Below are 56083 nucleotides of genomic sequence, written 5' to 3'. Positions count from 1 at the left end.
TCAGCAGCAGGTTGATCACCAGCACGCCGGCGAAGCCCATCGTGCCGATGATGACCATCTTGGTGAACCGCGGCGTCACCTTGATCGCGAAGTACTTGTACGTCGCCAGTGTCAGGCCGGCCGTCACCAGCGTGGCCAGGATGGCCTGCACGATGATGCCGGGGTCACCGACCCAGTTGGCGATGAACTTGCTGCCGATCCCGAGGAACACGCCCTCGGCCACGGCGTACGCCATCAGCAGGGCCGGGTTCACCTTGCGGGAGAACGACAGCACCATGGCGAGCGCGAACCCGACCAGCGCACCGGCCAGGAAGACCGGGGTCACCACCGTGTCCGGCACCGTGTACCAGGCGACCGCGGCAGCTGCCACGACCACACCCAGGGTGATCGCGGTCTTCACGATCACGTCGTCCAGCGTCATGGGGCGGCTCGCGGCCGGAGCCCCCTGGTACTGCTGCGGCGGCATACCCGATCCGCCGTAACCGTAGGGGCCCGGCTGACCGTACGGAGCGGCCCCCGGATAGGCCTGGCCCTGGCCAGGCGCAAACGCACTCGACCGGTTCAGCACCGGGTTACTGCTCTGCATCTCTTCCTCCTGATGACCCACATCCGGGGCCGTATCGAGATACTACGGTCCCACCCTTAACAACATCTGAGAATCCCCCTGCTGTTCCCCCACCAAAAACCGCGGAAAGTAGTTGGGCAAATCAATCGGCCACGGATGAATTTCCGGCAACCGACCCCCGTAGCCACTTGATCCGTTCGGCCGCAAGCACCCCGGCACCGCCCCACAACCAGCCGAGGAAGCTCGCGGGCGTGAGTGCGCAGCGCTGCTGCTCGAGCGCCTCCAGCACGACGGCCGGCCCGAAGATCCCGATCAGCTCGGGGTCGACCTTCCGGAACAGCCGCCGGGCATAGATCGCCGACGCCGCCGTCAACAACGCCCAGGCAACCAACGGCCAGACATACGCCCACGAACCGAACCGGAACCCCAGCACCAGTGCGACCGCGGCGGTCAACCCGAAACCCCAGATCTTCAGCTGCCGGTGATGGCGGTACATCCCGAAGCGGGCGCACAGCATCGTCTGGGCGATCATCACGTCCCGCAGGCTCGAGCACCATTGAGCCACCTCCGGCCGCATCAGCAGCACCGGCGCTGAGACTCGGCGTTCGTCGATCGTCACGTACCGCCCGCGGCGATCCGCCCACTCGACGGACGGCATCGGGTACCCGATTCTGGTTGCCAGCTCACCGGCACGGCGGGCGAATTCCTGCTCGTTCACATGCGACTCATCGCCGCACGGCCGCCGGCGTTACACGAAGATCCGGTCGTGCGGCGTCGTACCTGTGCGGGCAGGTACGACGCCGGACCGGCGGCCACCCAGGACGTGATGGTCCCGCAGGGCGGTCAGAGGTGGGGACGGGTTGGTTCCTGGGTGGCGAGGGCGGCGCCTACCTGGTCGGCGAGGGCTATGGCTACCAGGCGTTGTTCGAGGTCGGGGCGGGTGACGCGGGTGGCGGCGGTGAGGAGGAAACGGCCGCGGGTCTCGCCGGCGTGCTGGACCGTGAGTTCGATCTCGGCGTTCGTCGGCAGGCCGTCGCGTTCGACCTTGAGGACGTGGGTCCCGCGCGTCACGGAGCCGTCCGGGTTCAGCCGCGGGGCCTGAGTCTGCTTGTCCCCGGCAACGAACTTCGCGCCGTCGATCCCGAGTACGGCGGTCAGCTCGGCGCGTACCTGCTCGATCAGGTCGTCGGTGGACCCGCCGGCCGCCACCGCCTGCGAGACCGTGATCACCCCGTCCAGGTAGCCGCGATGCCGGGACGCCTTGGCCTGTTGTCTGCGGCCCCAGATCGCCAGCTCGGTGACCACTCCACCGATGACCAGCAGCAGAATGGTCTGCTCGACGTCATCTCGGCTGTTGATGGTGAAGGTGTTGTACGGCGTGGTCAGGAAGAAGTCGAACCACACCGCGCTCGACACGGCCGCGAGCACGCCGGGAAGCCGGAACCCGAAGGAGGCGACCGCCACGAGCACGACCACCAGCAGCAAGGCCGCGTTCGCGTTGTCGAATCCGTCCCGGAACGGCGCCAGCAGAGCGCAGACAGCCGGTGGAACCAGCAGCGAACCAGCCAGTACCCAGTTGCGGTATCTCTCCACGTCACCATTGATGCTCACCGCGGGCACGGGATCAACAGTTCTCACAAAGGTCTGACACCGAAAACCCGATGCCTTGTCACCGACAGTGCGCCTAGGTTGAGGTGCATGTACCGGATCCGGCCGGCAACAGCTGAGGACGCCACGCTGCCGGCGGGCCGGTACGCCGATCATCGCCGCGCTCCAGTCGGAGGCCGCGCGTCGCGCCGTACCGCTGCGGCTGGACGTCGAGCGCGACAACCCCGACGACCGGTTCGGCTTCGTCAGGATCGGCGGGGACGACAAGGAGGACGTCATGAACGCTTCGGAGCAGAACCGGCTGTGGAACGCGGACGTGGCCGAGCGGTACGACACGCCGGGCACCGGGATGTTCGCGGCCGACGTCCTCGGCCCGACCGTGGAGCGGCTGGCCGGACTTGCCGCTGGTGGGCGTGCACTCGAATTCGCGATCGGCACCGGGCGGGTCGCCGTACCGCTGTCGGAGTACGGCGTGCCGGTCAGCGGAATCGAGATGTCGGACGCGATGCTCGGCCGGCTGCGGACGAAGGCGGACGCGGACACGATTCCGGTGGTGGCCGGCGACATGGCCACGGCTCGCGTACCGGGCGAGTTCTCGCTCGTCTATCTGGTGTACAACACGATCTCGAACCTGCTCACCCAGGACGAGCAGGTCGAGTGCTTCCGGAACGCCGCCCGCCACCTGTCCCCCGGCGGCCGGTTCGTGATCGAGCTCTGGGTCCCCGAGCTGCGCCGCCTCCCGCCCGGCACCCCCGCGACCGTCGGCGTCGCCGATCCCGGCTACATCCTGCTGGACACGTACGACGTACTGAAGCAGCACGTCGTCTCGCACCACTTCCACTTCGGCGAGGGCACCGATGCCCAGCTCTTCCGCTCCCCGCACCGCTACATCTGGCCCGCCGAACTCGACCTGATGGCCCAGCTCGCCGGCTTCACCCTCGAATCCCGCCACGCCGACTGGACCGGCACGCCGTTCACCGCCGACTCCCCCTCCCACGTCTCCATCTACCGCCTGCGCCTCGAAGAGCGCAGGGTGGTGCCGTGACCACCGATCCGTTGTTCACCCGCCTCGCCCCGGTCCTCAACGTCCAACGCCTGTCCAGTTTGAGGGACCTGAGACCGGATCCGGTGACTGGAGACCTGGAATATCAGGTCTCCAGATGCTGGTTCCGGTCTCAGCCCGCGCGGCTGCCGGGTTCCAGCGCTGGTGGCACCGGTACGCCGTTCACCGCCGACTCCCCCGCCTCCGTCCGCCGCCTGCCCGACGCGTAGTCCGCGGTCCTTGTGGGCACCCGCTCCGGAACCCACCATGAGGAGATGAGAAGTCCCTCGGGTGGGGGATGTTCGGTGGGTGAGATCACCCGCGAGAGGGTTTGTGAAATCTTTCACGAGCGTTTAGCGTTGAAGTGAACATGAAGTCGGAGAACCACTCAGGGAGAGTGAACCGCATGACAGCCCAGGTGCCGCACATCCTCGTCGTCGGAGGCGGCTACGTCGGGATGTACACCGCGTACGGTCTGCGCCGCGCCGCTCGCAAGGGCCGGATCCGGGTGACCGTCGTCGACCCGCGCTCGGTCATGACGTACCAGCCGTTCCTGCCGGAGGCCGCGGCCGGCTCGGTGGAGCCGCGGCACGTCGTGGTGCCGCTGCGCAAGACCCTCAAGGGCTGCCGGGTCGTGACCGGCCGCGTCACCGGGATCGACCACGCCCACAAGGTCGCCAAGGTGATGCCCGAGGAGGGCCCGGAGTACGAGCTCGCCTACGACCAGATCGTGGTCGCGCTCGGCTCGATCGCCCGGACGCTGCCGATCCCGGGCCTGGCCGAGGAGGCCACCGGGTTCAAGAACGTCGAAGAGGCCATCGCGCTGCGCAACAAGGTCCTGGACCGGCTCGACGTCGCCTCGTCGCAGCCCGACCCGGCGCTGCGCAAGTCCGCGCTCACCTTCGTCTTCATCGGCGGCGGGTACGCCGGTGTGGAGGCGTTCGCCGAGCTCGAGGACATGGCCCGCTACGCCACCCGCTACTACGACAACATCAAGCCCGAGGACATGCGCTGGGTGCTCGTCGAGGCGACCAACCGGATCCTGCCCGAGGTCGGCCCGGACCTCGGCAAGTACACCGTGGACCAGCTGCGCAAGCGGAACATGGACATCCGGCTGGAGACCCGGCTGGAGTCCTGCGAGAAGGGCCACGTGATCCTCAGCGACGGCGAGGAGTTCGACGCCGACACGATCGTCTGGACCGCCGGCGTGAAGGCGAACCCGGCGCTCGCCAACACGGACTTCCCGCTGGACGAGAAGGGCCGGATCAAGACCCTGGCGAACCTGCGGATCGAGGGCGTCGACGACGCCTGGACCGCCGGCGACAATGCCGCCGTGCCGGACCTCACGAGTGAGACCGGTGCGTACTGCGCCCCGAACGCGCAGCACGCCGTACGGCAGGCCGACCGGCTCGCCGCGAACATCCTCCGGGTCGTCGACGGGCAGCCGCCGGTGGACTACAAGCACAAGTACGTCGGCTCGGTCGCGAGTCTCGGCCTGCACAAGGGCGTCGCGCAGCTGTACGGCGTGAAGGTCAAGGGCTGGCTGGCGTGGTTCCTGCACCGGACGTATCACGTGTCCCGCGTGCCTACCCTGAACCGGAAGGCCCGCGTCATCCTCGACTGGACCCTGGCGCTGTTCTTCCGCCGCGAGGTCACCAGCCTCGGCAGCCTGCAGACCCCGAACGAGGAGTTCCGCCGCGCGACCCAGTCGTAACACCACCTGATCGGCCGGGGCCTCCAACTCGCCGGAGGCCCCGGCCTTCTGTCACCCTGGACGCTACGAGTGTCTGGAGGGGGACATGAGTACTTCGGAGCCGACGGCGTGGGTGCCACCGCACTGGGTGAAGTGGCTGGCCTGGAAGATCCATCGCGGGATCTACAACGCCAGCGGCGGCCGGCTCGGCCTGTCGCTGCCGAAGGACCGCGAGCACTACGGCACCCTGCGGCTCACCGTGCCCGGCCGGCGCACCGGTCAGCCGCGCAGCGTGATCCTCGGGTACTTCGAGGACGGGCCGAACCTGGTCACGATGGCGATGAACGGCTGGGAAGAACCGGAGCCCGCCTGGTGGCTCAACCTTCAGGCGCACCCGGACGCCGAGGTTGTAGTCGCTGACGGGACGCGGTCGGTGCGCGGCCGCGCCGCGCAGGGCGACGAGCGGGACCGGTTGTGGGCACGCTGGCAGGAGATCGACAAGAAGCTGGACGCCTGGGCCGCGCGGCGCTCCAAACCGACCCAGGTGGTGGTGCTCGAACCGCGCTAGTCGTGCAGCAGGCCGGCGTCGTGGACCAGGAGGGCGATCTGGACGCGGTTGTTCAGGTCGAGTTTGGTGAGGATGCGGGAGACGTGCGTCTTCACGGTGGGCACGCTCAGGTAGAGCGTCGCGCTGATCTCGGCATTCGACTTGCCCTCGCCGACGGCGACGGCGATCTCGCGTTCGCGGTCGTTCAGGTCCGCGAGCCGGGCGGCGGCCCTGGCCTTGCGGTCGTCCTGGCCGGCGTCGGCGACGCGGGTGATCAGGCGTTTCGTGACCGCCGGTGAGAGAACGGGCTGGCCGGCCGCGATCCGGCGTACCGACTCGACGATCTCCGCGGGCGGGGTGTCCTTCAGGATGAACCCGGCGGCGCCGGCCCGGAGGGCCCGCAGTACGTGCTCGTCGGCGTCGAAGGTGGTGAGGATGACGACCTCGGGCGCGCCCGGGCGCCGCCGTACCGTCTCGGTCGCGGTCAGGCCGTCGGTGCCGGGCATCCGGATGTCCATCAGGACCACGTCCGGCGCGAGCCGGTCGATCAGCCCCTGCACGCCGGACCCGTCACCGGCCTCACCGACCACCCGGAGGTCCTCGGCGCCGCCCAGCATCAACTTCAGCCCGGCCCGCAACAACGGATCGTCGTCGACGATCAGCACCCGAATACTCATCCACGTCCTCGCTTCGCTGCGGGCGCGGATGAGGCACAAGATGGGCTGTGCTTGATGGTGACCTCGCTTCGCTCGCTCACGGGGGCCACGGTAGCCAGGCGAGGAGGCGGAAGTCGCCTTCGGGGGTGCGGCCGTGTTCGACGCGGCCCTCGACCAGGGCGGCGCGTTCGCTCAATCCCTTCAGTCCCTGGCCGTCGCCGCGCCGGCGGTTCGGCGCCGGGTTGCGCAGCTCGACGGACAATCCGTTGCCCGGGGCACCGGTCACGCTGATCGTCACGGGTTCGCCCGGCGCGTGCTTGACCGCGTTGGTGAGACCTTCCTGCACGATCCGGTACGCCGTACGCCCGACATGTTCCGGAAGCGCACCGGGCGCATCGAGCGTCAACTCGACCGGAATGCCAGCCGCCCGGGAGCCCTCCACCAGCGCGGGCAGATCGGCGAACGCAGGCTGCGGCAGCTCGCCGACAGGGGCCCGCAGTACGCCGATCACCTCCCGGAGATCCTGCAGCGCCTGGTGTGCGCTCGCCCGGATGATCTCGGCCGCGCCGGCGACCTCCTCGGTCGAGGCGTCCGGACGGTACGCCAGTGCGCCGGCGTGGACACTCAGCAATGACAGCCGATGCCCGAGTACGTCGTGCATCTCGCGCGCGATCTCCTCGCGGGCCCTGAGCTGGGCCTGCTCGGCCTGCAGCGTCGCCACGGTCTCCGCCCGATCGGCGCGGTCGCGCAGCGTCTGCAGGAGCTGTCGCCGCGACCGGATGTAGAAGCCCCAGCCGGCCATGGCGGCGTACAAGGTGATGCCGATGATGAGCTGCGTCTTCCAGTCATCCTTGTGCCGCACCTGGAGGTAGCTGAGCGTGGCCATGCAGTTCACCGCGAAGACCCAGATCGAGGTCTGCCACGGCTTGTGGACGGCGACCGTCATGGTCAGCACCAGCACCGGCCCGGCCGCGGCGTCGGAGTACACCGAGACCGCAGCCGCGAGAAGCGCCAGCGGGACGGTCCAACGGCGCCGGAACCACAGGGCGAGGCACAGCACCATCCCCGACCAGAAGTCGACCGCGAGCAGCGTCCGCGACACCGGGTCGGACTCACCCTCGCTGTAGGCGAGCAGCCCGATCAGGACCGCCAGGACGAACGACACGCTGTCCACAACCCAGTTGCGGGCGGTACGACGCGGCTCGCTCATGGCATGAATGTAGCGGTGGGTAAGCGATCTCCGGGGCGTTTGCGGGTGTCCGGATACCGAAGTCGGTGCGGTTCGGTACTTAGGTCGACGGTAGGTTGCCGGGCATGAGTCAGCTCGCAGTCACCGTCATCGGCCCGGACCGCCCGGGAATCATCGCCGACGTCACCGAGGCCCTCGCCGGTACCGGCGTCAACCTCGAGGACTCCACGATGACGCTGCTGCGCGGGCACTTCGCGATGATGATCGTCTGCGCCGGCCCGTACGACGAGGTGGAGGCGGCGCTCGAGCCGCTGCGCGGCGAGCTGGTCATCACGGTCCGCGCGATGGGCCCCGAGCACGAACACGCGCCGATCGGCGCGCCGTACATGCTGAGCGTGCACGGCGCCGACCGGCCCGGGATCGTCGCGGCCGTGACCCGGATGATCGCGTCCGCCGGCGGCACGATCACCGACCTGACGACCCGGCTGAGCGGTGGCCTGTACGTGCTCACCGCCGAGGTCGAGCTGCCGCCGACCGCCGAACTGCAGACGCTGAACCGGGCGCTCGAGATCACCGCCGAGGAGCTCGGGGTGGGCGTCACGCTGCGCCCGGCCGAGAGCGACGAACTGTGATCACTGACTGGTCACCTGCCCGGCTGGACGTGGCGGGCAACATTCTGGAGGTCGTCCGGGCCCCGCACCCGGTGCTGGCGACGGAAGGCGCTCTCGTCGACCCGCTCGATCCGGAGATGATCCAGCTCGCCGCGGACCTCGTCGCGACCATGCGGGTCTCCCCCGGCTGCGTCGGCCTGGCCGCGCCGCAGGTCGGCGTCGCGGCGCAGATGTTCTCGCTCGACGTCACCGATCACCCGAAGACCCGCACCTGCCACGGCGTCTTCGTCCTGTGCAACGCCGTCGTCGTCGAAGCCTCCCGCAACGAGAAGGCCCGCGAAGGCTGCATGTCCGTCCCCGACTTCACCGGCGACGTCAAACGCGCCACCCGGCTCACCGTCACCGGAGTCCTCCCCGGTACGACGGAACAGCTCACCATCACCACCGACGCGTTCGAGGCCCGCGCCCTCCAGCACGAGATCGACCACTGCAACGGCAAACTCTTCCTCGACCGGGTAGCCGGAGCCCACGCCGTGTACCCCCGAAAGGTCTACCAGTAACGAGTACTCTCATCCCGAGCCTCCAGCCCGGGTGGCGGAACGGCAGACGCAGCGAGCTTAAACCTCGCGGCCCTAACAGGCATACGGGTTCGAATCCCGTCCCGGGCACCTTGATCTGACCTGCGTAGATAGGCGATCAGTAATATAAGCCAGAGCTTCGTGAGCCTCGTGATGGTTGCACCAGCGGTTGCAATTGCCCTCTGGATCACGCCCACAGAGCCTTTCCGATCTTGGCCGCCGCGTCTTCAGCGAGCTTGCTCGTCACGTGCGTGTAGCGCTTGGTGACAGCCAGGGTCGAGTGCCCGAGGATCTCCTGCACGACGCGGATGTCTACGCCCTGCTCCAACAGCAGCGTTGCCGCCGTGTGGCGTGCGTCATGAGGACGAGCGTCCCGAAGGCCGGCCGCCTGAAGCATGCTCTTGAACTCGGCCCAGTCGCGCCGCGGATTGATCGGTCGCCCGGTCGGTCCGGCAAAGACCAAGTCCCAGTCTTCCCACAGCTCCCCCGCCGCGAGTCGTTCCGCCGACTGTGCGGCCTTCTGAGCGCGCAGTTGGGGAATCAACTCCTCCGGCAATGCGCTCCATCTGGTCTTCCCACCCTTCGGCGGCCGGAACTCCCATTCGCCGCCCTGTCTTTCTGGGCAGTACCGAGCATGCTTTGCGCATCCGGCGTTGCAGTTCTTGGTGTGCCGACTCTCTGCGCACTCTCGTGGATCGGCGCAGCCGTGCGAGAACCGCTTCCTTTTCAGCTGCCAGACCTGAATGCGCCGCTTCTCCAGGTCGACGTACTTCCAGCGCATACCGAGCGCCTCAGACTGCCGATGCCCGAGTGCGAACGCCACTGACCACCGCGCGCCGTTCCGCATTCCGGCAGACTGATGAAGGATCGCCCTCGCCTCTTCCTGCGCGAACGCTTCGATCTCGGCGTCACGGTGCTTCGGCGCATCAATCAGCGTGGCGACGTTCACGCCGATGATCTTCCGGCGTACCGCCATTTTGAGGCATCGGCTGATCTGCTGATGAACCATGAGAACGGACTTGCTCGCCAGCCCGGCGTCAGCGAGCTCGATGTAGAGAGCGTCCAGGTGTTCGGGCTTCAGTCGGTCGAGGCGATGCCGGCCAATTCGTGGAATCACCCAGTTCTCGAGCCGAGGACGGTAGACGGACTCGATCGTGGATTCGCTCGCGGTTCGGGGAGCGATGTCCGACAGCCAGGTTCGGATCCATTCAGCGACGGTGGGAGCCTTCCCGGCGACGGCAACAACGCCTTCAGCACGCTGCCGTTCCAGCTCCTTGACCTTGTTGGTGACCTCCGTCCTTGTCTTACCGCGCCGGTGCCGTCGGTCCGGATCGCCGTTTGCCTTCATGCCGACTGTCACCCAGCCGTGCCAGACGCCCTCTGCGTCTTCGTAGATCGATGACCTACCGTTCGCGTTACGCGCCACTTGGGTTTCCTCCCCTCTAAGCCGCGGTTGATTCAAGCTTCTTTGCGTACTCGCGCAGCGCATCCACCGACACGCGACGCGAACGTCCGATCAGCACCGAGCTGACCTCGCCCTTGGCGATCAGATCGAACATCCTGGTGGGCGTGGCAGCCCAATCCGCTAGGGGATCTGATTGGTATCTATGCACTAGTGCTAAGGCTGAATCCTTCGGTACTGCCGGACTGGCAATACGCAGCTATGCTCGGCGCGGGCAGGGCGTATGTCGAGAAGCGGATCGGGGCGGCAACGATCGCCGCAATCGCACTTCTCGGCTATACCGAGGCTCCCGAACCTGGAGTTGTCTTGGAAGGGTGTCGTCGTGCACGCGTGGTTGCGGAGCAACTTGGGCTGCCAGATCCCGTCATGCTGGTGCCGACCGCGGCTAGAGCTCTGCGCAAGGCTGGCCGTGAAATAGACGTAGAGCGGATCACGCAACTAGTTCTGGATGCATTTCCACCGCCTGACAGTTCCGACAACACGGCAGCTGAGGATGAGCCGACCGGCGCGGGCGCCTGACAAGTTTCTCTACGTCTTCAAGACGGGCCCCTTCAGGGCCCGAAAGCGCGCCGCCACCACAGGGCGGGCCGCCTGCCCGCCGCTCCGCTTCGCTGCGCTCTGGGCGCGTCCCTTGGCTTGGCGCGCACGTGCCAACAGGGTGCCGGGACGAGGACAGCAGAACTCGCCATCAACGCTCGACACCCTGTCGCCTTTGTTGCCGGCCGAACCGGCCGGCTACCCGCCGCGCCCCGGCTGATCCATGCACCCGTCTGCCGGTGGTTCCCGCATCGCCCCGCTAGCAATCATGGAAGGGACGGTCCGGCACAGCACGCGTCAAGGGCGCCTACGGCGTCCCTCCGGGATCTCCGACCCTTGACCCGCACCGCACCGCACCTAAGGTCGGCAGCTATCGGGGCGATGCGGAGGACTGCCCGCGCCTTTGACACGTAACCGTCAAGCTGCCTCAGGCAAGTCCCGAGAATCAGCACCAGTACCAGTCGTCGGTCAGGTGCAGACACTGATCGAGTCCGAACGTCTCGTCCGCCACGATGAAAGTCTCCGCCGGAGAGACGCTGTGCACGTAACCGATGGATCCACCAAGGACGCTCTGGTTCTGTTCGAGGTAGACACTCCCAGCCGACGTCCCGGCTGCTCTCCCGGTGATCGACAGGTCGTGGGCCCACCACGGCAGGTTCTTACCGGAGTCGAACAGGTCGTCAGTCGCCAGCGGAGGCGGGTGCGCGGCGACGTAGTCGAACTGCACCCGATGCAGGCGCAGGTAACTCGACGGATCGAGCAGCGACCAGTTCGTGAACCACACCGCGACCAGGGCAAGAACCATGCCGACCACGATCTTCGTGGCCCGCGCTCGGACGATGTGCACAGTCATCACCACCGCAACCAGCCAGCAGGCGAGTTGACCTGCCTGGAACACGAGGGTGAACCCCCCGAACGGCGGCACCGGAACCACCTCACACAACACCACCAGCCCCCATGGCGGCACAACCGCCCACACTGACAGCCGACGTCTCCCGGCACTTGGCGCGGGGATGGGCATCGTCGTCATGCCGGGGAGATTACCGCGAGCAGGGTTTGGTTCGTTTCCGGGAAATAGCCGGAACCTGCAGCGGGAGACGACGCCAGTTGGCCGGCCTTGTGGATCAGGCCTACGGCCGTGGGAGGATTTTGGGAGCGAACCACCAGTAACAACGGTCTTGAAGCGGGTCCAACTCGCAACAACCAGGAAGGCGAGAACGCCTTGTAGGTAAGGGAATGAGCGTTGTTCCGCGTAGGCCATCAATGCGACCCCCGCCCATGGCATGGGTGAGGTCCACGACTCGGATCTGCTCAGGAAGCCCACAACAGGAGCGAGACTCCGATGGCCACGAGGTAGAGGGGCTTGGCCATGTCGAATGCACCTGGCGGAAGATCCTTCTTGGGTCCATCGAACATGACCTGCACGGAGCGCCACGCGCCGCGGAGGTTCCATCCTGAAGCCCAGAGCCCAAGCAGTATCCACACGGTGGCCACAGCGAGGCATGCGAGACCGGGTATGCGCAGAGCTGTCTTCACGATCGGACAGTAACGGACCGTCCGAGACGTGAACAGCGGACTGCCGGCAGCAAGCATGCCAGTGTGGTTGCACCAGCGGTTGCAGTTCGCCGGAGTTCACGGGGAATCGCGATAGGCCGTCCGGTCGCGGACGTGGCTCCGGCGAACTGCAACGGACGTCGCAGCACTGGCCAAGGTCGAACTTAAACCTCGCGGCCCTAACAGGCATACGGGTTCGAATCCCGTCCCGGGCACCTTGATCTGACCCACGCGTCCTCCGCGGGCGCCTACTTCGTCGCTCCGCTCCTCACCGCCCCCACTCCGGCCGCTCCCACCCCGGGCTCAGCGCCGTACTTCCCGCTGCTTGAGACGTAACTGTCCAGCTGGGCCCTCCGCCAACTCCTCGCCCTTGTGGTACGGGACTTCCGCCCTGACAGCAGTGCACGTAGCCTCGAAAGATGGGGAGGGCCGGGGGCGGACGAGAAGGCCGTGGCTGAACTCGCGCAGGTCTTCAGTTTCGACACGAAGAAGGTGCACCCGTGGAGGGGCGTCGCTGTCGTGCCGCTGATTCTGCTCGCGGCGATTCCCCCTGATCAGTACTGGATCAGCTTCACCTTCAGCGCCTTGTTCGCGTGGTTGAGCGACCCGGGCGGACCGTACCTCCACCGACTACGGCACCTGGCCGTCTTCGCCGCTATCGGTGCGGTGCTCACCGTGCTCGCGTTCGCTGTCGCCGACGGCGGCTGGGGATGGGTCGTCCTGGCCACGTTGGTCGTCACGCTGGCCGGTGGGCTCGGGGTCAAGTTCGGCGCGCACGGCTTCACCAACGGGGTGTTGCTCAACGTATGGTTCCTGATCGCGCTTTCCGTGCAGGATGCCTTCCGGGCCGAGCAGGTCCACACCAGCACCGGCGGGCAGACGGTGGCCTGGCTCGCGGGATCGGCAGTCACGATCGCCTACACGTTCGTCGTCTGGCTGGTGCGCGGCCGGGGCTCGAGCAAGCAACTGTTCGCCGACGTCATTCCCGGCGACACCAAGCCGATCCCGCTGACCACGCCGGTGATCATGTTCGCCGTCATCCGGGCCGTAGCGGTCGCGATAGCCGTCGCGATCGCGTTCGGTCTCGACGTACCGAACGCGGACTGGATGCCGGTCGCGGCGCTCGTCGCAATGAGATCGAGTCTGGAACAGTCACGAATGGTCGCTCGGCAGCGCCTGTTCGGCACGATCATCGGCGCGCTCGTCGCCGCGCTCCTGCTGGTCGCGGTGGACAACAAGACCGCCGTCGAGGTGGTCGTCGTCCTCTTGGGTGCGTTCGCGGCGATGATCCGCGCTTCCAGCTACACCTGGTACTGCGCGACAGTGGCCGCGCTCGTCCTGATCGCGATGGATCTGCCGAACCCGAGCGACCTGACGGCCGAGGGACGGCGCGTCCTGTTCACCTTTGTCGGGGTCGGCATCGCGGTTGTCGTCATGCTCCTCGCCGGCCTGCTCGCCAAGCGCAACCCCTCTCAGACCAAGACGTAACGCGTCCACGGCCGTAGACCTTGCTGCTGGGACGGCTGCTCGAGCGGATGACACCATCGTTTGTATGTGGCGTACCGGCGATTGGCGCGATAGCCCCTGGTACCTCGTGGTGGGTGGCGTTGCGATCGCGCTTGGCGGTCTTGGCGCAATCGCGGGCGACACCTCTCGGCCAAGCTGGAGTCGCTGGCTCGCGGTGGCCGGCATGGTGGTCGGCGTCGCGGTCCCCGTGTACGTCCTCTGGCGGCGGTTCCTGCGCAGCGGCCGCGGGAGACACGGCAAGCAATGAGCGCTGAGGCCATCTCCTTGGACACGAAACACCAGCAATCGACGGCAACCAGCGGTGACTGCACCGCGTCAGAGTTCCCAGGTCAGACGGCGATATCGGCTATCGACGCGCGTTGACGGAGGGCGTGGATTCCCAATCCGCGGCTTGTGGTTCCAGCCCTACGAGGACTGCCAGCACCTGACCTGCACATTTGGGTGCCTCGGTGCCGCCGACGCCTACGCTCGGCGATCTCCCCGCGACGGCATGGCGTGCCCGCCTCGTTGCCTGGACGGTGCTAATCGATGGTGGGATGCTGGTCGTGTCGTAAGCGGCTGCCTCGCCGCAGGCGGCCGGTTGGTGGGGGGAGGCAAATCATGCGCCTGCGTATTGCTCTAACCGCCGTGCTCGCAGCCCTCGGCTTGATGCTCGGCCCATCTGTCACGGCGTCGGCACAGACGTCGGGACCTGAGACCTTCGAGGGCTTCCTCATCGCCACTGGCGCGTCTGGCGACCGTGTGGTGCTGGCCAGTTCGATCCGCGCGGACGGCGTGTTCAAGGGCGTGGGCCGGATCGTCGAAGTACCCAACCTGCCAACCGATCCCGACAACGTAAGTCGTGACGACCTGGTGTTTGCCGAGGGCGCGCTGCACATCGTCAGCACATCCCTTGACTTCCAGATCAATAGCTTCGATCCGGTTTCGTGCAAGTTGTCGGTGACGATTTCGCAGTCGACGAGGTTTGAGGGCGGCACCGGGCTGTTCGTCAACGCAACGGGCAGCGGACAAGGCCAAGTCGACGCAACCGGGTTCGCGCAACGAGCCGCAGACGGAAGCTGCTCCCTTGACCTTCCACCGCGGCATGAACGGGACGAGGTCTCAGGGGCCGGCACTCTGAGCTTCTGACTGCACCCACCCCAGCTTAGGCGTGTGATCCGCCAATAGATCCGCGACACATGTCTGCCGACTGATGTGCGACATGCGGGCTAGGAATTGAGGTTGCGATCCGCGGTCGCTGGGCGCCGATGCTACGCCGGCGAGGGAGTTGGCGATGGCCTGCGGGTTTGCGTGCCCGGTACCGTTGCCGGGTGTTGTCGGTCGAGGATCGTGTTGCCGCTGCCATGACGTCTCCGTTGGAGAAGATTCTCGTTGCGGGGCAGGCGGTGAGGCCCGCGGAGGGCTTGGTCCGGCAGTGGGACCTCCCCGAAGCCGATCGGCAAGCGTTACTGCGGTGGGGACTGCCAGACGACGCTCTCGCGCGGCCGCGGTATCAGGCAGGGGCCGGTCCGGAGCTGGTGCCCAACCTCGCCGGGGAACGGGAGCGGAAGGAAGCATCGCCCGGGCAGCGGCTCTATACCCTGGTTCACTGGGGCCGGGAAGAATTACAGCTGCGGATCGGCGCTGTGGCCGGGACGGGCCGTGTGCTGAAGATCCAGCCGAAGCCAACCACGGCCGATGACCTTCACCCCGCGCTGCGGGAAGCCCACGCGGGCCTCTACCACCCGTCTGTCGAATTCTTCAGCTCGTCCGTGGCCCAGTTCGTCGAGGCCTCCTGGCGCTGTTCTGTGGCGATGCAGATCGCCGGCGAACTGTGGCAGGAGGAACCCGACAACAACAGGCCCTGGGAAGAGTACGAGGCATGGTTCAGCCGTCTCCACGACTGCGAACGGATCATCTTGGAGCACATCGAGCGGATCGACAGTCATGTCCGTGCTGACGACACCGGCACCCTCTGGGCGACGGTCGTCACCGAGCTCACCCACGCGGGCAACTGAGAACCAGGGCGTTCTGCTCGTCGAAGACCGCTGCAGTCGGCATGCCCGGCAGTCCGCCGGTCCGAGTGGGGGACGGGACCTACGAGTTGAGCGTCGCGGTGCGGGGTCGCTGGCCTCGTCCCGTTGATCAGCGTCTGGCCGGTCAGAGGTGGAGTCGCTCCGCCAGGCCGGCGATGTCGACTGTGACGAGGAGGCGTCGGGTCAGTTCGCGGAATCCTGTGCGTGCGTTGACGGCTCGCATTCCGGTGTTGGCGGCAGCGGTGGTGCTCGACAGGCGACGTACGTTCGGCAGTTCGTCCGCGAGTCGGAGGGCCATGGCGGCCTTTACCCAAGTCGCCAGTCCACGTCGTCGGTGCTCACCCACAACGACCGTGTCCTCCTGGCCCACGTCGACGGTCGAGCGGCCAACCTCCACCGCGGTGAATGCCGCCACCGCGGACGTGCCGGCGCCGACGGCGGCGGTGACCCACAGCTCGACACCGCGGTCGGCCCGTTCGCGCTCACTCCGGCGTACGAGATCGCGGTCCCACGCGACGGTCGCGCCCGGCGGCAGGTGGTTGTTCGGCGCATCGGCGATCGCGCGCTTTGCCACGGCATACGAGTCGACCAGGAGGTCCGGCGCGCGGCCGGCCCAGTGCACCAAGTGGTAACCGTCGTGGTCAGTGGCGACGCTCCGCTCAACGGCAGCGCGGTCGAGGGTCGCGAAATCCAGCACGTTGATGACGAGTTCGTCACCGACCGTGGCGCCGAGCTGGAGGGCATAACTCGCGCCGGGTGTGTCCGCGAGGACCGTAGTGGCGAGAATCTCCATGCCCGCAGCCCGCTGGTCACGGACCACTTCGGTGAGCAGCGCCCGGCCGACGCCGTGGCCGCGCATGGTGGGCAGGACATAGATCCGCGCAAAAGCCGTCTTCGGCTCGCCGGCGGGACGAACCTCCGCGGCACCGATCACAGTCCCTTCGAGATCACCAGCCCACCGAGTAGTCCTCGGGTCGGTGAGCTGCTCGCGGAGACGCTCAGAGGACTGAGGAGGTGCGGGAGCATACTCCCCGCGCTCGATCGCACCCACCGTACGCATCACGTCGCTCCATTCCGCAAGCCGTAACTCATCGACCTCAGGCCGGAGAACGTCAACACCGATACCGGGAATTCGCACGGCCCCCAGGCTAAACGCCCTCCAGACCATGGTCCGAACTACGACATTCAGCGGACTGCGAAAGTGGGTGGGCCACCAGACCGTCTACCGCCGTGCGAGGATTTTGGGAGTGAACCACCCGTAACCCCTTGTAGATAAGGGAACAGGCGTCGTGCCGCCTAGGCGGCAACCCCGAGAGCGCTGACGAGTGGACGTCCCAGCACTGCTGCGCAGGGTCGCCGACACGCTGGACGCCGTGACCACGTGCGGCTTCTCGAACCACCCGGGACCGTCTCGTACACGAGCAGCGTGATCTCATCCGTGCTGGGTGAGGGAACCTGTCGGGTGGCTCGGAACGATGGGGGACGGCGCGCGGCGTGCTCCGGACGTTGGGGTACGCGTGTGGCTTGTCCGTCAGCGGCCGAGTAGAGCGGGGATTCCGATGGTGGAAGACGCCGAAGTCGCGCAGGCCAGCGGCGAATCGCGGTTGCATCCGGAGTACGTCGCAGCGCTGGCCAGGCTGGCGTACGTGTGGGCCTATCCATGGTGAACATGGCCAACCGGCGCGCTCGGCTCGGTGCGGCGCCCGAACCGGGTCGGCTCGGTGGCGTGCTGCCGGCGTCGCCGACGGGGCAGATCGCGATGCTCAACGACTACATCGATCCGGGTCAGACCTTCATCGCCTGCCCCAACCAGGACGTGGTCTACGGGCTGGGGTTCTTCGCTCTCGACGAGCAACCGGTGGTTGTCCAGGTTCCTGACTTCGGCGACCGGTTCTTCGTCTACGCGTTCTATGATGCCCGCACCGATCAGTTCGGGCACGTCGGTTCACCGTACGGCAGCCCTCCCGGGCACTACCTGCTGGTCGGCCCGAGCTGGGACGGCGACGTGCCCGAGGGGATCGTCCAGGTGCATCGCAGCCCGACCACGTTGGCGAACGCGATCCCGCGCGTCTTCATGGACGACACCGACGACGACCGCGCGGCCATCCAGCCGCTGATCAACCAGGTCGTGGTCTACCCGCTGACCCGGTACGGCGGTGAGATGAAGACCAAGAACTGGTCCGACGTCCCCTCCTTCCCGGCCGAGGCCAACAGCAGCGGGGAGGAGACCAAGTGGGTCCAGCCCGAGACGTTCTTCGACCAACTGCCCGACGTACTGGACACCGTCCCACCGCTTCCCGGTGAGGAAACGCTGTACGGACAACTCCGGGCGCTGCTGGAGGCGGGACGGCGGGATCGATCGGTTCGGGTCGCGATGGACGACGCGGTGGCCGAATGCGACCGCGGCCTGGTCAAAGACTTCCTGCGCTGGGAGTACAACGGCAAACCCGCCGGCCGGGGCTGGAACCGCTCACTGCACAACGCCGAGTGGGGACTGGACTACTACAACCGGGCCGGGAGCGCCCGGTCGAACATGTTCGACAACCGGCCGCCCGAGACCCAGTACTACTACACCGACACCGACTCCGAGGGCACTGCACTCGATGGCAGCCGCACGTACCAGATCACCTTTCCTGCCGGTCAATTGCCGCCGGTCGACGGGTTCTGGTCGCTCACGCTGTACAACCAGCAGCACTTCTTCTTCCCCAACCAGCTGCGCCGCTACTCGCTGGGGACCAAGAACACAACGCTGACCTACGGCGAAGACGGATCGCTCACGCTGTACGCCGGAGCGACAAGCCCGGGCACCGACCAGCAAGCCAACTGGCTCCCGGCACCCGCGGCCCCGTTCTCCCTCTACCTGCGCGCCTACGCAGGGCGGCAAGCCGTCAAGGACGGAACCTGGACACCGCCGACAGTGACAATCGCCCAGGAATGAACCAGTCGTCGAAGCCCGCGGGCGCCTGATTGTATGGGAGGGGGTTCGGCGTGACGATGGGGACGGGGCGGCGGGCTCTCCTTGTGGGTGTGAGTTGGGGTGGTTGTCGTGCAGGAACGTCACATCGTGGTGCAGAGGCACATGTCGGCGGCCGCGGGTTCGGTCTGGCCTGTTCTGGCCGACTTTCCGAATCTTGCGCGGCACTGGGACGGGCTTCGGGGGACACAAGCCATTGGTGAGCAGACCAGTGGCGTGGGTGCCCGGCGGCATGTCGACCTGAAGCCGGTGGGCAGCATGGACGAGACCGTGACCGCCTGGGACGAGGGGCGGCGGATCGCTACCCGGAATCGTCCGAGCCGGTCGGTGCCGTTCAAGGCGGCCGAGTCGTCGCTGACGCTCGAGCCGGAGGCCGAAGGGACGCTGGCAACGTTCGACTATCGCTATGTGCCCAGGGGCGGCCCGATCGGGCGGCTCACCGGTCCGTTGATCGACAAGATGCTGACGGCAACCTTCACCGACATGCTGGCCGCGACCGAGACGGCCGCGCGGGCGAGCGGGTGACGGGACCGCGTGCCGTCAGAGCTTGGCGATCACTCCGCCGATGATCACCCAGACGAACAAACCGATGTTGAGGAGGAGGGCAAGCCAGGCCAGGGATTTGCCGCGTTGGCCGGACCATCGGATCTGGCGGAGGGCAGTGACGGACAGGTAGATGGAGACCGGGGAGCAGAACGGGACCGTGAGGAGAGCGGCAACGGCCTGGCGGCTCACGCCTGGGCGTCGGGGCTGGTACGCCGGGGCGGTGAACGGGTCGTTGTACGGCGGGGCCGTGTACGAATCCTGGCGCGGCGGGGCTGTGTACGAGTCCTGGCGCGGTCGTGGCGTGTAGGTGTCCCGGCGCGGTTGGGTGTACGAATCCCGGTAGGTGGTGCCGGCACCGGTGGACCATTCGAAGGGGTCGTCGTCGGGCTCGCGGCGTGGGTCCTGCTTCGGCGCGGTTGGTGGCTTGGGGTTCAGAAGGAGGGCGTAGTCCGCGCGCCGCCCAGGGTCGGAGAGGATCTCGTACGCGCGGTTCAGCTTGACCTGCTGCTCGGGATCGCCGCCTACGTCGGTGTGGTGGCTGCGGGACAGGCGGCGGTAGCTGCGTTTGATCTCCTCGGGGCCGGCGTCGCGGGCTACGCCCAGCAGCTTCCAGGGGTCGGCTCCGTCGAGGTCCCGGAAATCCCGGCGGGAGCTCATCGAGCGACGTCCGCCTGGTAGCAGGTCAGTCGCCAGGACGCTTGCTGCGGGTCGGCGCCGGTGGGCAGGGTGCGGTGGCCGGACGCGAACGTGACGGTCCGGTCGCCCGCGAGGTAGACCCACAGGTCGAGGTCTTCGTCGTTGCCGTAGTAGTAATACCGGTAGTGCTTGATGGCCTGCGACCCGAGGAACGGCGTCTGCAGCCGTTGCTGCGCTTCCAGCGGCAGGTTGCCGAGCGTGCCGCGCATGTCCTGCGTGAGCTCGAGCGCAGGCGGCGAGGGCTCGTCGCGCCCGCGGGACACGAGCGAACGCAGACCGCCGCGCGGCCTCGACGGTTGCTGCTGTACGACGGCGTGCTTGATACTCCCCGGCACGAACGCGTCGATCCGCACGCTCTGCGTCCGCTGTCCCTGGTTGTTGACGCGCGGCGTGGTCACGGCCAGGCCCTGAGGCCCGAACACGACGGCGTACGGCCGGTCGCGTTCACGCTCGTGCAGGTCGGCCCACCACTCGATCGAAGGTCCTACCTTGCGCTCGAGGTACGCCTTGACGTCGTCGTGGATCTCCGCCCACCAGTGGTACCGGTCCGGGCTCGGCACGAACCCGAGCGGTGCGGCCTCGTGCGCGGCAGGCATCCGCGACGCGGCCGCTGCGCGCTCCACGCCGCCACCTGCGGGCCTCTGCTCGGCCGGGCGTCCCCGAGAGTGCTCGGGCAGGTTGTCACGCGTCATGAGGGCAGCGGCGTTGGGCGGCATGCATAGTCGGCAGCTTCCAATACGGCGCGTATCCAGGTCAACTCTTGTCAGCCGAGAGCTGAGAGGGCTTTCGCGCGGAGCAGGACGTTGTCGAGCATCTCTTCGGTGAGCTTGCCGGTGAAGGTGTTCTGCTGGCTGGGGTGGAAGCAACCGAGAACGCTGACTTCGCCTTGTGGGGTTGGGATCCGGTACTCGACCGCGTGGCCGAACTTCGGCCGCGGCCGCGGTACGTCGGCGCCGAGCGCGACCAGTGCGGCGAGCAGGGCGTCGTACGCGAACTTGCCGAGGCAGACGATCGACCTGGTGCCCGGAAGGACCAGCTCGAGCTCGCGCCGGTACCACGGGGCGCAGGTGTCGCGCTCGCCCGGCGTGGGTTTGTTGGCGGGTGGGGCGCAGCGGACCGCGGCGATCATGCGCGTGCCGATGAGGTGCAGCCCGTCGCCTGCGTGTTCGCTCGTGGCCTGATTGGCGAGGCCGACGCGATGCAGGCTGGCGAACAGCCAGTCGCCCGAGCGGTCGCCGGTGAAGACGCGGCCGGTCCGGTTCCCGCCGTTCGCCGCCGGCGCGAGACCGACGATCAGGATCCGCGGCTCGGCGACACCCCAGCCCGCGATCGGCCGCCCCCAGTACGGCTGGTCCGCGAACGACTTCCGCTTGCCGACCGCAACGTCTTCGCGCCACTCGACGAGCCGCGGGCACGCCCGGCACACCGACACCCGCGCCTCGAGCTCCGCCAAATCGTCCGTCGCCGCGAGCCGCACCACCTCCGACGCATCACGCGCCACCGGAGTACGCCGCGCAGCGGGATCCTCCGGCCACCCGCTCCCCGGCGGCACCGGGCTGTCGAACAACTCCCCCGTCAACGGATGCGGAAGCTTCATCCGGACAGCCTAAAGGGCCGGGCCGGGGAGGATTTTCCGCCCGATTCGGCACACGATCCTCCCCGACCCGGATGGTCAGGCGGCCAGCTGCTCGACAGGTTGTGGAGCGGGGGCGGCCGGCGTACGGCGGTGGCTCGGGATGGCCAGGGCGAGTACGACGGCCGCGGCCGCGAAGGCGGACAGGAGGAGGAAGGTGTCGGTGAAGCCGGACTCGGCCGGGAGACCGGACGGCTGGATGTGGCCGGTGATGATGGAGCTGGCCAGCGCCGTGCCGATCGAGCCGCCGATGGTGCGGATGTTGGCATTCATGCCGGTGGCGGCGCCGGTCTGCTCGCGGGGGACGTTCTGCACGATCAGGCTGGTCATCGCCGCGTAGGCGAGCCCGAGCCCGACGCCGAACAGGGCCGTCGAGACCGCCACCTGCCATTGCGCCGCGTGGAACTCGGCGAACATCAGCGCCGCGACCAGGCTCAGCGCCGACCCGGAGACGACCTGCGCCTTGGCGCTGAACCGCGCCGCGAGCGGGCCGCTCATCGACCCGGTGATCGCCATCGTCACCAACATCGGCAGCATCAGCAGGCCGGCCTGCGTCACGCTCGCGCCGAAGCCGAACCCGGCCGCCTTGGGGATCTGCAGGAACTGCGGCACGAACGCGTACACCGCGAACATCGCCGCCCCGAACAGCAGCGCCACGAGATTCGTCGTCCAGACCGCCGGCCGGCGCATCATCCGCATGTCGATCAGCGGGTTCCGCGAGCGCAGCTCGACCATGATCCAGCCGGCGAACAGCACGACGGCCAGCCCGAAGAGCCCCGTCGTACGCAAGGAGCCCCAGCCCCACGACCGGCCGGTGCTCAACGGCAGCAGCAGCGCGATCAGCCAGCCGGACAGGAACGCGGCCGCGAGCCAGTCGATCCGGCCGGGGACGCGGTTCGGGGACTCCGGCACGTACCGCCGGACCAGCACCGTCGAGACCGCGACGACCGCCATCGGGATCCAGAACAGCCAGCGCCAGCCGAGCCACTCCACGATCGGGCCGGCGAGCACGATCCCCAGTCCGCCGCCGGCCGCGATGATCGCGGACACCACGCCGACCACCGACGGCACCCGCTCGGCCGGGAAATCGTCCCGGATGATCCCGAACGACAGCGGGAAGACGGCGCCGCCGACGCCCTGGAAGACCCGGGCGGCGATCAGGACGCCGACGTTCGGCGCGAGCGCGGCGATCAGGCAGCCGACCGCGAGCGCGATCAGTGCGACGAACAACGTGCGCTCCTTGCCGACCATGTCGCCGATCCGGCCGAGCAGCGGCGTGGCGACCGAGACCGAGAGCAGAAGCGCGGTGAAGACCCAGGTGACCGCGCCGGGAGTGGTGTGCAGGTCGTGCTGGATGACGGGCAGCGCCGGACTCACCAGCGACTGCAACATCGAGAACGAGGCGACGACCGTGGCGAGCACCGCCAAGGTCACGCGGGGGTTTCCAGACCTGATGACAGGCATGCAGAAGTCCTTCGAAAGGGGTGTGTGCGCCACACAGAGGGCGCGAGATCTCCCCGGCCTGGTAAAGTCGAGGTATGCCTCCACTATAACGGAGGGTTGCCTCCGCTATCAACTGGCTAAGGTGATCGAATGGAGCAGAGCAGGCCTGTGTTGCAGGTCGACGTACGGCGGCCGCAGCGGGCGGACGCGCGGCGCAACTTCGACGCACTGCTGGCCGCCGCCCGGGACGCGTTCGCGAGCAAGGGCGTCGGCGCGTCGCTCGAGGACATCGCCCGGCAGGCGGGCGTCGGGATCGGCACCCTGTACCGGAACTTCCCGGCCCGTCAGGACCTGCTGAACGCGGTCTACTTCGGCGAGATCGAGGAGCTGTGCCTCGCGGCGGAGCAGGCCGCCGACCTCCCGCCGTGGGAGGCGCTCACCACCTGGTTGCACCGCTTCGTCGGGTACGCCGCGACGAAACGCGCGATCTGGGAGTCGCTGAACCGGGAGGCCGACAGCTTCAAGGCAGCCCGCGAGGCGATGTACGCCGCCGGCGCACCGCTGTTCGAGCGCGCCCAGGAGGCGGGCGAGGCCCGTAAGGACGTGTCGTTCGACGACCTTCTCCGCATGGTCAGCGGATTGACCGCCGCCGGCTTCGTCGACCAGGCACAGCGCGACCGCGTCCTCAGCATCGCCCTCGACGGCGTCCGCGCGCGTTAACCGAGCGACAGCGCCACGCCGTCGAGGATGTCGTGTTCGGAGACGGTGAGGGTGTCGACGGGGAGGCGGTCGACGAGGCGTTGCAGGATGAGGGCGCCGGCGCCGATGACGTCGACCCGGCCGGGGTGGATCGAATGGACGGCTGCCCGGGCCGCTCGGGTCGAGGTGGTCAGCCACGTGGTGGTGTCGCGGAGCTGAGTCGTGCTGAGGCGGGCGTGGTGTACGGCGTCGCGGTCGTACTCCGGGAGGTTCAGGGCGACCGCGGCGACAGTGGTCGCCGTACCTGCGACGGCGATCAGGGCCCGCGCGTCGGCCAACGGGACCTTGGTGCCGGCGAGCAGGGCGTCGATGTCCTGGGTGATCGCGGCCAACTCGGGCTCGGAGGTCGGGTCGGTGGTGACATGGCGTTCCGTGAGGCGGACGGAGCCGATGTCGAGGGACTCGGCGGCGATGACGCCGGTCGCGTCGCCGAGGACGAGCTCTGTGGAGCCGCCGCCGATGTCGGCCACCAGGTACGGCGCGGGCAGGTCCAGGGACGTGGTGGCCCCGCGGAAGCTCAGCTCGGCCTCTTCGGTGCCGGTGATGATCTCCGGTCGTACGCCGAGGCGCTCCTCGATGCCGGCGGCGAACGTGTCCCGGTTGCTGACGTCGCGGGCGGCGGAGGTGGCGACGAAGCGCAGCCTGCTGACGGCCTTGGACTGGATGACAGCTGCGAAGTCTTCGGCGGCCTTGAAGACCCGGGCCAGGGCTTCCGGCGCGAAAGCGCCCGTCGCGTCCACGCCCTGACCGAGCCGGACGATCGTCATCCGACGGTCGACCTCGACCAGTTGACCGTCGACGAGGTCGGCGATCAGCAACCGGATCGAATTGGTCCCGCAGTCCACCGCCGCAACCCGCACACCCGGGTCAGACACAGGGGCCCCGGCGGCCCCAGTCCTCCAGGGCTTCGAGGGCCTCGTCGCCCAGCGGGTTGACGCCCGGGCCCGCCGCCAGGGAGTGGCCTACCAGGACGTGGAGGCACTTGACGCGGTTCGGCATGCCGCCGGCGGTGATCCCGGCGATCTCCTCGACGTGTTCGATCGACTCACGGTGCGCGAGGTACGACTCGTGGGCCGCGCGGTACCGGGCGGCCAGATCCTCGTCGGACTCCAGCCGGTCCGTCATCTCCTTCATCAGACCGGAGGACTCGAGCGTGCCGATCGCGGACGCGAGCCGCGGGCACGTCACGTAGTACGTGGTGGGGAACGGCGTACCGTCCGGGAGCCGCGGCTCGGTCTCGACCACGTCGGGCAGGCCGCAACTGCAGCGATGCGCGATCGACCGGATCCCGCGGGCGGTGCGGCCGAGCTGCTTGCTGACCGCTTCCTCGTCCGACATGCTCACCGGGTCGCCTCGGGGGTCGGTGTGAGGATCGTCGACGGGGTCGGCTTGGCGGGAGCCGGAGTGGCCGGCGCCGGCGGCGTGCCCGCGCCCTCGACGCTCCCCCACAGCTTGGTGTACCAGGTCGGCTTCTGCGCGTCCGTCGTACCGTCCGAGGGCGCGGACGGCTCCGGTGGGGCACCGACCGGCTTACCGTCCGCGCCGATCACGCGGTACCCGACCTCGCCGGGCATAACCCATCCGAGTCGTTGCCGTGCCTGTGCCTTCACGTAGGCGTCGTCGCCCCAGCGGGAGATCTCGTCGTTCAGCTCGGCGACCCGCTTCTCGCGGTCCCGGATCTCCTGCTGCAACGCGCTGACCTGCTGGTGCTGGTCGAACCAGACCCGCAGGCTCTGCGCGTACGACACGATCAACGCGCCCAGTACCAGCAGGACGACGGCCGCGCGCCCGGTCAGGTTGCGCGACCCGCGGGTCCTGGCGGGCTCGGCCGACGTCCCCGCCGTACGGCGTTTGGGCTGGTCGCCCCGCCGGGCCGGTGGGCGCGACTGGGTCCGGCTCGACGGACGCGAGCCGGGTCGTGCACCGGAATCCCGACGGGACGGCATAGCTGAACCTCCCCAAAAATCAGACGCAGTATCAGCCCTGGAAGCGCGGGAAGGCCGAGCGACCGGCGTACGTCGCCGCGTCGTCGAGCTCCTCCTCGATCCGGAGCAGCTGGTTGTACTTGGCGGTGCGGTCGGACCGGGCCGGGGCGCCGGACTTGATCTGGCCGCAGTTCGTCGCGACCGCCAGGTCGGCGATCGTGGTGTCCTCGGTCTCGCCGGAGCGGTGGCTCATCATGCAGGTGAAGCCGTTGCGGTGGGCCAGGTCCACGGCGTCCAGGGTCTCGGTCAGCGAGCCGATCTGGTTCACCTTGACCAGCAGGCTGTTCGCCGACTTCTCGGTGATGCCGCGCTGCAGGCGCTCGACGTTGGTGACGAACAGGTCGTCGCCGACCAGCTGGATCTTGCTGCCGAGCTCACCGGTGATGGCCTTCCAGCCGTCCCAGTCCTCCTCGTTCAGCGGGTCCTCGATCGAGACGATCGGGTACGACGCGACCAGGTCGGCGTAGTAGGCGATCATCTCGTCGGCGGACTTCTTGCCGCCCTCGAACGCGTACACGCCGTCGGTGAAGAACTCGCTCGCGGCCACGTCCATCGCCAGCGCGATGTCCTTGCCGAGCTGCAGGCCGGCCTTCTCGACCGCGACCGCGATCAGGTCCAGGGCGGCCCGGTTGCTGTCCAGGTTCGGCGCGAAGCCGCCCTCGTCGCCGAGGCCGGTGGACAGGCCGCGCTCCTTCAGCACCGCCTTCAGCGCGTGGTACACACCGGCGCCCTGCATCAGCGCCTCGCCGTACGTCGCGGCGCCGATCGGGGCGATCATGAACTCCTGCACGTCGACGTTGCTGTCCGCGTGCGCGCCGCCGTTGAGGATGTTCATCATCGGCACTGGCAGGACGTGCGCGTTCGGGCCGCCGACGTAGCGGAACAGCGGCAGGCCGGAGCTGTCCGCCGCGGCCTTCGCGACCGCCAGGCTGACGCCGAGGATGGCGTTCGCGCCCAGCTTGGCCTTGTTCGGCGTACCGTCCAGGTCGAGGAGCGCGTGGTCGATCAGGCGCTGCTCGTGGACGTCGTACCCGACGATCTCCTTGTCGATGTCCTCGAGGATCGCGGTGACGGCCTTCTGCACGCCCTTGCCGCCGTAGCGGTCCTTGTCGCCGTCGCGCAGCTCGACGGCCTCGAACTGGCCGGTGGACGCGCCCGACGGGACGGCCGCGCGGGCAATGGTGTCGTCGTCGAGCAGAACCTCGACCTCGACAGTGGGGTTGCCGCGCGAGTCGAGGATCTCGCGCGCGCCGACGGCCTCGATGGTGGCCACATTGACTCCCAAGTTCTCGATGACGAATCGCTGCTGAGCCTAGTCCCCAGACCAGCAGGCTCAGTGGACCGCGTCGACCCTAACAATCGCATCCGGAGGTACCTCGCGCGTCAGTAACACTCCGTTGGGGGCCCGATAGACGGCGAGATCGCCGCAATCCACGCCCAGCAAGACTTCTACTCTCGTCCGCCGCCCGACGTGGCTGTCCTTCGAGGGCGCCAGATGGACATGCGTACGCCGTCCCGCACGCAATCCCTCACGCTGGATCGCTGCGACGGCGGCCCGATTCGTGCCGTGCCACAGCAGATCCGCCGGGTAAACCCGTTCCCAACTGTTCTCCAACGCTTCACGTGTCACCGGCATCCCGGCCAGCGAATGCCCCTGGCACGCCCGGATCCGCTCCCCGTCGACCTGCAGCCGCTGCTTGTCGTTCTCCCGCACCGCGACGTCCAGCCGCTCGCGGGTGAGCCCGAGAACCCGCAGTACGTCGGTGATCACGACCCAGCCGTCCGCACTCATCGTGAGGTCGTACTCACCCGCGGTGTGACGGAGCAGACGGGAGATCGCTCTGCTGTCGCGGCTCATGGCAGGAAAGTACTAGTGCCCGAAGGAGCGGCGGGCGTCGACCAGGCCCTTGTGGTTGTCTTCGGGGCCGGAGATGCCGGTCAGGAGGTTGTTGGTGATGCGCCACGCGAAGTAACCGGCCTGGACCGCGTAGCGGACGCGCAGGAAGGTGTTGAGGCCACGCTCGACCTCGTCGGTGAGGTCAGGGCGCCGGCGGAGGTACGCCGGTACGACGGGCTCGTCGTTGTACATCCGGGCCGACGCGACGTCGTACAGAATCGGGCCCCGCATCGCGCTCCCCCAGTCGATCAGCGCGACCTGCCCGTCCGGCTGCCGCACGAACGCCTCGGCCGCCGGGTCGCCGTGCAGCCAGGACCAGGACAGCGGGCCGAGCGCAACAGCGTCGGCAATCGCCCCCTCCACCGCCGGACGGATCCAGGGCTCGAGGTCCAGGCACTCCTCGAACGGCAGCAGGAACCGCAACCAGTCGGCGAGGTCGCCACGCTCGACGGCGGCGGCCGAGTGCACACGCCCGAGCAGGTCCCCGATGGCCGCGTGATCCGCCACGGTCAACGGCACGCCGTCGATGTACTCCAGAACCGCGACCTGCCGCCCGTCGACGCACTCGACGTACCGGCCGTGCTTGCTGGCCCGCGGACGGCCGGTCCGGATCCCGGCATCGTCGAGCCGCGCGGCCAGCTGCAGCCCCGGCTCGAACCCCAAGTCGCCGGCGCCCACGGCCTTCAAAACCACCCGCCACTCGTCCGCGCACGCCAACCAGACAGCCGAATTCATCCCACCCGTCAGCACCTCGACCCGCACCGGCTTCAGGTCCCAGTACTCCCGCAGTACCCCGGCAACATCCACCCGCCCCACCCTGCCAGCCGAGCCCGGCGCCGTACATCCGATTTCCGGAGACGAGGAAGACCGGCGAACGGGCCGCAGCAGGTCAGGAGGACTCGGCGGCGCGGATCTCGGTGGCCAACTGTTGTACGGCGACGCGGAGGGACTGTTCTGCGTCGATGCCGAGCGTGCGGGCCTCGCGGACGACGGCCAGCAGTTGGTGGCCGATGCGGTCGGCGTCCGAGTCGCCGGGAGTGGCGAACTCGGCCGGAAGGACCTTCGCGGCGCGGCCCAGGACCTTGTCGGCGAGGGCGAGGGCGGGGAGGGCGAGCGGGATGCCTTCGAGGACCGAGGAGCGTTGTTTCTCGGCGGCCTTGATGGTTTCCCAGTTCGCCTCGACGGCGGCCGCGTCGGCGGCGTCGACCGAGCCGAAGACGTGCGGGTGGCGGCGGATCAGCTTCTCGACGATGCCGCCGGCCACGTCGTCGACCGTGAAGCCTTCCTCGTCGTCCTCCGCGACCCGGGAGTGGAACACGACCTGGAGCAACAGGTCGCCGAGCTCCTCGCGCAGGTGCTCACGGTCCCCGGTGTCGATCGCCTCGAGCGTCTCGTACGTCTCCTCGAGCAGGTACTTCGCCAGGCTCTCGTGCGTCTGCTCCTGGTCCCACGGGCAGTTGCGCCGCAGCCGGTCCATCACCCGGACCAGGTCGATCAGGCGCGAACCCGGGACGTCGTACGAGCCGTGCAGGATCTCCACCGCGTACGACGGCTCGCGGACGAGCTCGTCGGACACGACGCGGAGCAGGCCGGGCTCGCCGTCGTCACCGGTCAGCCACACGACTTGGCGCCCGGCGGCGGCCGCCGCCGACAGCCACGTCCACGCCGCGGAGACCCCAGCCTCGACCTGGGTGACGACGAGGCCGGAGCCGATCACCGCCTGGACGTCGGGACGGTCGGGCCCGCCCGCCGCGCCGATCTCGTCGGCGGCCTCGAGGGCCTGCCAGGTGGCGCGGGTGAGCAGCCCGGGGGCGACACGAGGGCTCGTGAGGACGACCTTGATCCCGCCGGCGGACTCGTCAGCCATGCGGCGTCGTCAGCCCTGGCCCTGCTGCTGGGCGGACTCGGCGGCCTTGCGCTTCGCGGCGGTCTGGTCGGACTCCTGCGACAGCGACCCGGAGATCGTGGTGTCCAGGCGGCCGTTGGTCCACTGGCCGTAGCGCGGGGACACCGTGACCTTGATGTCCTTCGCCGCCTCCTTGACCGCTGCCGACCCCGCCTGCAGCTGCTGCTGCGCGTCGGCGGTGTCCAGCCGGCCGTTGCCACCGGCGAGCTTCGCCGAGGTGACCGCACCGGCGGCGATCTCCTTCAGGAACGCGCTGCTCAGCGGGTCGGCCTGGAGCTTCTTGGTGACCTGGTCGTTGAACATCAGCGGGATCGCGGCCGCGACCTCGGCGTCGCTGACCGAGATCGACTTCTGCTGCCCGACCTGCACGGTCAGCTCGTCGCTGACCATCTGGTTGACGATCGCCGGAACCGGCACGCTCTCGCCGACCGCCGCCGAGAACGCGCGGGCGGTGTCGTCGACGTGGCTGCTGCTGATCTCCGTCCCGCCGACCACGGCGGCCGCGCCCGGGTGGGTTCCCGCCGCACAACCACCGGTCAGCAGCACCGTCGCCGCCACCACACCGAGAGCCCGAAGCCGTGTGCTCACCGAATCTCCTCGCGTTCCTGTCATCTTCTGCCCCGCCCCACCATCCCGGTCGGGCAGATTCACGCCGGCACCACAATAGGTTCGGCGATCACGTCGTCGATCAACCGGGTGCACCACTGCAGCAGCTCCTGGTCGCGGAGCGGCTGCCCGCCGATCTGCCTGGTCGCAGGTCTCGGCACCAGAATGGTATGCAGTTGCGGCTTCACCAGACTCTTCGGGTACAGCCTGTTCAGCCGCAGCACCTTCGAGTCGGGTAGCTCGACCGGCCCGAACCGGATCATGTTGCCCTGCAGCGTGACGTCGTGCAGCCCCGCCCGGCGGGCGTGGTTGCGGAACTTCGCCACCTCGATCAGGTTCAGCACGGCCTGCGGGATGTCGCCGTACCGGTCGTGCAGCTCCTCGACCAGCTCGGCGATGCTGGTTGATACCTCCCCCGCCCCACCGCCCCGGTCGTCGTCACGGACCGCCGCGAGCCGCTGGTACATCTCCAGCCGCAGCCGCTGCGACGGGATGTAGTCGTGCGGCAGGTGCGCGTCGATCGGCAGCTCGATCTTGACCTCGGGCTCCTCGGCCTGGGTGTCGCCGCGGTACTCCGCGACCGCCTCGCCGACCAGCCGGACGTACAGGTCGAAGCCGACGTCCGCGATGTGCCCGGACTGCTCGCCGCCGAGCAGGTTGCCGGCGCCGCGGATCTCCAGGTCCTTCATCGCGACCGCCATCCCGCCGCCGAGGTCCGCGTGCTGGGCGATCGTCGCCAGCCGGTCGTGCGCGGTCTCGGTGAGCGGCTTCTCCGGCGGGAAGAAGAAGTACGCGTACGCCCGCTCGCGGCCGCGGCCGACCCGGCCGCGGAGCTGGTGCAGCTGGGACAGGCCGAGCAGGTCGGAGCGCTCGACGATCATCGTGTTCGCGTTCGAGATGTCGATCCCGGACTCGACGATCGTCGTACACACGATCACGTCCGAGCGCTTCTCCCAGAAGTCCTGGATGACCTGCTCGAGGGTGTGCTCGTTCATCTGGCCGTGCGCGACGCTGACCCGGGCCTCCGGCACCAGCTGGCGGATCCGGGCGGCGGCCTTCTCGATCGTGTTCACCCGGTTGTGGACGACGAAGACCTGGCCCTCGCGGAGCAGCTCGCGCCGGATCGCGGCGGTCACCTGGTGCTCGTCGTACGCGCCGACGAAGGTCAGCACCGGGTGCCGCTCCTCGGGCGGGGTGGCGATCGTGGACATCTCGCGGATCCCGGTGATCGACATCTCCAGCGTCCGCGGGATCGGCGTCGCGGACATCGTCAGGACGTCGACCGCGGTCCGCAGCCGCTTCAGCTGCTCCTTGTGCTCGACGCCGAACCGCTGCTCCTCGTCGACGATCACAAGGCCGAGGTCCTTGAACGCGACCTCGCCGCTGAACAGCCGGTGGGTTCCGATCACCACGTCGATCGACCCGTCGGCGAGACCGTCGACGGTGGCCTTGGCCTCCTTGTCGGTCTGGAACCGCGACAGCGGCGCCACGTTCACCGGGAACGCGGCGTACCGCTCGGCGAACGTCGCGTAGTGCTGCTGCACGAGCAGCGTCGTCGGTACCAGTACGGCGACCTGCTTGCCGTCCTGCACCGCCTTGAAGGCCGCCCGGACCGCGATCTCGGTCTTGCCGTACCCGACGTCACCGCAGACGATCCGGTCCATCGGCATGACGCGTTCCATGTCGTGCTTCACGTCGTCGATGGTGGACAGCTGGTCGGGCGTCTCCACGAACGGGAACGCGTCCTCGAGCTCGCGCTGCCACGGGGTGTCCTTGGCGAACGCGTGCCCCTTGGTCGCCTGGCGCGCGGCGTACAGCTTGATCAGCTCGCCGGCGATCTGGCGGACCGCCTTGCGGGCGCGGCCCTTGCGCTTGGCCCAGTCGCCGCCGCCCATCTTGTCCAGGCTCGGCTGCTCGCCGCCGACGTACCTGGTGACCTGGTCGAGCTGGTCGGTCGGCACGTACAGCCGGTCGCCGGGCTGGCCGCGCTTGCTCGGCGCGAACTCGATCACGACGTACTCGCGGGTGGCCTTCTGGGACCCGGTGCCGACGGTGCGCTGCATCATCTCGACGTACCGACCGACACCGTGCTGCTCGTGCACGACGTGGTCGCCGGGCTGCAGCTCCAGCGGGTCGATCGTCTTCTTGCGGCGCGACGGCATCCGTTGCTGGGAACGGCGTTCGGCCGCCGAGCGCTGGCCGGACAGGTCGTTCTCGGTGAGCACGGCGAATTTGATGCCGTCAGCAACGAACCCCTGCTCGAGCTGGCCCTGTGAGATGAGCACGACCCCGGGCTCGGGGATCTCCTCGATGCCTTCGACGACGCGAGCCGGCAGCTCGGCCTCGGAGAACACCTCGGCCAGGCGCTGCGCGGGGCCGTGGCCCTCGGTCACGCAGACGACGCGCCAGCCGTCCCGCAGCCAGCCGCGGATGTCCTCGGTCGCCGCCGCGGTCTCACCGCGGTACGGGTCGACCTCGTGGGCGGCGAGGATCCGGCTGGTGACGGCACCGGCCTCGGTGTCGATGTCGAACGCGACCCGCTCACCCATCGAGTCCCGCAGCTCGGGCTGGTCGGTCGGCGCGGCCGCGAACGGCGACAGGCTCCACCAAGCCAGGCCGTTGCCCAGTGCGTGCGACCGGACGTCGCCGAGCGATACGTACGCCGCCGCGCCCAGGTCGATCGGGGCCTCGCCGCCGCCGGCGGCCGCGGCCCACGACGCCTCCAGGAACTCCTGGCTGGTCGCGACCAGGTCGTGCGCCCGGGCGCGGACCCGCTCCGGGTCGCTGACGACCACGTGCGTCCCGGCGGGCATCAGGTCGACGAGCAGCTCCATGTCGTCGACGAGCACCGGAGCCAGCGACTCCATGCCCTCGACCGCGTGGCCTTCGGCGAGCTTCTCGAACAGCTCGGCCAGCTCGGGGTGTTCCTTCGCCAGTACGGCGGCCCGCGCGCGGACCTCGTCGGTGAGCAGCAGCTCGCGGCAGGGCGGTGCCCACAGGCCGTGCTCGGCGATCTCGAGTGAGCGCTGGTCGGCGACCGCGAAGTACCGGATCTCCTCGACGTCGTCACCGAAGAAGTCCACCCGCAGCGGGTGCTCCTCGGTCGGCGGGAAGACGTCGATGATGCCGCCGCGGACCGCGAACTCGCCGCGCCGCTCGACCAGGTCGACCCGGTGGTACGCCGCACCGGCGAGCCGCTCGACGACGTCCTCGAGCTCGACCGTGTCGCCGACATGCAGCTGGACCGGCTTCAGGTCCGCGAGGCCGGCGACCTGCGGCTGCAGGACGGACCGCACCGGCGCGACCAAAATCTTGATCGGGCCGGTCGTCTCGTCGGACGGATCCGGGTGCACGAGCCGGCGCAGCACGGCCAGCCGCCGGCCGACGGTGTCGGACCGCGGGCTGAGACGCTCGTGCGGGAGGGTCTCCCAGGCCGGGTAGTACGCGACGGTGCCCGGCTCCTCGACGAGGCACTGCAGGGCCTCGGTGAGCTCCTCGGCCTCGCGGAAGGTGGCGGTGACGGCCAGCACCGGCCGGCCGGCGCCGTTCTGCGCCGCGGCGATCGCGGCGAGCAGGACCGGGCGCACCGGCGTCGGCGCGCTCAGATCGAGCGTCGTGACCCCGTCGTTGCGGGCGTCACGGACGGCCTCGGACACCACCGGATCGGTGATCAGGGTGTCGACCAGACCGCTGAGCTTCACGAGTTGTACTTCCCTTGGGTGGACTCGAGGCCGTCGGTGAGCAGCGACTCGACCGCGTCCGCGGTCCGGTCGACGGCGAACGGAAGGTCCTTGCGTTCGGCCGCGGAGAACTCGTTGAGGACGAAGTCGGCGGGCGCTTGCCGGCCCGGCGGACGACCCACACCGAACCGGACTCGATAGTACTCACCAGTGCCAAGCGATTTGCGCAGCGCTTTCAGCCCGTTGTGGCCGTTGTCCCCGCCGCCGAACTTGCACCGCAGGACACCGAAGTCGATGTCCAGCTCGTCGTGCACGACAAGCAGGTTGGCCGGATCCAGCTTGAAGAACTTCAGCAGCCCGGAGACCGGGCCGCCGGACTCGTTCATGTACGAGCGGGGCTTGGCCAGCACCGCCCGCAGGCCGCTGATCCGGGTCTCGATCACCTCGGCCTTGACCTGCTTGCTCTGCTTCCACTTCGCACCCGACCGGGCGGCCAGCTCGTCGGCGACCAGATGCCCGATGTTGTGCCGCGTACGGGCATACGAAGGGCCGGGATTCCCCAGTCCGACGACCAACCACACGTCGTCCGCCACGGATCCCGGCCCTCCCGAAGATGTCTGGTGCTGCGGCAGAGGTTACTCGGCCGCGGCGGCCACCGGCTCCTCGGCCGCGGTCGGCTCGTCGCGCTCGATGCCCGCCTCGGCCTCGGCCTCGGCCAGCTCGCCCTCGACCTGCTCGGCGGTGGGCTGCGCGGTGACGTTGACGATCAGCGTGTCGGGCTCGATCGCCAGCGTGGAACCGGACGGCAGGGTCAGGTCGGACGCGTGGATCTGGGCGCCGATCTCCAGGCCCTCGATGGAGACGACGATGCTCTCCGGGATGTGCGTCGCCTCGGCCTCGACCAGGACCGCGGCGTGCTCGGTGACGACCAGCGCGTCGGACGCGGCCTCGCCCTCGAGGTGCACCGCGACCTCGACCTGGACCTTCTCGCCGCGGCGGACGATCACCAGGTCGACGTGCTCGATGAAGCCCTTCAGCGGGTCGCGCTGGACCTGCTTCGGCAGCGCCAGGTGCGACTCGCCGCCCTCGACCTCGATCATCAGCAGGGCGTTGGCGGTCTTCAGGGCCAGCATGGTGTCGTGACCAGGCAGCGTGATGTGCACCGGGTCGGTGCCGTGGCCGTACAGGACGGCAGGGACCTTGTTGTCCCGGCGGATTCGGCGGGCAGCACCCTTGCCGAACTCGTTGCGCGCTTCGGCTTGGATCTTGACCTCGGCCACGAGATGACACTCCTCAAAAGCGTTGCGGTGATCTGTTGACTGGATGGAACTCGGCTGCGGCCTCAGCGGGCGCCTGCTGACCCCGAGAAGGCGTCAGGCAACGAACCACCGCGTCGATCACGGAGCCGCGCCCAACAGTTCCGGGGGGCGTCCCTCGCCGAGGCAACCAAAACAGTCTACCCACGAGCCTGCCCAGACGGGAAATCCGTCCTCCTGGGGCACTTTGCTCCGGCGACGGCGAGGTTCCCGGTGACCCGTTGCCGCACCCGATCTTCGGCGCGTTGCCGAGGTCGGCGCCGCTCGTCCTGCGGGGCTAGGGCCTAGGTGAGTCTGGTCCAGACCTGACGGAGCGCCCGGGCCGCGTCGCCCTCGAGGCCGGCGGCGTCCAGGGTCTCGGCGAGCTCGTCGAACTCGGGGCCCCAACGCCACGCGACGCTGCGGAGCTGCTCGGGCAGTCCCGGATCCTTCAGGGATCCGGCGTCCGCCCGGATCTGCTGCGCGACCAGCGCGTCCGTCACGCCGTGCTTGTCCGCCAACTGGAACGCGAGCACCGCCAGCGCCGCCTTGCCCTTGTTGTAGAGCGCGTACGACGACTTGGCCGCGCTCGCCGCACCCGGTTCGGCGCCGACCACCATCGGCGTGACCGCCGTACCGGCCCACAACCCCGCCGCGGTCCCGGCCTCCGCGCCCGACAACATCAGATGCGTCGGGCTCGCCCCACCCGTCGGCGGCGGCCCGATCACGCCGGCGTCCACGAACGTCGCCTCGGGTACGGCGGAGCGCGCCTCCGCCAGCGACGCCGGGGACAGCGGGTTCGCCTCGACGTACAGACCGCTGAAGCCCGCACCGCCGACCTGCCGGGCGATGTCGACGGCGCCCTGCGGCGCGCAGGAGCAGAGGATCGCCTCCGCGGCCCCGACCGCCTCGGCGAACGGCGTACCGATCAGACCGGCCTCGTCTGCCCGCGCCTTGCTGGCGGCACTGCGGCCGTCCGGCACCCAGTGCACCTCGTGACCGGCGACAACCAGCTGCGCAGCGAGTTTCGAGCCCATCGCTCCCGGGTGGAACACGGTGATCCGCATGCGGCGTCCGATCCTCGATTCGGTCAGTTACCGCCCAACCTATGTCAGTCACCGTCCCCGGCGAACCGTTGTCACATCGCCGTGCCCGGGTGCAGCGTGGACAGGAACAGCGGTTCTCAGGGGGAGGGTTTCATGAGCGAGAACGCGATCGGGCGCCGGCAGGCGCTGAGGGGTGCGGGAATGGCAGCAGGAGGCGTCGCCGTCGCCGGTCTGGCGGCGACCACACCGGCGATGGCGGACAGCGGCGGCGGGTTGCTGGGCAGCTGGATCTGCACGCGGCAGGACGACGGATCGCCCGACAAGGTCCGCCTGGTGCTGAGTTTCGCGGGCGGCGGGGTGATCGTGTCGCACGACATCAGCCCGGCGGGGCCGCCTTTCACCGGGACCTGGGCATCGCACGGGAAGTCTTTCCGGCTGACGATGTGGACCGGGACCGCCGGTGAACAGGGGCCGGAATCGGTCGGGCCGACGATCCGCGTGCAGGCCTGGGGCTCGGTGTCCCACGGCACGATCACGGCGAAGTACCGCTTCACCGTGTTCGCACCGGGCAGCCTCAGCCAGGTCGTGGACTCCGGCACCGGAAAGCTGAGCGGACGCCGGATCACCGCCTGACAGGCGCCGGCACTGCTGGGACGCGGCGGCGCGACTGGACGCCGCCGCGTCGGGAGGTCGCGGTCAGGCGCGGCCGTCGAACAGGCTGGTGACCGAGCCGTCCTCGAAGACCTCGCGGATGGCCCGGCTGATCAGCGGCGCGATCGACAGCTCGGTGAGCTTGTCGAAGCGGCGCTCCTCGGCGATCGGCAGCGTGTTGGTGACGATCACCTCGCTGGCCTGGCAGTTCTTCAGCCGGTCCACCGCCGGGCCGGACAGGATCGCGTGCGTGGCCGCGATCACCACGCCGGCGGCGCCCTCGGCGTACAGCGCGTCGGCGGCCTTGGTGATCGTGCCGGCGGTGTCGATCATGTCGTCGACCAGGATGCAGACCCGGCCCTTGACCTCACCGACGACCCGGTTCGCGACCGTCTCGTTCGGACGGTCGATGTCGCGGGTCTTGTGGATGAACGCCAGCGGCGCGTTGTTCAGCCGTGCCGACCACTGCTCGGCGACCTTGATCCGGCCGGCGTCCGGCGACACCACAGCCAGTTGCTGGTCGCCGTACTTCTCGGCGACGTACGAGCTGAGGATCGGCAGCGCCATCAGGTGGTCCACCGGGCCGTCGAAGAAACCCTGGATCTGCGAGGTGTGCAGGTCCACGCAGATCAGCCGGTTCGCGCCCGCGGTCTTGAACAGGTCGGCCATCAGCCGGGCCGAGATCGGTTCCCGGCCGCGGTGCTTCTTGTCCTGCCGGGCGTACCCGTAGAACGGGAGCACCACGGTGATCCGCTTGGCCGACGCCCGCTTCAGCGCGTCGACCATGATCAGCTGCTCCATGATCCACTCGTTGATCGGCGAGGTGTGGCTCTGGATCACGAACGCGTCGCTGCCCCGGACCGACTCCTCGAACCGGACGTAGATCTCGCCGTTGGCGAAGTCGTACGCCTGGGTCGGCACCAGACCGGACCCGAGCTCCTCGGACACCTCCTCGGCGAGACCGGGATGCGCCCGGCCGGAGAAAACCATCAGGTTCTTCTCGGTGGTTCGTTTCATCCCGCTCATCGCCCGCGCCTCCCGTTGTCCTCGTACCGCTCAGGCCTGCTCGTCCGGCTGGTCCGCCGGCTGCTCCACCGGCTGCTCGGCGAGCGCCGCCTCGGCCGCCGCGGCGGTCTTGGTGCCGGCCCGCTTGCGCGCGACCCAGCCCTTGATGTTGCGCTGCCGGCCGCGGGCGACCGCGATCTCGCCCGGGCCGACGTCCTCGGTGAGCGCCGTGCCGGCCGCGAGGTACGCGCCGTCCGCGATCGTCCGCGGCGCCACCAGCACCGAGTTGCTGCCGATGAACGAGTGCTTGCCGACGTGCGTCGGGTGCTTCGCGACACCGTCGTAGTTCGCGAAGATCGTGCCGGCGCCGATGTTCGCGCCCTCGCCGATCGTCGCGTCGCCGGCGTACGTCAGGTGCGGGACCTTGGCGCCGTCGCCGATGGTGGAGTTCTTGGTCTCCACGAACGTGCCGATCTTGCCCTTCACGCCGAGCTTGGTGCCCGGGCGCAGGTACGCGAACGGGCCGACGCTGGCCTGCGGGCCGATCTCGGCGCCGGAGCCGTGGGTGCGGATGATCGTCGCGCCGGCCCCGACGGTGATGTCGGTGAGCGTGGTGTCCGGGCCGATGGTGGCGCCCTCGTCGACCGTGGTCGCCCCGTGCAGCTGGGTGTTCGGCAGCAGGGTGACGTCGCGGGCGACCTGGACGGTCTGGTCGACCCAGGTGGTGTTCGGGTCGACGACCGTCACGCCCGCACGCATCAGGCGGGTGAGCGTACGCCGGTTCAGCTCGGCGCGGAGCGTGGCGAGCTGGACGCGGTCGTTGACGCCCTCGGTCTGCATCGCGTCGCCGGTGACGTGCGACCCGACCCGCTTGCCGTCGTTCCGGGCGATGCCGATCACGTCGGTCAGGTAGAGCTCGCCCTGGGCGTTGTCGGTGGTCAGCCGGCTCAGGCCGTCCCGCAGGGTGGCCGCGTCGAACACGTAGATGCCCGCGTTGATCTCGTCGATCGCGCGCTGCTCGGCGGTGGCGTCCTTGTGCTCGACGATCGCCGCGACAGTGCCGTCCGGCCCCTGCACGATCCGGCCGTATCCGGTCGGGTCGGGGACCCGCGCGGTCAGCACGGTGACCGCGTTGCCCTGCTTGTCGTGGTCGGCGATCAGGTCGTGCAGCGTCTCCGCCTCGAGCAGCGGGACGTCACCCGACGTGACGACGACCGAGCCGTCGAAGTCGGCCGGTACGGCGCTCAGGCCGGCGCGGACCGCGTCGCCGGTGCCCAGCTGCTGCTCCTGGACGGCCGTGCGGGCCTCGGGGTCGACGGCCTTCAGGTGTTCCTCGACCAGTTCGCGGCCGTTGCCGACCACGACGACGAGGTGTTCGGGGCTGAGCGCCCGGGCGGTGTGCACGGCGTGCCCGACGAGACTGCGCCCGCCGATCTCGTGCAACACCTTCGGGGTCGCCGATTTCATCCGGGTGCCCAGACCGGCGGCCATGATGACGACCGCCGTGGGGCGATGGGAAGTCACGCGGTCTTCTCCTCGAGTTCCCTGCGAGTTTCTTTCAACAAGTATCAGCATGGGCACCCGAAACAGCGCCCGCGCAAGCCTACTTGCTGTCCGCACGGCCCCTCGCACGGGGACAGCGAGACCGATCTCACCCTCCCCCGCACCGCGCGTAGAGCTGACGGTTACTCTCCGTGGTCCTCGTGATCTACTTCACCGCGTTCCAGCAGCCGCCGGTCACCGCGATCGGGCGGCTGCTGTCGAGCCGACGCAGGTCAGCGGGTGAACGCGGCCAGCGGTGAACGGGGACTGCGGTGAACGGGGACTGCGTGGACGCGGCCGACATGCCGACAGTCCAGACCCGGTCCTTCGCGGTCGCGATGCCGGTGAGCGTGCCGGTCGCGCCTTCGGTGCGGGAGCGGCGACGAGCTTCGAGCCGCTCAGTCGGAGGACGTACGCCGCGGTCTGGTTGTCCTTGAACTGTTCACCGACCACCACAGGGCGATTGTCACGCAGCGCAACGTCGTACAGCTGGGCCATGCCGGCCGGGACCGCGATCTTGGTCAGCGTTTTCCGTCGAAGTGCGCAAGACCGGCGTTGAGGCCCAGCCAGGCGTTCTTTGCGGACAGCACGGCCAGGACGTTGCCGTTGACGGAACCTTCCAACCCGGCGTTGAGTGCTTGCCACTTTCCGCCGGCGTAGCGGTAGACGACGGCGCGTTCCTTGCCCCCGAGTCCTGGAAGTCCTGCTTCTGGTCGCCACCGACCGCCCAGGTGCCGCCCGCTCCGGTCGCCACGTCGTTGAACGTGGCGGGCTGCCGGTTCGTCGCAGTCATTGCCCAGCGCAACTATCCGTCCTGTTCCCCGGCCTGCTGGGCGGCCGCGGGCACTGCTGTCAGCACGGACCCGGTCAGCGCGACCAGGATGCATGTCTTCAGTCTCACAACGATTCCCCTCCGAGTACGGCGTCGTCTACATCCCTCTCGACGCTGCGACTCCTTCGCTGCGTTACATGCGGCTTTCTGCAACCCTGGAAGGTATGGCCCTCACACTCGGAGCAATCGTCCTGAACGTGCCGTCGACCGGCCCGGCCGCCGAGTTCTGGCGCGCGGCCCTCGGCCTCACCCCCGCCGAGAACCCGGACTTCCTCGTCCCGCCCCCGGGCACCCGGCCGACCAGGGTCCACCTCGACAGCACCGACCGCACGCATTTCGACCTGTGGGTGGACGGTTCCTCGACACCGGAAGCCGAAGTGGAGCGGCTGATCGGCCTCGGCGCCGAGCGGGTCGAGGACTGGACCTACCCGCCGGACGCCGACTTCACGGTCCTCAAGGCGCCGGACGGAACTGTCTTCTGCGTCATCGACTGAGCAGTGCGACGACCTGCGGGCTGTTGAAGAATTTCGCCGTCAGGGGCGCGTGACTGTCGCGGTCGTAGGGGTCGTCGTCGTGGGCGTTGGCGATGATCAGCGAGTACGCGCAGCGGTAGAGCAGGAGCTGATCGGCGTCGTACCCGAGGCCGTCGGCGAACGCCGCGTCGTACGCGGCCTCGACCTCGCGGGCCCGCGGCGACCAGAGGTCGATGACGCTCGCGGTGGCCGCGGCCTCGAACACCGGATCGCCGGCCATTGTCAGCAGACCGAAGTCGAGCAGCGTCACCGGGCGCAGGTCGTCGTCGACGAGGATGTTGCCGGCGGTGACGTCGCCGTGGACGAGCCGGGGCTCGGGCTCCTTGAGGTCGGCCAGCAGCCGCAGCAGCGCCTCGAGCTTGGCGTCGAAGTCGTCCACCAGCCGGGTGTCGAAGCGAGCGGCCCGGCGCTGGACGAGACCCGTCAGGGCCTCGCGCCACGACACGCCGCCCGGGCGGAACGGGCCGGTTTCGTCGAGCACCGACGTACGACGGAGCACCTCCGGCGCCGCCACCTGCGCCAGCGCGTCGACCACCTCGACGACACAGTCCCGCACGCGCTTCCAGCCCGGTGCACCGAACTCCGGCGCCACCTCGTGCAGCGGGACGCCCGGCAGTTCTTTCTCGATCGTCAGCCAGTACGGGCCGGGGTGATGCAGCTCGAGAACGCGCGGGGTCCGGTACGGCAGTTGGCCGTCGAGCGCCTCGTACAGCTCACTCAGCGTCCGGAGCTCGGTCTCGCCCGCGTGGAACCAGATCTTCGCGACCTTCCCGCCGCCGAGCCGGAAGACCGCGCCCTGCATCCCGATCGCGATCTGCTCGGGACCGCCGTACCCGAGGATGCGGAGCTGTTCCTGCAGGAAAGCGTCGGACAGCGGCATGCCGCAAGACCCTAGTCGCGCGCCGCGGCGCTGTCGTCCGATTTTGTCGGCGGGGCCTGAAACCCTTGCGGGCATGGGTGATTCGCTGGTCGACGTCGGCGGTGTCACGCTGTTCGTGCGGGATCTCGGGCGGCGGGGCGACCGGCCTTCTGTGGTGGTGATGCACGGCGGACCGGACGTCGGGCACGGATACCTGGTGCCCGGGTTCGAGCCGTTGGCCCGCGATCATCATGTGGTGCTGTTCGACTTCCGCGGGTGCGGGCGGAGCAGCCGCGGGTTGCCGGACGACGATCTGCAGCCGGAGTATGTCGTGCAGGACACGCACCGGTTGATCGACCGGCTCGGGCTCGGCGCGGTCGATCTGGTCGGGTTCTCGACGGGCGGGCGGGCCGCGATGCAGTTCGTGGACAAGCATCCGAAGCAGGTACGGCGCTTGGTGCTCGCCTCGACGTCGGCGTACTCGTCGGCGGACGCGGCCGGTTATCTGGCGGGCTGGGACGAGTATCAGCGCCGCCAACGCATCGAGGACGAGGCCAACGGCACTCTGCGCAACTCCACGGTCTTCGTGTGGGACCTCGACCACGCCCCGGCGCACCTGCGGTTGCTCGAATCCCTAGGCACCGACCTCGGCGACTGGTCCGAGGAACGCGCGCTCCAGGGCCTCATGCACCCGTGGTGCCCCGGCGATCCCGAGCAGATCCTCCGCTCGTTCGCCAAGCCCATCCTCATCCTGCACGGCGACAAGGACATGGGCTTCCCCGTCCAACTCGCCCACCGCCTCCACAAGGCCGTCCCCAGCCACCTGATCGTCATCCCCGACACCGCCCACATGTGCCACTTCGAACAGCCCGAGACCTGGTCGTCCCACATCCGCGAGTTCCTGGACGGTTAAGGAGGCGGGGCTTGGAAGAGCGGGAGTCATGACACGAGACGACCGCCCCTGCCAGTCGCCGAGTGTGCCGTAGGCTGCGGTCTCGTGCAGGGGACACGGCTCGACATGGACCGGATTCGCGCGGCCCGGCAGATCATTGCCCCGGTCTTCCTGGACAGTCCTCTCTATCGCTGCGAAGCGCTCGAGCTCGGCTGCGCGGTCGACATCAAGCTCGAGACGGCGAACCCGGTGCGCAGCTTCAAAGGCCGCGGTACCGAGGTCGTCGCGAGTCAGCTCGCGACCAGCGACTCGCGCGCGGTCGTCTGTGCCAGCGCGGGCAACCTCGGGCAGGCGCTCGCGTGGTCCGGTCGCGACCGCGGACTGGACGTCACGGTCGTCGCATCACGGTTCGCCACCACGGCGAAGCTCGACCGCATCCGCGCACTGGGCGCCAAACTCGAGCTCGTCGACGGCGACCACGAGCTCGCCCGCCTCCGGGCCGCCGAGATCGCGCGGTACGACGGGATCCGGCTGCTCGAGGACAGCCTCGACCTCGAGACCTGCGACGGCGCCGCGACGATCGGCCTCGAACTCGTCGACGCGCTGCACGGGACCGACCCCGCCGTACTGATCGCGCTCGGCGGCGGCGCACTGGCGACCGGCGTGGGGTACGTCCTGAAGACCCTCGCACCCGCCGTCGAGGTGATCTGCGTCCAACCGCTCGGCGCACCGGCGTTGACGCGCTCCTGGCGCGAGCGGCGCGTCGTCACCACCGAAACTGCCGACACGATCGCGGACGGCGTCGCCGGGCGGATCCCGATCCCCGAGGTCCTCGACGACCTGCTCGTCGTCGCCGACGACGCCGTCCTCGTCCAGGAATCCTCGATCGTCACCGGCCTGCGCCTGCTCCTCGACCACGCCGGCCTCGTCGTCGAACCGTCCGCCGCGCTCGGCATCGCCGCGATCCTCGAGGACCGCGACCGCTTCGCCGGCCGGCAGGTGGTCACGATCGTGTGCGGCAGCAACGTGGACCAGGACAAGTACCGGCGCTGGGTCGGCCTCTGATGGCGAGGCTCGCGGTCAAGCTCCTGCTCCTCGACGAGGACGACCGCGTGCTGCTCATCCACGCCCGGGACCCGAAGACCCAGGCCGCATGCTGGTACCCGGTCGGCGGCGGCGTCGACCCCGGCGAGACACTGCAGGCAGCCGCAGCCCGCGAGGCGTACGAGGAAACGGGTCTGCGCGACCTCCCACCCGGGACGCACGTGTGGACGCGGGACCACACGTACGAGTTCAATGGCCAGCGCATCGACGTCCACGAAGAGTGGCTCCTGCACCACGTCGCCCACTTCACCCCTGCACCGGCGCAGCTCTCCGAGTATGAATCCACCACCATCCTCGGCTTCGCCTGGTGGACCGCTCAGGATCTCGACGCCACCACCGAAACCGTCTACCCACCCGAGCTCGGGCGACTGGTCGCCGACGTGGCCGCTAGACCGTGACGCCGGGTGCCCTCTCGGTGCACGGGCTCGATTCAACCCCGGCAGGTATTGAATTGCCCAGGCCAGCCCGCTCGAACGAGACTCAGGTGATGTGCGCTGAGGAAGTGCGGTACGCCGAGTACGGGCCGGGAATGCTGCCCGCGGTGCTGAAGGCTCAGGTGCTGTCGTTCCTGCGGATCGTCTGGCCGGAGGGGTTCACCGGCGAGCTCAGGTATCGCGACTGGATCACCAACCCGGCGTACGAACCGCACCACCTGCTGTACGTCGCCGGCGACCTCGTCGTCAGCCACCTGGAGATCGTCCACCTGGACCTGCACCACGAAGGCACGACGTACAAGGTCGCCGCCCCGACCAGCGTCCTGACGTTCCCGTCCTTCCGCACCGAAGGCTGGGCCGGCCGCCTCGTCGCAACCGCCTGCCGCCGCATCGAATCCAGCACCACCGACTTGGGCCTCATCTGCTGCGAACCCCACAACCACAAGCCCACCAGGAATACTTCCGCCGCATCCCACTACGCCTCGAGGACGAGCTATGAGACCGATCGTCATCCGCCCGGCCCGCGTCGACGACGGCGAGCACGTCTGGCCGCTCGCACAGGCGTTCGCCACCTCGTTCGCTCCCGAGAGGACCGCGTTCGACGCGACGTGGCCGCAGCTGGTCGACGTACCAGACACGCTGCTGCTGGTCGCGGAGACCGCTGACGGCAAAATCGTCGGCTACCTCCTCGGCAACACCCACCTCACGTTCCTCGCCAACGGTCGTGTCGCGTGGGTCGAGGAGCTCATGGTCGACGAGAGCCAGCGGCAGCAGGGAATCGGCCGGCAGTTGATGGAGCGCGCCGAAGAATGGGCCCGCGCTACAGGCGCCGCCTACCTCGCACTGGCCAGTCGCCGGGCCGGGGCGTTCTATCTGGCACTCGGGTACGACGATTCCGCGGTCTTCTACAAGAAGACCTTGTCCTGACTCAGCGCGGCAGCGGCGGAAGCCCGAGGGTCTGCAGGAACCTGGCAGTCTTCAGCTCCACGAAGACATCCTCGTCAGGTACGTCGTCCTGCCTGTCGTCGGGCTGCCTGTCGTCGCTCGCCAGGAAGCGTCCGATCTCGTCCGGGGCCGGCGACGTGCCGACCAGCTCCGCCCACGCGGCGAGTCCAGCGGCCTCGATCACCGTGTCGGCCGCCGTCGGCGCGGACGGGTCCCCGAAGTACGCGCGCGGCGTGTGCCCGAGGAACGCCTCGCCGGTCCCCACACCCGCCGGCGCGTACCGGATCATCGCGATGTCACTGTCATGAATCATCACGACCATGTACGGCTCCGACGGCACGCCGGTCTCCGCGTCGGGATCAACCTCGCTCCACGCGCGGTCGGCGTACACGTAACTCCCGAAGAACCCCACCCTTGTCCCCTCTGATTCGGCTGCGCCGAGGCTACAGCCCGCCGAGCGGCACAGCCTCGACGGTTCGCCACTCGTACATGCGGTTGTCGCGGTGCATCTCGATGAGGGAGACCGCGTCGACGGTCAGGTCCGCGGGCGCCGCGGTGACACCGTCGACGGCGGCGAGGGCAGACGCGGACGCTTGTGCGGTGTTTGAGTACGGCAGGCTGAGGTGCGGGCGGTAGCCGTCCGCGTTCTCGGGGACGCCGGTTGCGCCGAAGACGTCGGCGATGGCGGCGCGTACGGCGTACCGGATCGTCTGCAGCGGTTCGAGCGGATCCGACGGGAGGAGGCCCGCCTCCCGACGTACGACGGGTCGGTGGAACCGCACCTTGACCGGCTGCAACTCCCCCAGCCGGGCGCGAGCTGCGCCCAGCAGCGCATCCACCCGCGCCGCCGGCACCTCCTCGACGAACCCGACGCCCTGCATGGTCAGGTGCAGCCAACGCAGCGGGATCATGTCGAGCCCGGCTCGGCCAGCTCGTGCTCAGGTCACCTCAATCCCCATCCCCCCAAGGTCGGCCGCCAAACCATCAGGTGTCGTAGCCGAGGCCGTCCCAGGGCTCGTCGTACGCGATGAAGTTGCCCGGTTCGATGTGCAGCGAGTACGTACCTTCGAAGTCCTCGCCCACCCAGCCGAAGGTCACGCCGTCGACCTCCACCGCGAAAGGCGCGACGTCGATCGGCTCGAGCACGTACTTCCCGAGCTCGGCGAGCCGCGAGGCGACGACCTGATCCGCCCCGGCGGACGCCGCCTGCCCCGGGGGTACCCCCTCTGCCCGGACCGCCTCGTCGACCTTCACCTCGGCGAACGTCCCGTCCGCGTTCCACAGGAACAACCCGACGTACGCCGCGCCGCTCGCCGGATCGAACAACTCGTCACTGAGAAAGAACCGCCGCCCGTCACCGGCCGTCCCGGCGTACGGCACGTGATAGTCGTCCGGCACGATCCGGAACCGCGCAGGCGCTTCGTCCACCGCTGCCCCTCCCCCGCTGGCGCCACAGCCACCCAACGCAACCACCAACCACAACGCAAGCCCCAACCGCCTCAACGCCCCACCCCTCACACTGAACCTGTGGGCATCCTTCCGTACGCACTCGGCCTGCTGATCGCGCTGGTCCTCAGCGCACAGATCCTGCTGCTGATGGAACGCGATCGCCCACTCGCCAAACGACTGCGCGACCTAAGCACCGGCGGCGACGCCTTCTCAATCCTCTTCGCCGCCTTCCTCACTCTGGGCACCCTCGGCGCCCTCCTCGGCAGCCTCCTCCACGCCCCCGCCCCCGGCGCCGCAACCGGCCTCACCCTAGCCCTCCTGACCTGGATCACAGCCGTAGTCCAAGCCCACCGCCGCCCCCAACCACCCGCCCGCCACTCAGCCCCGGACGAACGCTGACCACCGGCAGGTCTGCCAACTGTCGGACGGCAGCCGTCGCGGACAACTGAGCAGACGCCCATCGGTTCGACTGGGTCCACCGGGGTGATTGGCTTGCTCGGGAAGAGCGTGCGGCTCGACCGGATCACCGTAAGCCGTCCACAGCCGTCCACGCGTCCTGTTAGCAAATCCGCTAGCAACGCGACGCGCCTGGCTGCTCTGTGCTCGCTGTGCGGGGAACCGTGATTGCCGGGCGTCCGGGGACTGGCTGGGCAATTCGCGTGCACGATCGGGTGCGCGTTCGCGATGCTTAGTGCGTGCCCGCCAGTCCGCGAGTTGTCTTTGTCTTCGCCGGCCTCGACTTGACCATGTTCCCGTCGATGGCGGATGCACAGGATTGGTTGGAAGCGATCGACGTTGATGACGGCGAGTACACCGCCGCGCTGACGGAGATAGGCCGCGTGATCAGCATGAGAGCAGAGAACGACCTGGTCGTGCTTGAGCTGACAGACGAGCTGGACGCGGACTTGCTGCAGAGGCTCCTGCGCGAACATGGTCAGGCCATCGGACGGCCAGGGATCGAGCTGGATCCCATCGAGTTCGCCAATCAGACTTGGAAGATCGACTGGGAGCATCGCTGGCCAAGATGGCCACGATGGCTTGACAAGCGACTGCATCCGCACGGTCCGGTACAGGCGTAGCCCCAGTGTGGAAGGGCGGCCTACCGCTCGCCCAGACCGGGCCGCCACCACCGCGATCACCGAACAGCCGAATGCCACCTCACGGTCAAGCCGTCGATGAGTCAGCCGATCAACCCGTTGGCCCGCGCCCGCCACAAATGCTCGCGCGCTGGCTTGGTGTCGAGCATCTTCAGACCGCGAACTGCCCAGTCTCGGAGTGAATCGTCGTCGCCCTGGAGTTGCTCAACGAGCAACGCCAACGCATCCGGTGAACGCGCCTCACCGATGAGCTCGAGCAGCCAGCACTGCAGACCGTGGTCCGCACGCTCCTGATCGAACGCCGTTACCAGCTCATCGAAATGTTCGGCGGCATGCGGCAACAGCAGTTGAAACCCGTTCTCCTGAGACTGCGGGTCCCGTCTGCGCATGAGCCGCATGGCCTGCTCGAACCGCTTTGTCACGCCGCGAGACTATCCGCCCCGACCAGACCAGCGCGCCAGACGATCGAACCAGACCGACCACGGACGGTCCTCCTCACTTTCCTAGGCGAGGTGTCAACCATCAAACTGGCACGAAATCGTCAGGCATCAGCTGGCACACGACAGCACGTCGCGCTGCGTGGGGTCCGGAGTGCCTGGCACGCAACCACGTGCACTATCGGCCCGTAGTTCCGACAGCGGCACGATCCTAGCTCCGGATCGCCTCGGTGAGTTCGGCGATGTGGGCCATCACGGCGTCGGCTCCAGCGGCGGCCAGGTCGTCGGTCTTGCCGGGCTTGTTGGCGTAGCCGATGCGCACGGCTCCGATCGCTCGGGCGGCCTGTACGTCGGTGGTCTGGTCGCCGATCAGGGTGCAGGCGCCACCTTCCACGGCGAGGGCTTGGGCACCAGGATCGGATGGGTCCCTGGCTTCGACGTGGTCGATCAGGTCGGTCAGCCGACTCGATCGAGGTACGCCCGGACCGACACCTGCGTTGTTGCTGACGGTCGCGAGTTGCCGACCATCCGCACGGCAGGCCTGCAGGAATTCCTCGACACCGAGTGTCGGTGTGGGGCGAGTGCGTGTTCACGACCGGGCTGGGTCGGCCCGTGCCACCAGACACCGTCACCAATCTGATACAACGAACCCGCCATTCCCGGCACCCGGCGCACGCCAAGACAGGAACTCCCCCGGCCGCCGAGGCTGCTGCCACCTGCTCGCCTTCACGATCTCCGCCACGTGCACGCAACTCTGCTGCTGACGGCTGGGGTCCCGGTTCACGTCGTCGCTGAGCGCCTGGGGCAGCCGACCCCGCAATCACGCTGCGGGTTTACGCCGATGTGATCCGTCAGCACGCGGACGAGGTTGCCAACACATTCGCAGCCGCCGTCGACGGCTCTGACTCGGGCATCGAGCAGCGGCGTGTTGGCTAGTCCGTTAGCAAAACCCCGGCTCGGAGGCTCCGGACCGGGGTTTTGGGTTGCTCCCCCGCCAGGTTTCGATCCTGGTCTTCGAGATTCAAAGTCTCGCGGGCTGCCGATTACCCCACGGGGGATCGTGGTTGCCGGGACAGTTTGCCATGAGTGGGGTGGATGACACGCTCAGGGGTTCCTTACCTACGGGTCCGTAGGTTACGGTGGCGTAGGTAAGGAACCCCTGACTCGAGGGATGAACAGCTATGACTCCACCCGCCGTAGCCACTCCGGACGCGCCCACCCGTACCGTGCCGGTCGACGAGGAGGTGCACACCGGGACGCTCGGTGGTGAGCAGAAGAAGGTCTGGGAGCAGGTCGCCCTGGCGCTGTTCATCGGGATCCCGTTCCTGGCGGTGCTGGCGGCGGTGCCGATCGCGTGGGGCGGGTTCCTGGGCTGGCGGGACGTCGTGCTCGCGGTGGTCTTCTACACGATCGCCGGCCACGGGATCTCGATCGGGTTCCACCGGCTGTTCACGCACAAGTCGTTCAAGCCGAACCGCCCGCTGAAGTACGCGCTCGCGATCGCCGGTTCGCTCGCGATCGAGGGCCCGGTGATCCGCTGGGTGGCCGACCACCGCAAGCACCACAAGTTCTCCGACCGTGACGGCGACCCGCACAGCCCGTGGAAGTACGGCAACACGCTGGGCGCCCTCACGAAGGGGTTCTTCCACGCGCACGTCGGCTGGCTGTTCGACACCGAGCAGACCCCGCAGCGCCAGTACGCGCCCGACCTGCTGAGGGACAAGGACATCGTCAAGGTGTCCCGGATGTTCCCGCTGCTGGTCGCCGTGAGCCTGCTGGCGCCGGCCGTCATCGGCGGCCTGTGGTCGTGGTCGTGGACCGGTGCGCTGACCGCGTTCTTCTGGGCCAGCCTGGTCCGGATCGCGCTGCTGCACCACGTGACCTGGTCGATCAACTCGATCTGCCACACGATCGGCGACCGGCCGTTCAAGAGCCGTGACAAGTCCGGCAACGTGTGGTGGCTGGCGATCCTGAGCCAGGGCGAGTCGTGGCACAACCTGCACCACTCCGACCCGACCTGCGCGCGGCACGGCGTACTGAAGGGCCAGATCGACACGTCCGCGCGCTGCATCTGGTTCTTCGAGAAGCGCGGCTGGGTCTCCGACGTCCGCTGGCCGGTCAAGGAGCGGCTCGAGGCGCGCCGTACCGACAACTCCCAGCGCACTCTCAAAGCGGCCTGACCGTTAAACCTCCGCAAGCAACACCCGAAGTACGGCATGATGCTGACGTGATCACGACGTGACGGAACCCAAACCGCGGCGGTCCGGCCGGATCCGGATGACCAGTGCCGAACGTCGCGAGCAACTCATCACCATCGCCCGCGGCCTGTTCGCCCAGAAGGGGTACGAGGCCACGTCGGTGGAGGAGATCGCGGCCCGGGCCGAGGTCTCCAAACCGGTCGTGTACGAGCACTTCGGCGGCAAGGAAGGGCTGTACGCCGTCGTCGTGGACCGTGAGGTCCGGGCGCTGCTCGACGGTGTCACGCAGTCGCTGACGGCCGGCCGGGCGCACGAACTGGTCGAGCAGGCCGCACTCGCACTGCTCGACTACATCGAGAACAACTCCGACGGGTTCCGGATCCTGGTCCGCGACTCGCCGGTCGGGTCGTCGACCGGGTCGTTCATCTCGATCCTGAGTGACGTCGCGACCCGGGTCGAGCACATCCTGGCCGAGAACTTCAAGCGCCGCGGCCTGGACCCGAAGAACGCCCCGATGTACGCCCAGATGCTGGTCGGCATGGTCGCGCTCACCGGCCAGTGGTGGCTGGACGCCCGCAAGCCGAAGAAGCCGGACGTCGCCGCGCACCTGGTCAACCTCGCCTGGAACGGCCTCTCCGGCCTCGAAGCCAAGCCCACGCTCTCGACCCGGCCGCACAAGTAGCGGACCGCCAGCACTCATCAACCACAACCCCGCCGGGCCGGCTGAGCGTGGAACGGCCGTCCGACGGCCGATTGCGCCGCCTTGGTGAGTGGTGGGCGTCCGCATACCCCAGTCGTACGGCGACATCAGCCGGCGGCATGACCCCCGCCGAGGAGCCAGCCCGTACCCTGGCCAGCATGACGGGGATCCTGACCGCGCGGCCGGTGCCTGCCCGGAGCAGGGCGTTCGATCTGCTGCTGGCCGGCAGCCTCTGCATGGTCTTCGGCTTCCTGTCGCTGGCCCAGGCGCACCTGAGCGGCATCCTCGCGTTCGGCATGCTCGCCCCGCTCATCTGGCGCCGCACCCACCCCGAGCTGGTCTTCTTCGGGGTCTGCGCGGTCGCGGTGCTGCAATGGCTCGGCGGCGTCCAGCTGATGCCGGGCAACGTCGGCCTGCTCGTCGCCCTCTACGCGATCTCCGTGTACGGCGACGTGCGGCTGAGCCGGATCGCGCTCGGGATCGGCGGCCTCGGCGTCCTGATGGCGACCTCGCGGTACTGGGCCAACTCGGACTGGAAACAACAGGTCACGATGATGGTCGCGCTCGGCGCGCTGGTCTTCGGCGTCTGGGCGTTCGGCGAGCGCCGCCGGACCCGCGGGCTGTACGTCGCGCAGCTCGAGGAGCGGGCCGCCCAGCTCGAGCGGGACCGTGACCGCGAGGCGAAACTGGCCGTCGGCAACGAGCGGACCCGGATCGCCCGCGAGATCCACGACGTGGTCGCGCACGGGCTGTCCATCATGATCGTCCAGGCCGACGGCGGGCTGTACGCCGCCGACCAGTCCCCCGACGCGGCGAAGAAGGCGCTCGCCACGATCGGCGACACCGGCCGCGCGAGTCTGACCGAGATGCGCAAGATGCTCGGTCTGCTCAAACAGGACGAGCAGCACGACCTCGACCCGAACCAGCCCCGCCCGCAGCCCGGCGTCTCCAGCCTCCCCGAGCTGATCGACAACGTCCGGGAGGCCGGCCTCAACGTCACGTACGACGTCACCGGCGAGCCTCGCGACCTGCCGGCGCTGCTGGGCCTCACGGCGTACCGGATCGTGCAGGAGGGGCTGACCAACACGCTGAAACACGCCGGGCCGGGAGCGCGGACCTCCGTCACCTTGGACTTCGGGCGCGAGATGCTGACCGTGGTGGTCACCGACGACGGCCGCGGCGCCGGCGTCGCGCCGAGCGCGGACCCGGGTCACGGCCTGGTCGGGATGCGGCAGCGCGCATCGGTCTCGGGCGGTACGGTGAGCGCCGGACCGAAGGCCGGCGGCGGTTACGAGGTGATCGCCAGGCTGCCGTACAACCTGCCGACTGGAGAGTAATGGAAGACGACGTGATCCGGGTGTTCCTTGTCGACGATCAGGAACTCGTCCGGGCCGGATTCACGATGCTGGTGGACTCCCAGGCCGACATGCGGGTGGTCGGGCAGGCCGGTGACGGCGGCGAGGCGATCGAGAAGATCCAGGTGACCGCGTCCGACGTCGTTCTGATGGACGTCCGGATGCCGCGGCTGGACGGCGTCGAGGCCACCCGCCGGCTCCAGTCGTTGCCCGAAGCACCGAAAGTGATCGTGCTGACCACCTTCGACCTGGACGAGTACGCGTTCGCCGCGATCAAGGCCGGCGCGGCCGGCTTCCTGCTCAAGAACACCCCGCCGGCCGACCTGCTGAACGCGATCCGGCAGGTGCACTCCGGTGACGCCGTGGTCTCCCCCAGTACGACGAAACGCCTGCTCGAGCACTTCGCCGGCGCTCTGCCCGACGAGCAGACCGAGCAGCCGGACCTGGCCGACCTGACCGCCCGCGAACGCGAGGTGCTGATCGAGGTCGCCCGCGGCCTGTCGAACACCGAGATCGCCAAGCTGTTCACGTTGTCCGAGGCAACGGTCAAGACGCATATCGGCCGTATCCTGGCCAAGACCGGCCTCCGCGACCGGGTCGCCCTGGTCGTCCTCGGGTACGAGACCGGGCTGGTCCGGCCCAGCAAGTAATACCCAGGTAGTACGCGGACTCCAGTCTGCGGTCCGACGAGATTCGCCGGCGAGATCACTAACTTCTTGGCCAACAACGAAACCAAGGAGTGACATGAGCTTGCAGACCGGGGAGCTTGCGGCGGGGCGGCTGCCGCAGGACGGGGAGCCGCGGACCGCGATCCGGGCGCACGAGCTGCGCAAGGTGTACGGACAGGGCGACACCGCGGTCGCCGCGCTCGACGGGGTCTCGGTCGACTTCGGGGTCGGCCGGTTCACCGCGATCATGGGGCCGTCGGGCTCCGGCAAGTCGACGTTGATGCACTGCCTGGCGGGGCTCGACACCCCGACCAGCGGCCAGGTCCTGCTCGGCGAGACCGAGCTGACCCAGCTGCCGGACGCCGAGCTGACCAAGATCCGCCGGGACCGCGTCGGGTTCGTGTTCCAGTCCTTCAACCTGCTGCCGATGCTGTCCGCGAGCGACAACATCCTGCTCCCGCTCGAGCTCGGCAATCGCAAGCCCGACCAGCAGTGGCTGACCACGCTGATCGACGTACTCGGCCTGCAGGACCGGCTCACGCACCGTCCGTCGGAGCTGTCCGGCGGCCAGCAGCAGCGGGTCGCGGTGGCGCGGGCCCTGGTCGGCCGGCCGGAGGTCGTGTTCGCCGACGAGCCGACCGGCAACCTGGACTCCCGGTCCGGCGCCGAGGTGCTCGGCTTCCTGCGGCGCTCGGTCCGCGAGTTCGGCCAGACCGTGGTGATGGTGACGCACGATCCGCTCGCGGCGTCGTACGCCGACCGCGTCGTGATGCTTGCCGACGGCAAGCTGGCCGGCGAGCTGCTGCAGCCGACCCCGGAGAGCGTTCTCGACGCACTGCGCCAGCTGGGGGCCTGACGTGCGACGCTCGCTCCTCTCCTCGTTGCGCGCCCACCTGGGCCGCCTGATCGCGGCCTGCCTGGCGATCGTGCTCGGGGTCGGTTTCGGTTCCTTGGCGATGATCGTGCACTCGTCCGCGTCGCACGGCGTCGACGAGACGATCGGCGCGCAGTACAAGGGTGTCGACGCCGTCGTCGCCCCAGACTCGTCGACCATCTCCCCCGGCGACGTCGCGAAGGCGCAGAAGGTCCCCGAGGCCGCGTCGGTCGTCACGCTGACCACTGCCTACCTGGAGGTCGCGTTCGCCGACCTGGTCCGCCCGACCACGATCCCGATCGACGCGCTGTACGACAGCTCCAGGATCGCCGGCCCCGGCACCTCGTCCGGGCGGTTGCCAACCGCAACGAACGAGATCGCGTTGCCGGCCCGGACCGCCGCGAAGCACAAGGTCACCGTCGGCCAGACGCTGCGGATCAGCTCGTACGACGACAAGTCCTGGACCGTCACCGTCGTCGGGCTGGTGGACGACTCGAAATACGTCGGAACCGCCGCCGCGGTGGCGACCCCGGCCGCGGTGAAGATCTTCGACCCGGGCGCGTACACCCGGGCGATCGCGCTCGCCGCGAAGCCCGGCGTCACCCAGCAACAGCTCGCCGACGCCACCCGGGCCGCGGTGACCGGCGGCGTACAGACCTTTACCGGTGAGGCCTTCATCGACCACGAGGTGAAGAGCTGGACGAACGGTATCGACGTCCTCGGCGGCGTGTTCGGCATGTTCGCGGTGATCGCGCTGTTCGTCGCCTGCCTGGTGATCGGCAACACGTTCACGATCGTGATCGCCCAGCGCACCCGCGAGATGGCGCTGCTGCGCTGCGTCGGCGCGTCCCGGCGGCAGGTGTTCACGTCGGTGCTCGCGGAGGCCGCCGTGGTCGGTGCGGTCGCGTCCACGATCGGCGTCGTGTTCGGTGTCGCGCTGTCCGCACTGGGTCTGGCGCTGTCCCGCGAGTTCGACTGGGGCATCCCGCCGCTCCCGCTGCATCTCGACCTGCTGTCGGTGTTCCTGCCGCTGCTGCTGGGCATCGCGGTCACGCTGCTGGCAGCCGTCGTACCGGCCCGACGGGCGACCAAGGTGGCGCCGCTGGCCGCGCTCCGGCCCGAGGTGGCGCCGGCGGCCGCGAGCAAGGCCGGTCTGCTGCGCTTGATCCTGGGCTTCCTGCTCCTCGCCGGTGGCGGTGCGCTGCTGGCGGGCGGCGCGGTGCTGCAAGATGTACTGATCGGTGTCGCCGGCGGAGCGCTCTCGTTCCTCGGCGTGCTCGCGATCGGGTCGCTGCTGGTGCCGACGTTGATCCGCCTGATCGGCGCGCTCCCCGCCCGCGGTGGCGGCGTACCTGCCCGGCTCGCCGTCGCGAACGCGATCCGCAACCCGAAGCGTACGGCGGCCACCACGTCCGCCCTGCTCATCGGCGTGACGCTGATCAGTCTGACCTGTGTCGGGATCGCATCGGTGCGCAAGACGTTCGACGTGTCGATGGACGGGCAATACCCGGTCGACCTGATGGTCACGACGTACCAGGAGGAGATGCCGGCCGGCGCCGAGCAGCAGCTCCGCGACATCAAGGGCATCACCCAGGTCGTTCCGGTCAGCAGGGTGCTGGTGAAGTCCGGCAGCCAGGAGGTCGAGGTCACCGGGATCGACGCGGCCGCGGCTGGTTCGGTGATCCACAACCCGGCGCTGGCGGCCCGGCTCGAGCCCGGTACGGCGCTGGTCGACCGCCAGACGATGGCGATGCTGGACGTCGAGGACGGCAGCCCGCTGACGATCGTGTCCGGGCAGCACAAGCTGACCGTGAAGGTCCAGCGGTCGCACGGGCTGGACCCGATCACGGTCGCGGCGACTGATCTCGCGAAGCTGGCGCCGAACGCGCCGGTGACCGGCTTCTGGCTGGCCTCGGACCCGAAGGCGGACGGCTCGGACGTGATCGACGCCGTGCAGCAGTCGATCCCGACCGTCAAGGAGCTGTCGGTCGGCGGCGGGCTCGCGGAGCGGACCAGCTACACGAAGATCTTCGACGTCCTGCTGATCGTCGGGATCGGCCTGCTCGGGGTCTCGGTGCTGATCGCCCTGGTCGGTGTCGGCAACACACTGAGCCTGTCGGTGCTGGAGCGGACCCGGGAGAACGCGCTGCTGCGGGCAATGGGCCTGTCCCGCCGCCAGCTGCGCCGGATGCTCGCCGTCGAGTCGTTACTGATGGCACTGGTCGCCGCAGGTCTCGGGATCGTGCTCGGCCTGATCTACGGCTGGACAGGGACGAGCGCGCTGATGGGCGGCCAGACGGTCGACGGCAGCGTGGAGTACGCCGTACCCGGGACGCTGCTGATCGCGATCGCCGCCGTGGCCGCGGTCGCGGGCCTGCTCGCCGCGGTGCTCCCCGCCCGCCGCGCCGCCAAGGTCGCCCCCGCCGGCGCACTGGCGACCGAATGAGCCGGCGGGGGA

General features: G+C 68.9%; 58 protein-coding genes, 2 tRNA genes and 1 pseudogene (1 of these 61 cut by a window edge). 27 read left to right on the top strand and 34 right to left on the bottom strand.

Annotated features, from left to right (window positions below; genetic code table 11):
• The 3 genes from ACWEOO_RS36515 to ACWEOO_RS36505 all read right to left on the bottom strand — a co-directional run.
• Positions 1–586: the 5' portion of a Bax inhibitor-1/YccA family protein gene (locus tag ACWEOO_RS36515; protein WP_359926542.1), read on the bottom strand. It extends 242 nt beyond the left edge of the window; only the first 586 of its 828 coding nucleotides appear in the window; the start codon lies at positions 584–586; the stop codon falls past the left edge of the window.
• A 121-nt stretch (positions 587–707) separates the two neighbouring features.
• A complete protein-coding gene (locus tag ACWEOO_RS36510; RefSeq protein WP_452146936.1) occupies positions 708–1283 on the bottom strand; it encodes a hypothetical protein in 576 nt (191 codons plus the stop codon).
• Between the two features lie 125 nt (positions 1284–1408).
• The gene (locus tag ACWEOO_RS36505) at positions 1409–2176 is read right to left on the bottom strand and encodes a DUF4118 domain-containing protein (protein ID WP_452146935.1); all 768 of its coding nucleotides are present in this window, start codon (positions 2174–2176) and stop codon (positions 1409–1411) included.
• Positions 2177–2450: 274 nt separating this feature from the next.
• Between ACWEOO_RS36505 and ACWEOO_RS36500 the strand changes: the two genes are divergently transcribed.
• From ACWEOO_RS36500 to ACWEOO_RS36490, 3 genes are all read left to right on the top strand, one after another.
• Positions 2451–3218, top strand: a complete 768-nt coding sequence (locus ACWEOO_RS36500) for a class I SAM-dependent methyltransferase (protein ID WP_452146934.1) — start codon at positions 2451–2453, stop codon at positions 3216–3218.
• Between the two features lie 403 nt (positions 3219–3621).
• On the top strand, positions 3622–4929 hold the full coding sequence (locus ACWEOO_RS36495; protein ID WP_452146933.1) for an NAD(P)/FAD-dependent oxidoreductase: 1308 nt from the start codon (positions 3622–3624) through the stop codon (positions 4927–4929).
• Between the two features lie 85 nt (positions 4930–5014).
• Entirely contained in the window at positions 5015–5476 is a 462-nt protein-coding gene (locus ACWEOO_RS36490; RefSeq protein ID WP_452146932.1) for a nitroreductase/quinone reductase family protein, read from the top strand.
• On the opposite strand, the gene ACWEOO_RS36485 is transcribed toward ACWEOO_RS36490, so the two are convergent.
• Both ACWEOO_RS36485 and ACWEOO_RS36480 read right to left on the bottom strand, forming a co-directional pair.
• Positions 5473–6132: a response regulator transcription factor gene (locus ACWEOO_RS36485; protein WP_363717739.1), complete on the bottom strand. Its 660-nt coding sequence runs from the start codon at positions 6130–6132 to the stop codon at positions 5473–5475. The two genes, ACWEOO_RS36490 and ACWEOO_RS36485, sit on opposite strands and share 4 nt — an antisense overlap.
• Positions 6133–6208: 76 nt before the next feature.
• Positions 6209–7321 (bottom strand): sensor histidine kinase, encoded by a 1113-nt coding sequence (locus ACWEOO_RS36480; protein ID WP_452146931.1) that lies wholly within the window; start codon positions 7319–7321, stop codon positions 6209–6211.
• 104 nt (positions 7322–7425) lie between these two features.
• On the opposite strand from ACWEOO_RS36480, the gene ACWEOO_RS36475 reads away from it, so the two are divergent.
• The 3 genes from ACWEOO_RS36475 to ACWEOO_RS36465 all read left to right on the top strand — a co-directional run bounded on the left by ACWEOO_RS36475 (position 7426) and on the right by ACWEOO_RS36465 (position 8579).
• Entirely contained in the window at positions 7426–7932 is a 507-nt protein-coding gene (locus tag ACWEOO_RS36475) for a glycine cleavage system protein R (protein ID WP_452146930.1), read from the top strand.
• Positions 7929–8471, top strand: coding sequence for a peptide deformylase (gene def, locus ACWEOO_RS36470; protein ID WP_452146929.1), 543 nt, complete (start codon positions 7929–7931; stop codon positions 8469–8471). Before ACWEOO_RS36475 ends, def begins: the two co-directional genes overlap by 4 nt.
• Before the next feature lie 25 nt (positions 8472–8496).
• Positions 8497–8579: transfer RNA gene (locus tag ACWEOO_RS36465), tRNA-Leu, on the top strand.
• Between the two features lie 97 nt (positions 8580–8676).
• Here ACWEOO_RS36465 and ACWEOO_RS36460 read toward each other — a convergent pair.
• The 3 genes from ACWEOO_RS36460 to ACWEOO_RS36450 form a co-directional block, all read right to left on the bottom strand.
• On the bottom strand, positions 8677–9915 hold the full coding sequence (locus ACWEOO_RS36460) for a tyrosine-type recombinase/integrase (protein WP_452146928.1): 1239 nt from the start codon (positions 9913–9915) through the stop codon (positions 8677–8679).
• Between the two features lie 1018 nt (positions 9916–10933).
• Positions 10934–11413 carry a hypothetical protein gene (locus tag ACWEOO_RS36455; protein WP_452146927.1) on the bottom strand — a complete coding sequence of 160 codons (480 nt, stop codon included), beginning with the start codon at positions 11411–11413 and terminating at the stop codon, positions 10934–10936.
• Positions 11414–11799: 386 nt separating this feature from the next.
• Positions 11800–12024 (bottom strand): hypothetical protein, encoded by a 225-nt coding sequence (locus tag ACWEOO_RS36450; protein WP_452146926.1) that lies wholly within the window; start codon positions 12022–12024, stop codon positions 11800–11802.
• 468 nt (positions 12025–12492) lie between these two features.
• Here ACWEOO_RS36450 and ACWEOO_RS36445 point away from each other — a divergent pair, with 468 nt between their 5' ends.
• The 3 genes from ACWEOO_RS36445 to ACWEOO_RS36435 all read left to right on the top strand — a co-directional run bounded on the left by ACWEOO_RS36445 (position 12493) and on the right by ACWEOO_RS36435 (position 15566).
• Positions 12493–13530 carry an FUSC family protein gene (locus tag ACWEOO_RS36445; protein ID WP_452146925.1) on the top strand — a complete coding sequence of 346 codons (1038 nt, stop codon included), beginning with the start codon at positions 12493–12495 and terminating at the stop codon, positions 13528–13530.
• Between the two features lie 639 nt (positions 13531–14169).
• On the top strand, positions 14170–14697 hold the full coding sequence (locus ACWEOO_RS36440) for a hypothetical protein (protein WP_452146924.1): 528 nt from the start codon (positions 14170–14172) through the stop codon (positions 14695–14697).
• A 182-nt stretch (positions 14698–14879) separates the two neighbouring features.
• Entirely contained in the window at positions 14880–15566 is a 687-nt protein-coding gene (locus ACWEOO_RS36435) for a hypothetical protein (protein WP_452146923.1), read from the top strand.
• Positions 15567–15708: 142 nt separating this feature from the next.
• Here the strand turns inward: ACWEOO_RS36435 and ACWEOO_RS36430 are convergent, their stop codons facing one another.
• Positions 15709–16752, bottom strand: coding sequence for a GNAT family N-acetyltransferase (locus ACWEOO_RS36430; protein WP_452146922.1), 1044 nt, complete (start codon positions 16750–16752; stop codon positions 15709–15711).
• Between the two features lie 501 nt (positions 16753–17253).
• Between ACWEOO_RS36430 and ACWEOO_RS36425 the strand changes: the two genes are divergently transcribed.
• Positions 17254–18522 (top strand): DUF1254 domain-containing protein, encoded by a 1269-nt coding sequence (locus tag ACWEOO_RS36425; RefSeq protein ID WP_452146921.1) that lies wholly within the window; start codon positions 17254–17256, stop codon positions 18520–18522.
• Between the two features lie 99 nt (positions 18523–18621).
• On the top strand, positions 18622–19083 hold the full coding sequence (locus tag ACWEOO_RS36420) for an SRPBCC family protein (protein WP_452146920.1): 462 nt from the start codon (positions 18622–18624) through the stop codon (positions 19081–19083).
• 15 nt (positions 19084–19098) lie between these two features.
• On the opposite strand, the gene ACWEOO_RS36415 is transcribed toward ACWEOO_RS36420, so the two are convergent.
• The 4 genes from ACWEOO_RS36415 to ACWEOO_RS36400 form a co-directional block, all read right to left on the bottom strand.
• Complete coding sequence (locus tag ACWEOO_RS36415; protein WP_452146919.1) at positions 19099–19761, bottom strand: DnaJ domain-containing protein; 663 nt, start codon at positions 19759–19761, stop codon at positions 19099–19101.
• Positions 19758–20423 carry a hypothetical protein gene (locus tag ACWEOO_RS36410; protein WP_452146918.1) on the bottom strand — a complete coding sequence of 222 codons (666 nt, stop codon included), beginning with the start codon at positions 20421–20423 and terminating at the stop codon, positions 19758–19760. The genes ACWEOO_RS36415 and ACWEOO_RS36410 overlap by 4 nt, the downstream gene beginning before the upstream one ends.
• Positions 20424–20563: 140 nt before the next feature.
• Positions 20564–21397 (bottom strand): uracil-DNA glycosylase, encoded by an 834-nt coding sequence (locus ACWEOO_RS36405; protein ID WP_452146917.1) that lies wholly within the window; start codon positions 21395–21397, stop codon positions 20564–20566.
• Between the two features lie 75 nt (positions 21398–21472).
• Positions 21473–22897, bottom strand: coding sequence for an MFS transporter (locus ACWEOO_RS36400; protein ID WP_452146916.1), 1425 nt, complete (start codon positions 22895–22897; stop codon positions 21473–21475).
• Positions 22898–23026: 129 nt separating this feature from the next.
• Between ACWEOO_RS36400 and ACWEOO_RS36395 the strand changes: the two genes are divergently transcribed.
• Positions 23027–23596 (top strand): TetR/AcrR family transcriptional regulator, encoded by a 570-nt coding sequence (locus tag ACWEOO_RS36395; protein ID WP_452146915.1) that lies wholly within the window; start codon positions 23027–23029, stop codon positions 23594–23596.
• Here ACWEOO_RS36395 and ACWEOO_RS36390 read toward each other — a convergent pair.
• From ACWEOO_RS36390 to ACWEOO_RS36335, 12 genes are all read right to left on the bottom strand, one after another.
• The gene (locus tag ACWEOO_RS36390; protein WP_452146914.1) at positions 23593–24480 is read right to left on the bottom strand and encodes a Ppx/GppA phosphatase family protein; all 888 of its coding nucleotides are present in this window, start codon (positions 24478–24480) and stop codon (positions 23593–23595) included. The genes ACWEOO_RS36395 and ACWEOO_RS36390 overlap by 4 nt on opposite strands.
• Positions 24481–24502: 22 nt before the next feature.
• A complete protein-coding gene (locus ACWEOO_RS36385) occupies positions 24503–24973 on the bottom strand; it encodes a DUF501 domain-containing protein (RefSeq protein ID WP_452146913.1) in 471 nt (156 codons plus the stop codon).
• Between the two features lie 2 nt (positions 24974–24975).
• The gene (locus ACWEOO_RS36380) at positions 24976–25581 is read right to left on the bottom strand and encodes an FtsB family cell division protein (RefSeq protein WP_359926666.1); all 606 of its coding nucleotides are present in this window, start codon (positions 25579–25581) and stop codon (positions 24976–24978) included.
• 31 nt (positions 25582–25612) lie between these two features.
• Complete coding sequence (gene eno, locus ACWEOO_RS36375) at positions 25613–26893, bottom strand: phosphopyruvate hydratase (protein ID WP_355700684.1); 1281 nt, start codon at positions 26891–26893, stop codon at positions 25613–25615.
• Between the two features lie 60 nt (positions 26894–26953).
• Complete coding sequence (locus ACWEOO_RS36370; RefSeq protein WP_452146912.1) at positions 26954–27478, bottom strand: RNA 2'-phosphotransferase; 525 nt, start codon at positions 27476–27478, stop codon at positions 26954–26956.
• Between the two features lie 12 nt (positions 27479–27490).
• Entirely contained in the window at positions 27491–28324 is an 834-nt protein-coding gene (locus ACWEOO_RS36365; RefSeq protein WP_452146911.1) for a phosphotransferase enzyme family protein, read from the bottom strand.
• A gap of 82 nt (positions 28325–28406) precedes the next feature.
• A complete protein-coding gene (locus tag ACWEOO_RS36360) occupies positions 28407–29384 on the bottom strand; it encodes a MazG family protein (protein ID WP_452146910.1) in 978 nt (325 codons plus the stop codon).
• Positions 29385–29393: 9 nt separating this feature from the next.
• Entirely contained in the window at positions 29394–30011 is a 618-nt protein-coding gene (locus ACWEOO_RS36355; RefSeq protein WP_452146909.1) for a hypothetical protein, read from the bottom strand.
• A 59-nt stretch (positions 30012–30070) separates the two neighbouring features.
• Positions 30071–33730 carry a transcription-repair coupling factor gene (mfd, locus tag ACWEOO_RS36350; protein WP_452146908.1) on the bottom strand — a complete coding sequence of 1220 codons (3660 nt, stop codon included), beginning with the start codon at positions 33728–33730 and terminating at the stop codon, positions 30071–30073.
• Positions 33727–34302, bottom strand: a complete 576-nt coding sequence (pth, locus tag ACWEOO_RS36345; RefSeq protein WP_359926681.1) for an aminoacyl-tRNA hydrolase — start codon at positions 34300–34302, stop codon at positions 33727–33729. The genes mfd and pth overlap by 4 nt, the downstream gene beginning before the upstream one ends.
• Positions 34303–34344: 42 nt before the next feature.
• Positions 34345–34989 (bottom strand): 50S ribosomal protein L25/general stress protein Ctc, encoded by a 645-nt coding sequence (locus ACWEOO_RS36340; RefSeq protein ID WP_359926684.1) that lies wholly within the window; start codon positions 34987–34989, stop codon positions 34345–34347.
• Positions 34990–35309: 320 nt separating this feature from the next.
• Positions 35310–36071, bottom strand: a complete 762-nt coding sequence (locus ACWEOO_RS36335; protein WP_452146907.1) for a DUF1932 domain-containing protein — start codon at positions 36069–36071, stop codon at positions 35310–35312.
• Positions 36072–36203: 132 nt separating this feature from the next.
• On the opposite strand from ACWEOO_RS36335, the gene ACWEOO_RS36330 reads away from it, so the two are divergent.
• Positions 36204–36683, top strand: a complete 480-nt coding sequence (locus ACWEOO_RS36330; protein ID WP_363717768.1) for a hypothetical protein — start codon at positions 36204–36206, stop codon at positions 36681–36683.
• Positions 36684–36746: 63 nt separating this feature from the next.
• On the opposite strand, the gene ACWEOO_RS36325 is transcribed toward ACWEOO_RS36330, so the two are convergent.
• Entirely contained in the window at positions 36747–37727 is a 981-nt protein-coding gene (locus ACWEOO_RS36325; protein WP_359926693.1) for a ribose-phosphate diphosphokinase, read from the bottom strand.
• Positions 37728–37757: 30 nt separating this feature from the next.
• Positions 37758–39230: a bifunctional UDP-N-acetylglucosamine diphosphorylase/glucosamine-1-phosphate N-acetyltransferase GlmU gene (gene glmU / locus ACWEOO_RS36320; protein ID WP_452146906.1), complete on the bottom strand. Its 1473-nt coding sequence runs from the start codon at positions 39228–39230 to the stop codon at positions 37758–37760.
• A gap of 1014 nt (positions 39231–40244) precedes the next feature.
• On the opposite strand from glmU, the gene ACWEOO_RS36315 reads away from it, so the two are divergent.
• On the top strand, positions 40245–40574 hold the full coding sequence (locus tag ACWEOO_RS36315) for a VOC family protein (protein WP_452146905.1): 330 nt from the start codon (positions 40245–40247) through the stop codon (positions 40572–40574).
• On the opposite strand, the gene ACWEOO_RS36310 is transcribed toward ACWEOO_RS36315, so the two are convergent.
• Complete coding sequence (locus tag ACWEOO_RS36310) at positions 40564–41493, bottom strand: phosphotransferase family protein (protein WP_452146904.1); 930 nt, start codon at positions 41491–41493, stop codon at positions 40564–40566. The genes ACWEOO_RS36315 and ACWEOO_RS36310 overlap by 11 nt on opposite strands.
• Positions 41494–41566: 73 nt before the next feature.
• Between ACWEOO_RS36310 and ACWEOO_RS36305 the strand changes: the two genes are divergently transcribed.
• The 5 genes and pseudogenes from ACWEOO_RS36305 to ACWEOO_RS36285 all read left to right on the top strand — a co-directional run bounded on the left by ACWEOO_RS36305 (position 41567) and on the right by ACWEOO_RS36285 (position 44829).
• Complete coding sequence (locus ACWEOO_RS36305) at positions 41567–42385, top strand: alpha/beta fold hydrolase (RefSeq protein ID WP_452146903.1); 819 nt, start codon at positions 41567–41569, stop codon at positions 42383–42385.
• Positions 42386–42469: 84 nt separating this feature from the next.
• Positions 42470–43429, top strand: coding sequence for a threonine ammonia-lyase (locus ACWEOO_RS36300; RefSeq protein ID WP_452146902.1), 960 nt, complete (start codon positions 42470–42472; stop codon positions 43427–43429).
• Entirely contained in the window at positions 43429–43866 is a 438-nt protein-coding gene (locus tag ACWEOO_RS36295) for an NUDIX domain-containing protein (RefSeq protein ID WP_452146901.1), read from the top strand. Before ACWEOO_RS36300 ends, ACWEOO_RS36295 begins: the two co-directional genes overlap by 1 nt.
• Positions 43867–43955: 89 nt before the next feature.
• Positions 43956–44291 (top strand): annotated as a pseudogene (locus tag ACWEOO_RS36290) (GNAT family N-acetyltransferase); the annotation flags it as partial.
• Positions 44292–44397: 106 nt separating this feature from the next.
• Complete coding sequence (locus tag ACWEOO_RS36285; RefSeq protein WP_452146900.1) at positions 44398–44829, top strand: GNAT family N-acetyltransferase; 432 nt, start codon at positions 44398–44400, stop codon at positions 44827–44829.
• Between the two features lies 1 nt (position 44830).
• On the opposite strand, the gene ACWEOO_RS36280 is transcribed toward ACWEOO_RS36285, so the two are convergent.
• From ACWEOO_RS36280 to ACWEOO_RS36270, 3 genes are all read right to left on the bottom strand, one after another.
• The gene (locus ACWEOO_RS36280) at positions 44831–45259 is read right to left on the bottom strand and encodes a hypothetical protein (RefSeq protein ID WP_452146899.1); all 429 of its coding nucleotides are present in this window, start codon (positions 45257–45259) and stop codon (positions 44831–44833) included.
• Positions 45260–45290: 31 nt separating this feature from the next.
• Positions 45291–45758, bottom strand: coding sequence for a 2'-5' RNA ligase family protein (locus ACWEOO_RS36275; protein ID WP_452146898.1), 468 nt, complete (start codon positions 45756–45758; stop codon positions 45291–45293).
• A gap of 73 nt (positions 45759–45831) precedes the next feature.
• Positions 45832–46275, bottom strand: a complete 444-nt coding sequence (locus ACWEOO_RS36270; protein WP_452146897.1) for a hypothetical protein — start codon at positions 46273–46275, stop codon at positions 45832–45834.
• Positions 46276–46374: 99 nt separating this feature from the next.
• Between ACWEOO_RS36270 and ACWEOO_RS36265 the strand changes: the two genes are divergently transcribed.
• Both ACWEOO_RS36265 and ACWEOO_RS36260 read left to right on the top strand, forming a co-directional pair.
• Complete coding sequence (locus tag ACWEOO_RS36265) at positions 46375–46695, top strand: hypothetical protein (protein WP_452146896.1); 321 nt, start codon at positions 46375–46377, stop codon at positions 46693–46695.
• Positions 46696–46991: 296 nt separating this feature from the next.
• Positions 46992–47375 carry a hypothetical protein gene (locus tag ACWEOO_RS36260; protein ID WP_452146895.1) on the top strand — a complete coding sequence of 128 codons (384 nt, stop codon included), beginning with the start codon at positions 46992–46994 and terminating at the stop codon, positions 47373–47375.
• A gap of 101 nt (positions 47376–47476) precedes the next feature.
• Here ACWEOO_RS36260 and ACWEOO_RS36255 read toward each other — a convergent pair whose 3' ends face one another.
• From ACWEOO_RS36255 to ACWEOO_RS36245, 3 genes are all read right to left on the bottom strand, one after another.
• The gene (locus ACWEOO_RS36255) at positions 47477–47815 is read right to left on the bottom strand and encodes a hypothetical protein (RefSeq protein WP_452146894.1); all 339 of its coding nucleotides are present in this window, start codon (positions 47813–47815) and stop codon (positions 47477–47479) included.
• Positions 47816–48041: 226 nt separating this feature from the next.
• The gene (locus ACWEOO_RS36250; protein ID WP_452146958.1) at positions 48042–48278 is read right to left on the bottom strand and encodes an HAD hydrolase-like protein; all 237 of its coding nucleotides are present in this window, start codon (positions 48276–48278) and stop codon (positions 48042–48044) included.
• A gap of 538 nt (positions 48279–48816) precedes the next feature.
• Positions 48817–48888 (bottom strand) — tRNA-Gln (locus ACWEOO_RS36245).
• A 123-nt stretch (positions 48889–49011) separates the two neighbouring features.
• Here ACWEOO_RS36245 and ACWEOO_RS36240 point away from each other — a divergent pair.
• The 6 genes from ACWEOO_RS36240 to ACWEOO_RS36215 all read left to right on the top strand — a co-directional run bounded on the left by ACWEOO_RS36240 (position 49012) and on the right by ACWEOO_RS36215 (position 56071).
• Positions 49012–50010: an acyl-CoA desaturase gene (locus ACWEOO_RS36240; protein WP_359926727.1), complete on the top strand. Its 999-nt coding sequence runs from the start codon at positions 49012–49014 to the stop codon at positions 50008–50010.
• Positions 50011–50068: 58 nt separating this feature from the next.
• On the top strand, positions 50069–50710 hold the full coding sequence (locus ACWEOO_RS36235; RefSeq protein WP_355477195.1) for a TetR/AcrR family transcriptional regulator: 642 nt from the start codon (positions 50069–50071) through the stop codon (positions 50708–50710).
• 176 nt (positions 50711–50886) lie between these two features.
• Complete coding sequence (locus tag ACWEOO_RS36230; protein ID WP_452146893.1) at positions 50887–52065, top strand: sensor histidine kinase; 1179 nt, start codon at positions 50887–50889, stop codon at positions 52063–52065.
• Entirely contained in the window at positions 52065–52733 is a 669-nt protein-coding gene (locus tag ACWEOO_RS36225; RefSeq protein ID WP_355700714.1) for a response regulator transcription factor, read from the top strand. The genes ACWEOO_RS36230 and ACWEOO_RS36225 overlap by 1 nt, the downstream gene beginning before the upstream one ends.
• Before the next feature lie 94 nt (positions 52734–52827).
• Positions 52828–53607 carry an ABC transporter ATP-binding protein gene (locus ACWEOO_RS36220; RefSeq protein WP_355700715.1) on the top strand — a complete coding sequence of 260 codons (780 nt, stop codon included), beginning with the start codon at positions 52828–52830 and terminating at the stop codon, positions 53605–53607.
• A 1-nt stretch (position 53608) separates the two neighbouring features.
• The gene (locus ACWEOO_RS36215; protein WP_452146892.1) at positions 53609–56071 is read left to right on the top strand and encodes an ABC transporter permease; all 2463 of its coding nucleotides are present in this window, start codon (positions 53609–53611) and stop codon (positions 56069–56071) included.
• The last annotated feature ends 12 nt before the right edge of the window (positions 56072–56083 follow it).

The sequence above is a fragment of the Kribbella sp. NPDC004138 genome (assembly GCF_053603655.1).
This window is presented reverse-complemented; position numbering and strand designations above follow the sequence as displayed.

Excerpts from the sequence above, each read along its gene's own strand:
- ACWEOO_RS36500 (WP_452146934.1), top strand. The coding sequence starts at position 2,451 with ATGAACGCTTCGGAGCAGAACCGGCTGTGGAACGCGGACGTGGCCGAG.
- ACWEOO_RS36495 (WP_452146933.1), top strand. The coding sequence starts at position 3,622 with ATGACAGCCCAGGTGCCGCACATCCTCGTCGTCGGAGGCGGCTACGTC.
- ACWEOO_RS36490 (WP_452146932.1), top strand. The coding sequence starts at position 5,015 with ATGAGTACTTCGGAGCCGACGGCGTGGGTGCCACCGCACTGGGTGAAG.
- ACWEOO_RS36485 (WP_363717739.1), bottom strand. The coding sequence starts at position 6,132 with ATGAGTATTCGGGTGCTGATCGTCGACGACGATCCGTTGTTGCGGGCC.
- ACWEOO_RS36480 (WP_452146931.1), bottom strand. The coding sequence starts at position 7,321 with ATGAGCGAGCCGCGTCGTACCGCCCGCAACTGGGTTGTGGACAGCGTG.
- ACWEOO_RS36475 (WP_452146930.1), top strand. The coding sequence starts at position 7,426 with ATGAGTCAGCTCGCAGTCACCGTCATCGGCCCGGACCGCCCGGGAATC.
- ACWEOO_RS36440 (WP_452146924.1), top strand. The coding sequence starts at position 14,170 with ATGCGCCTGCGTATTGCTCTAACCGCCGTGCTCGCAGCCCTCGGCTTG.
- ACWEOO_RS36430 (WP_452146922.1), bottom strand. The coding sequence starts at position 16,752 with ATGGTCTGGAGGGCGTTTAGCCTGGGGGCCGTGCGAATTCCCGGTATC.
- ACWEOO_RS36425 (WP_452146921.1), top strand. The coding sequence starts at position 17,254 with ATGGCCAACCGGCGCGCTCGGCTCGGTGCGGCGCCCGAACCGGGTCGG.
- ACWEOO_RS36415 (WP_452146919.1), bottom strand. The coding sequence starts at position 19,761 with ATGAGCTCCCGCCGGGATTTCCGGGACCTCGACGGAGCCGACCCCTGG.
- ACWEOO_RS36405 (WP_452146917.1), bottom strand. The coding sequence starts at position 21,397 with ATGAAGCTTCCGCATCCGTTGACGGGGGAGTTGTTCGACAGCCCGGTG.
- ACWEOO_RS36400 (WP_452146916.1), bottom strand. The coding sequence starts at position 22,897 with ATGCCTGTCATCAGGTCTGGAAACCCCCGCGTGACCTTGGCGGTGCTC.
- ACWEOO_RS36395 (WP_452146915.1), top strand. The coding sequence starts at position 23,027 with ATGGAGCAGAGCAGGCCTGTGTTGCAGGTCGACGTACGGCGGCCGCAG.
- ACWEOO_RS36385 (WP_452146913.1), bottom strand. The coding sequence starts at position 24,973 with ATGTCGGACGAGGAAGCGGTCAGCAAGCAGCTCGGCCGCACCGCCCGC.
- ACWEOO_RS36380 (WP_359926666.1), bottom strand. The coding sequence starts at position 25,581 with ATGCCGTCCCGTCGGGATTCCGGTGCACGACCCGGCTCGCGTCCGTCG.
- ACWEOO_RS36370 (WP_452146912.1), bottom strand. The coding sequence starts at position 27,478 with ATGAGCCGCGACAGCAGAGCGATCTCCCGTCTGCTCCGTCACACCGCG.
- ACWEOO_RS36360 (WP_452146910.1), bottom strand. The coding sequence starts at position 29,384 with ATGGCTGACGAGTCCGCCGGCGGGATCAAGGTCGTCCTCACGAGCCCT.
- ACWEOO_RS36335 (WP_452146907.1), bottom strand. The coding sequence starts at position 36,071 with ATGCGGATCACCGTGTTCCACCCGGGAGCGATGGGCTCGAAACTCGCT.
- ACWEOO_RS36330 (WP_363717768.1), top strand. The coding sequence starts at position 36,204 with ATGAGCGAGAACGCGATCGGGCGCCGGCAGGCGCTGAGGGGTGCGGGA.
- ACWEOO_RS36325 (WP_359926693.1), bottom strand. The coding sequence starts at position 37,727 with ATGAGCGGGATGAAACGAACCACCGAGAAGAACCTGATGGTTTTCTCC.
- ACWEOO_RS36315 (WP_452146905.1), top strand. The coding sequence starts at position 40,245 with ATGGCCCTCACACTCGGAGCAATCGTCCTGAACGTGCCGTCGACCGGC.
- ACWEOO_RS36310 (WP_452146904.1), bottom strand. The coding sequence starts at position 41,493 with ATGCCGCTGTCCGACGCTTTCCTGCAGGAACAGCTCCGCATCCTCGGG.
- ACWEOO_RS36305 (WP_452146903.1), top strand. The coding sequence starts at position 41,567 with ATGGGTGATTCGCTGGTCGACGTCGGCGGTGTCACGCTGTTCGTGCGG.
- ACWEOO_RS36295 (WP_452146901.1), top strand. The coding sequence starts at position 43,429 with ATGGCGAGGCTCGCGGTCAAGCTCCTGCTCCTCGACGAGGACGACCGC.
- ACWEOO_RS36285 (WP_452146900.1), top strand. The coding sequence starts at position 44,398 with ATGAGACCGATCGTCATCCGCCCGGCCCGCGTCGACGACGGCGAGCAC.
- ACWEOO_RS36275 (WP_452146898.1), bottom strand. The coding sequence starts at position 45,758 with ATGATCCCGCTGCGTTGGCTGCACCTGACCATGCAGGGCGTCGGGTTC.
- ACWEOO_RS36240 (WP_359926727.1), top strand. The coding sequence starts at position 49,012 with ATGACTCCACCCGCCGTAGCCACTCCGGACGCGCCCACCCGTACCGTG.
- ACWEOO_RS36230 (WP_452146893.1), top strand. The coding sequence starts at position 50,887 with ATGACGGGGATCCTGACCGCGCGGCCGGTGCCTGCCCGGAGCAGGGCG.
- ACWEOO_RS36225 (WP_355700714.1), top strand. The coding sequence starts at position 52,065 with ATGGAAGACGACGTGATCCGGGTGTTCCTTGTCGACGATCAGGAACTC.
- ACWEOO_RS36220 (WP_355700715.1), top strand. The coding sequence starts at position 52,828 with ATGAGCTTGCAGACCGGGGAGCTTGCGGCGGGGCGGCTGCCGCAGGAC.